At 61.2% G+C, this 56,437-nt stretch carries 55 protein-coding genes (2 of these 55 only partly in view); 34 read left to right on the top strand and 21 right to left on the bottom strand.

Annotated elements, in window-relative coordinates; translation table 11 throughout:
• The 4 genes in view from J9788_RS02935 to J9788_RS02920 are tightly spaced (at most 8 nt apart) and all read left to right on the top strand, a layout consistent with a single transcriptional unit that may run on beyond the window.
• Nucleotides 1-50 carry the final stretch of a 2-aminoethylphosphonate ABC transporter substrate-binding protein gene (locus tag J9788_RS02935; RefSeq protein ID WP_182264581.1) on the top strand. Its footprint begins 961 nt before the window's first position, so 50 of the gene's 1,011 nt are visible here — the last part of the coding sequence; the start codon falls outside the window, past its left edge; its stop codon occupies nt 48-50.
• A gap of 8 nt (nt 51-58) precedes the next feature.
• Nucleotides 59-1,183, top strand: coding sequence for a 2-aminoethylphosphonate ABC transport system ATP-binding subunit PhnT (gene phnT / locus J9788_RS02930; RefSeq protein ID WP_241427830.1), 1,125 nt, complete (start codon nt 59-61; stop codon nt 1,181-1,183).
• A gap of 1 nt (nt 1,184) precedes the next feature.
• Nucleotides 1,185-2,048, top strand: a complete 864-nt coding sequence (gene phnU / locus J9788_RS02925) for a 2-aminoethylphosphonate ABC transporter permease subunit (RefSeq protein ID WP_182264583.1) — start codon at nt 1,185-1,187, stop codon at nt 2,046-2,048.
• Nucleotides 2,049-2,050: 2 nt separating this feature from the next.
• A complete protein-coding gene (locus tag J9788_RS02920; RefSeq protein WP_182264584.1) occupies nt 2,051-2,854 on the top strand; it encodes an ABC transporter permease in 804 nt (267 codons plus the stop codon).
• Nucleotides 2,855-2,899: 45 nt separating this feature from the next.
• Here J9788_RS02920 and kdgR read toward each other — a convergent pair whose 3' ends face one another.
• Nucleotides 2,900-3,691: a DNA-binding transcriptional regulator KdgR gene (gene kdgR, locus J9788_RS02915; RefSeq protein ID WP_033642855.1), complete on the bottom strand. Its 792-nt coding sequence runs from the start codon at nt 3,689-3,691 to the stop codon at nt 2,900-2,902.
• Nucleotides 3,692-3,921: 230 nt separating this feature from the next.
• Between kdgR and J9788_RS02910 the strand changes: the two genes are divergently transcribed.
• Nucleotides 3,922-5,316: an MFS transporter gene (locus J9788_RS02910; RefSeq protein WP_182264585.1), complete on the top strand. Its 1,395-nt coding sequence runs from the start codon at nt 3,922-3,924 to the stop codon at nt 5,314-5,316.
• Nucleotides 5,317-5,395: 79 nt separating this feature from the next.
• Here the strand turns inward: J9788_RS02910 and J9788_RS02905 are convergent, their stop codons facing one another.
• Nucleotides 5,396-6,103 (bottom strand): hypothetical protein, encoded by a 708-nt coding sequence (locus J9788_RS02905; protein ID WP_182264586.1) that lies wholly within the window; start codon nt 6,101-6,103, stop codon nt 5,396-5,398.
• Between the two features lie 338 nt (nt 6,104-6,441).
• The gene (gene htpX, locus J9788_RS02900) at nt 6,442-7,320 is read right to left on the bottom strand and encodes a protease HtpX (RefSeq protein WP_033652481.1); all 879 of its coding nucleotides are present in this window, start codon (nt 7,318-7,320) and stop codon (nt 6,442-6,444) included.
• A 368-nt stretch (nt 7,321-7,688) separates the two neighbouring features.
• On the opposite strand from htpX, the gene J9788_RS02895 reads away from it, so the two are divergent.
• From J9788_RS02895 to J9788_RS02870, 6 genes are read left to right on the top strand one after another with little or no spacing between them, the layout of a single operon-like run.
• Nucleotides 7,689-8,780, top strand: a complete 1,092-nt coding sequence (locus J9788_RS02895; RefSeq protein WP_182264587.1) for an ABC transporter substrate-binding protein — start codon at nt 7,689-7,691, stop codon at nt 8,778-8,780.
• 2 nt (nt 8,781-8,782) lie between these two features.
• On the top strand, nt 8,783-9,823 hold the full coding sequence (locus tag J9788_RS02890; protein WP_182264588.1) for an iron chelate uptake ABC transporter family permease subunit: 1,041 nt from the start codon (nt 8,783-8,785) through the stop codon (nt 9,821-9,823).
• Complete coding sequence (locus J9788_RS02885) at nt 9,820-10,605, top strand: ABC transporter ATP-binding protein (protein WP_182264589.1); 786 nt, start codon at nt 9,820-9,822, stop codon at nt 10,603-10,605. Before J9788_RS02890 ends, J9788_RS02885 begins: the two co-directional genes overlap by 4 nt.
• Nucleotides 10,593-11,390 (top strand): nicotianamine synthase family protein, encoded by a 798-nt coding sequence (locus J9788_RS02880; protein WP_033642848.1) that lies wholly within the window; start codon nt 10,593-10,595, stop codon nt 11,388-11,390. Before J9788_RS02885 ends, J9788_RS02880 begins: the two co-directional genes overlap by 13 nt.
• The gene (locus J9788_RS02875; protein ID WP_182264590.1) at nt 11,383-12,690 is read left to right on the top strand and encodes an opine metallophore biosynthesis dehydrogenase; all 1,308 of its coding nucleotides are present in this window, start codon (nt 11,383-11,385) and stop codon (nt 12,688-12,690) included. Before J9788_RS02880 ends, J9788_RS02875 begins: the two co-directional genes overlap by 8 nt.
• On the top strand, nt 12,687-13,532 hold the full coding sequence (locus tag J9788_RS02870; protein ID WP_182264591.1) for a DMT family transporter: 846 nt from the start codon (nt 12,687-12,689) through the stop codon (nt 13,530-13,532). The genes J9788_RS02875 and J9788_RS02870 overlap by 4 nt, the downstream gene beginning before the upstream one ends.
• 67 nt (nt 13,533-13,599) lie before the next feature.
• Here J9788_RS02870 and prc read toward each other — a convergent pair whose 3' ends face one another.
• The 3 genes from prc to J9788_RS02855 form a co-directional block, all read right to left on the bottom strand.
• Nucleotides 13,600-15,648 (bottom strand): carboxy terminal-processing peptidase, encoded by a 2,049-nt coding sequence (gene prc, locus J9788_RS02865; RefSeq protein ID WP_033642845.1) that lies wholly within the window; start codon nt 15,646-15,648, stop codon nt 13,600-13,602.
• A gap of 19 nt (nt 15,649-15,667) precedes the next feature.
• Nucleotides 15,668-16,378, bottom strand: a complete 711-nt coding sequence (gene proQ, locus J9788_RS02860; protein ID WP_004931497.1) for an RNA chaperone ProQ — start codon at nt 16,376-16,378, stop codon at nt 15,668-15,670.
• Nucleotides 16,379-16,474: 96 nt separating this feature from the next.
• Nucleotides 16,475-16,972 (bottom strand): GAF domain-containing protein, encoded by a 498-nt coding sequence (locus J9788_RS02855; protein ID WP_033642843.1) that lies wholly within the window; start codon nt 16,970-16,972, stop codon nt 16,475-16,477.
• A gap of 255 nt (nt 16,973-17,227) precedes the next feature.
• On the opposite strand from J9788_RS02855, the gene yebS reads away from it, so the two are divergent.
• The 11 genes from yebS to J9788_RS02800 all read left to right on the top strand — a co-directional run bounded on the left by yebS (nt 17,228) and on the right by J9788_RS02800 (nt 29,876).
• A complete protein-coding gene (gene yebS / locus J9788_RS02850; protein ID WP_046898636.1) occupies nt 17,228-18,475 on the top strand; it encodes a membrane integrity lipid transport subunit YebS in 1,248 nt (415 codons plus the stop codon).
• Complete coding sequence (locus J9788_RS02845) at nt 18,444-21,074, top strand: PqiB family protein (RefSeq protein ID WP_182264592.1); 2,631 nt, start codon at nt 18,444-18,446, stop codon at nt 21,072-21,074. Before yebS ends, J9788_RS02845 begins: the two co-directional genes overlap by 32 nt.
• A gap of 102 nt (nt 21,075-21,176) precedes the next feature.
• Nucleotides 21,177-22,613 carry a 16S rRNA (cytosine(1407)-C(5))-methyltransferase RsmF gene (gene rsmF / locus J9788_RS02840; protein ID WP_182264593.1) on the top strand — a complete coding sequence of 479 codons (1,437 nt, stop codon included), beginning with the start codon at nt 21,177-21,179 and terminating at the stop codon, nt 22,611-22,613.
• Between the two features lie 265 nt (nt 22,614-22,878).
• Nucleotides 22,879-23,415, top strand: a complete 537-nt coding sequence (locus tag J9788_RS02835; protein WP_046898539.1) for a spore coat protein U domain-containing protein — start codon at nt 22,879-22,881, stop codon at nt 23,413-23,415.
• Nucleotides 23,416-23,688: 273 nt separating this feature from the next.
• Entirely contained in the window at nt 23,689-24,225 is a 537-nt protein-coding gene (locus J9788_RS02830) for a spore coat protein U domain-containing protein (RefSeq protein ID WP_046686938.1), read from the top strand.
• Nucleotides 24,226-24,227: 2 nt separating this feature from the next.
• On the top strand, nt 24,228-24,731 hold the full coding sequence (locus tag J9788_RS02825; RefSeq protein ID WP_182264594.1) for a spore coat U domain-containing protein: 504 nt from the start codon (nt 24,228-24,230) through the stop codon (nt 24,729-24,731).
• Between the two features lie 20 nt (nt 24,732-24,751).
• Nucleotides 24,752-25,267: a spore coat U domain-containing protein gene (locus J9788_RS02820; RefSeq protein WP_370576319.1), complete on the top strand. Its 516-nt coding sequence runs from the start codon at nt 24,752-24,754 to the stop codon at nt 25,265-25,267.
• Between the two features lie 20 nt (nt 25,268-25,287).
• Entirely contained in the window at nt 25,288-26,055 is a 768-nt protein-coding gene (locus tag J9788_RS02815) for a molecular chaperone (protein WP_182264596.1), read from the top strand.
• Nucleotides 26,056-26,077: 22 nt separating this feature from the next.
• Nucleotides 26,078-28,549, top strand: a complete 2,472-nt coding sequence (locus J9788_RS02810) for a fimbria/pilus outer membrane usher protein (RefSeq protein ID WP_370576304.1) — start codon at nt 26,078-26,080, stop codon at nt 28,547-28,549.
• Nucleotides 28,550-28,565: 16 nt separating this feature from the next.
• Nucleotides 28,566-29,501 (top strand): spore coat protein U domain-containing protein, encoded by a 936-nt coding sequence (locus J9788_RS02805; protein WP_182264598.1) that lies wholly within the window; start codon nt 28,566-28,568, stop codon nt 29,499-29,501.
• A 135-nt stretch (nt 29,502-29,636) separates the two neighbouring features.
• On the top strand, nt 29,637-29,876 hold the full coding sequence (locus J9788_RS02800; RefSeq protein WP_033652110.1) for a YebV family protein: 240 nt from the start codon (nt 29,637-29,639) through the stop codon (nt 29,874-29,876).
• Between the two features lie 54 nt (nt 29,877-29,930).
• On the opposite strand, the gene J9788_RS02795 is transcribed toward J9788_RS02800, so the two are convergent.
• Together J9788_RS02795 and J9788_RS02790 are read right to left on the bottom strand one after the other, a co-directional pair.
• Nucleotides 29,931-30,530, bottom strand: a complete 600-nt coding sequence (locus J9788_RS02795) for a C39 family peptidase (protein WP_046898541.1) — start codon at nt 30,528-30,530, stop codon at nt 29,931-29,933.
• Between the two features lie 4 nt (nt 30,531-30,534).
• Complete coding sequence (locus J9788_RS02790) at nt 30,535-30,927, bottom strand: ASCH domain-containing protein (protein ID WP_033638276.1); 393 nt, start codon at nt 30,925-30,927, stop codon at nt 30,535-30,537.
• 336 nt (nt 30,928-31,263) lie between these two features.
• Here J9788_RS02790 and yniD point away from each other — a divergent pair, with 336 nt between their 5' ends.
• Complete coding sequence (gene yniD, locus J9788_RS25010; protein ID WP_016928013.1) at nt 31,264-31,356, top strand: small membrane protein YniD; 93 nt, start codon at nt 31,264-31,266, stop codon at nt 31,354-31,356.
• 38 nt (nt 31,357-31,394) lie between these two features.
• Here the strand turns inward: yniD and J9788_RS02785 are convergent, their stop codons facing one another.
• A complete protein-coding gene (locus J9788_RS02785; protein ID WP_162837208.1) occupies nt 31,395-31,547 on the bottom strand; it encodes a hypothetical protein in 153 nt (50 codons plus the stop codon).
• Nucleotides 31,548-31,706: 159 nt separating this feature from the next.
• Here J9788_RS02785 and J9788_RS02780 point away from each other — a divergent pair, with 159 nt between their 5' ends.
• The gene (locus J9788_RS02780; RefSeq protein WP_004931526.1) at nt 31,707-31,916 is read left to right on the top strand and encodes a hypothetical protein; all 210 of its coding nucleotides are present in this window, start codon (nt 31,707-31,709) and stop codon (nt 31,914-31,916) included.
• Between the two features lie 146 nt (nt 31,917-32,062).
• Here the strand turns inward: J9788_RS02780 and J9788_RS02775 are convergent, their stop codons facing one another.
• Nucleotides 32,063-33,481, bottom strand: a complete 1,419-nt coding sequence (locus tag J9788_RS02775; RefSeq protein ID WP_182264599.1) for a serralysin family metalloprotease — start codon at nt 33,479-33,481, stop codon at nt 32,063-32,065.
• A 328-nt stretch (nt 33,482-33,809) separates the two neighbouring features.
• Nucleotides 33,810-35,153 carry a 2-hydroxycarboxylate transporter family protein gene (locus J9788_RS02770; RefSeq protein ID WP_033642832.1) on the bottom strand — a complete coding sequence of 448 codons (1,344 nt, stop codon included), beginning with the start codon at nt 35,151-35,153 and terminating at the stop codon, nt 33,810-33,812.
• A gap of 432 nt (nt 35,154-35,585) precedes the next feature.
• On the opposite strand from J9788_RS02770, the gene pckA reads away from it, so the two are divergent.
• A complete protein-coding gene (gene pckA, locus J9788_RS02765; RefSeq protein WP_046898543.1) occupies nt 35,586-37,205 on the top strand; it encodes a phosphoenolpyruvate carboxykinase (ATP) in 1,620 nt (539 codons plus the stop codon).
• 56 nt (nt 37,206-37,261) lie between these two features.
• Here pckA and J9788_RS02760 read toward each other — a convergent pair whose 3' ends face one another.
• Nucleotides 37,262-37,906, bottom strand: a complete 645-nt coding sequence (locus J9788_RS02760) for a TetR/AcrR family transcriptional regulator (protein WP_182264600.1) — start codon at nt 37,904-37,906, stop codon at nt 37,262-37,264.
• A 93-nt stretch (nt 37,907-37,999) separates the two neighbouring features.
• On the opposite strand from J9788_RS02760, the gene J9788_RS02755 reads away from it, so the two are divergent.
• From J9788_RS02755 to J9788_RS02740, 4 genes are all read left to right on the top strand, one after another.
• Complete coding sequence (locus tag J9788_RS02755; RefSeq protein ID WP_025302572.1) at nt 38,000-38,698, top strand: DAPG hydrolase family protein; 699 nt, start codon at nt 38,000-38,002, stop codon at nt 38,696-38,698.
• Nucleotides 38,699-38,791: 93 nt separating this feature from the next.
• Complete coding sequence (locus tag J9788_RS02750; protein WP_182264601.1) at nt 38,792-40,096, top strand: MFS transporter; 1,305 nt, start codon at nt 38,792-38,794, stop codon at nt 40,094-40,096.
• A 167-nt stretch (nt 40,097-40,263) separates the two neighbouring features.
• Nucleotides 40,264-41,523 (top strand): MFS transporter, encoded by a 1,260-nt coding sequence (locus J9788_RS02745; RefSeq protein ID WP_182264602.1) that lies wholly within the window; start codon nt 40,264-40,266, stop codon nt 41,521-41,523.
• Nucleotides 41,520-42,962, top strand: a complete 1,443-nt coding sequence (locus tag J9788_RS02740) for a glycoside hydrolase family 32 protein (protein ID WP_182264603.1) — start codon at nt 41,520-41,522, stop codon at nt 42,960-42,962. Before J9788_RS02745 ends, J9788_RS02740 begins: the two co-directional genes overlap by 4 nt.
• A gap of 39 nt (nt 42,963-43,001) precedes the next feature.
• Here J9788_RS02740 and J9788_RS02735 read toward each other — a convergent pair whose 3' ends face one another.
• The 3 genes from J9788_RS02735 to J9788_RS02725 all read right to left on the bottom strand — a co-directional run bounded on the left by J9788_RS02735 (nt 43,002) and on the right by J9788_RS02725 (nt 46,006).
• Nucleotides 43,002-44,003 carry a LacI family DNA-binding transcriptional regulator gene (locus tag J9788_RS02735; protein ID WP_182264604.1) on the bottom strand — a complete coding sequence of 334 codons (1,002 nt, stop codon included), beginning with the start codon at nt 44,001-44,003 and terminating at the stop codon, nt 43,002-43,004.
• Between the two features lie 69 nt (nt 44,004-44,072).
• Nucleotides 44,073-44,636, bottom strand: a complete 564-nt coding sequence (locus J9788_RS02730) for a HutD family protein (protein ID WP_182264605.1) — start codon at nt 44,634-44,636, stop codon at nt 44,073-44,075.
• Nucleotides 44,636-46,006: a formimidoylglutamate deiminase gene (locus tag J9788_RS02725; RefSeq protein WP_182264606.1), complete on the bottom strand. Its 1,371-nt coding sequence runs from the start codon at nt 46,004-46,006 to the stop codon at nt 44,636-44,638. The genes J9788_RS02730 and J9788_RS02725 overlap by 1 nt, the downstream gene beginning before the upstream one ends.
• A 180-nt stretch (nt 46,007-46,186) precedes the next feature.
• On the opposite strand from J9788_RS02725, the gene hutC reads away from it, so the two are divergent.
• From hutC to J9788_RS02705, 4 genes are all read left to right on the top strand, one after another.
• Entirely contained in the window at nt 46,187-46,942 is a 756-nt protein-coding gene (gene hutC, locus J9788_RS02720) for a histidine utilization repressor (RefSeq protein ID WP_033652097.1), read from the top strand.
• A 157-nt stretch (nt 46,943-47,099) separates the two neighbouring features.
• Nucleotides 47,100-48,323 (top strand): imidazolonepropionase, encoded by a 1,224-nt coding sequence (gene hutI, locus J9788_RS02715; protein WP_004941304.1) that lies wholly within the window; start codon nt 47,100-47,102, stop codon nt 48,321-48,323.
• On the top strand, nt 48,320-49,123 hold the full coding sequence (gene hutG, locus J9788_RS02710) for an N-formylglutamate deformylase (RefSeq protein WP_182264607.1): 804 nt from the start codon (nt 48,320-48,322) through the stop codon (nt 49,121-49,123). The genes hutI and hutG overlap by 4 nt, the downstream gene beginning before the upstream one ends.
• Before the next feature lie 243 nt (nt 49,124-49,366).
• Entirely contained in the window at nt 49,367-50,902 is a 1,536-nt protein-coding gene (locus J9788_RS02705; protein WP_182264608.1) for a serine hydrolase, read from the top strand.
• Nucleotides 50,903-50,905: 3 nt separating this feature from the next.
• On the opposite strand, the gene J9788_RS02700 is transcribed toward J9788_RS02705, so the two are convergent.
• Both J9788_RS02700 and J9788_RS02695 read right to left on the bottom strand, forming a co-directional pair.
• Complete coding sequence (locus J9788_RS02700) at nt 50,906-51,436, bottom strand: chorismate mutase (protein WP_182264609.1); 531 nt, start codon at nt 51,434-51,436, stop codon at nt 50,906-50,908.
• A gap of 115 nt (nt 51,437-51,551) precedes the next feature.
• Nucleotides 51,552-52,040 carry an anti-virulence regulator CigR family protein gene (locus J9788_RS02695; protein WP_047576109.1) on the bottom strand — a complete coding sequence of 163 codons (489 nt, stop codon included), beginning with the start codon at nt 52,038-52,040 and terminating at the stop codon, nt 51,552-51,554.
• A gap of 442 nt (nt 52,041-52,482) precedes the next feature.
• Between J9788_RS02695 and J9788_RS02690 the strand changes: the two genes are divergently transcribed.
• Nucleotides 52,483-52,662, top strand: coding sequence for a hypothetical protein (locus J9788_RS02690; RefSeq protein WP_033642811.1), 180 nt, complete (start codon nt 52,483-52,485; stop codon nt 52,660-52,662).
• A gap of 54 nt (nt 52,663-52,716) precedes the next feature.
• Here the strand turns inward: J9788_RS02690 and J9788_RS02685 are convergent, their stop codons facing one another.
• The 4 genes from J9788_RS02685 to J9788_RS02670 all read right to left on the bottom strand — a co-directional run.
• Nucleotides 52,717-53,595 carry a nucleoside-specific channel-forming protein Tsx gene (locus J9788_RS02685; protein WP_046898557.1) on the bottom strand — a complete coding sequence of 293 codons (879 nt, stop codon included), beginning with the start codon at nt 53,593-53,595 and terminating at the stop codon, nt 52,717-52,719.
• 362 nt (nt 53,596-53,957) lie between these two features.
• Nucleotides 53,958-54,230 (bottom strand): hypothetical protein, encoded by a 273-nt coding sequence (locus tag J9788_RS02680; protein WP_046898558.1) that lies wholly within the window; start codon nt 54,228-54,230, stop codon nt 53,958-53,960.
• A gap of 73 nt (nt 54,231-54,303) precedes the next feature.
• Entirely contained in the window at nt 54,304-55,197 is an 894-nt protein-coding gene (gene yddG, locus J9788_RS02675; RefSeq protein ID WP_046898559.1) for an aromatic amino acid DMT transporter YddG, read from the bottom strand.
• Between the two features lie 91 nt (nt 55,198-55,288).
• Nucleotides 55,289-56,437, bottom strand: the 3' portion of a protein-coding gene (locus tag J9788_RS02670; protein ID WP_046898560.1) for an APC family permease. Its footprint extends 222 nt past the window's final position; only the last 1,149 of its 1,371 coding nucleotides appear in the window; the start codon falls outside the window, past its right edge; it ends in the stop codon at nt 55,289-55,291.

The following is a 56,437-nucleotide window of genomic DNA, read 5'->3' as shown; positions in this document are numbered from 1 at the left end:
TGAGCAGCCTGTCCGCCGACATTTCCCGCTGGCACAAGGTGACAGAATGACGCTGACCATGCCTTCTCTTCTCGCTTCCCGCGCTGAGGCGCGGGATAACAGCCGGGACATCGCCGGGCCGTCGGGCATTCAGCTCGACCGTGTCAGCGTGTCGTACCGCGGCACCGAAGTGCTGAAACCCCTGACGCTCACCATCGCGCCCGGCGAAGTGCTGGCGCTGATCGGCCCCTCCGGCTCGGGCAAAACCACCGTACTGCGAGCGATTGCCGGTTTCGTGCAGCCGTCCGCCGGACGCATCGCCATCGGCGATATCGATGTCACCGACGTGCCGCCCTATGAACGCGGCCTGGGCATGGTGGTGCAGAACTATGCGCTGTTTCCGCATATGCGCGTCGAAGACAATGTGGCGTTCGGCCTGCGCGCCCAGGGCAAGCCGCGCGGCCTGACCGCCGAGCGCGTCGAAGAAGCGTTGGCCATCGTCGGCATGTCCGCCTACGCCAGGCGCTATCCCAGCCAGCTTTCCGGCGGCCAACAGCAGCGGGTGGCGATCGCCCGCGCCATTGCGGTGCGCCCCAAGGTGCTGCTGCTGGATGAGCCGCTGTCGGCGCTGGACGCGCAAATCCGCCACAGCATGGTGGAAGAGATAGCCCGCCTGCACCGCGAGCTGCCGGATCTGACCATCCTGTACGTCACCCACGATCAGGGCGAAGCGCTGACGCTGGCGGACAAGATCGGCATCATGCGCGACGGCCATCTGATCGCCCACGGCGAAACCCGCGCGCTGTATCATCATCCGACGAACCGCTTCGCCGCCGAGTTCCTCGGCCGCGCCAACCTGCTGCCGGCTACCGCCCTGGAGACTACCGCGCAGCAAGGCATGACCACCGTCAGCTGCGCCGGCAAAGTGATCGGCTGTTTCACTTATGGCGCACAACGCGGCTTCGACAAGCTGCTGTGCATCCGGCCACAGCACATTGCGCTCGATGCCGACGCCCAGCGCAGCAACTGCCTTATCGGCACGCTACGCGATATTCATTGGCAGGGTGAACTGACGCACCTGCAGTTCGACGCGCAAGGCCACCCGCTGCGCGTGGTCACCACCCATCGCAGCCGGATGCCGCAGATCGGCGAACGGGTGCCGCTCTATTTCGCCCCCGACGATGCGGTACTGATCGAGGACTGACATGACCGACTCTACGCTTATTCGCCCGGCCCAGCGGCTGCGTTTGCCGCGCCGCCTGTGGATCCTGTTACCGCTGCTGGTACTGGCGACGCTGTTTTTCTACCCGTTGGCGCTGATCGTCAAACAGGCGTTTACCGATGACCAGGGGCTGTTCAGCGCCGCTGCGCTGCAGCAGGTGTTCGAATCCCGCCGCTTTGTCGGCGCCTTTCTCAACACGCTGCAGATCGCGCTGCTGGCGACGCTCGGCTGCCTGGTGCTCGGCACCCTGCTGTCGCTGCTGCTGGTGTTCACGCCGTTCCCCGGCAGCCGTCTGGTCGCCCGGGTGATCGATACCTTTATCGCCATGCCGACCTTCCTCATCACGCTGGCCTTCACGTTCATCTACGGTTCCGCCGGTCTGCTGAACGGCACGCTGATGGCGACCTTTGGTTTCACCCTGCCGCCGGTGGATTTTCTTTACTCCATCTGGGGGGTGATCCTGGCGGAAATCACCGTGTTTACCCCGCTGGTGATGCGCCCGCTGATGGCGGCGCTGTCGCAGATCGACCGCAGCCAGCTCGAGGCCGCCAGCATCCTCGGCGCCCGGCCGGGACGGGTGGTGCGCCAGGTGATTTTACCGGCCGCGCTGCCGGCCTTGCTGGCCGGCGGCAGCCTGTGTTTGTTGTTGACCACCAATGAGTTCGGCATCGTGCTGTTTATCGGCGCCAAGGGCGTCACCACACTGCCGATGATGGTCTACGCCAAAGCGATTCTGGAATCGGACTACGCCGTCGCCTGCGCGATCGCCGTGGTGAATATCGCGCTGTCGCTCGGGCTGTTCTCCCTTTACCGCTACGCCGCGGCGCGCGCCGGGCTGAGGAACTGACGATGTTGATTTGGTCTCGCACCGGCCGCACCCTGACCTGCACGCTGACGGTCACGCTGTTCGCCCTGTTCTTCTGCCTGCCGCTGGCGGTGATCCTGATGTCCAGCCTCAGTGAACAGTGGAACGGCGTGCTGCCGAGCGGCTTCACCCTCAGCCACTTTCGCCAGGCCTTCAGCGGCGCCTCCTGGGACGCGCTGGTCGCCAGTCTGGCTATCGGCTTCAGCGCCAGCCTGTTCGCGTTGTTGTGCGGCACCTGGGCGGCGTTGGCCCTGCGCCACGTGCCTGAACGCGGCCGACGGCTGCTGGACACGCTGTTTTTCATTCCCAGCGCGGTGCCTTCGGTCTCTATCGGTTTGGGGATGCTGGTGGCGTTCAGCCAGGGGCCGCTGCAGATGAACGGCACCTTCCTGATCGTGCCCGCCGCCCACTTCGTGTTGATTTCCGCCTTTACCTTCGGCAACGTGATGGCCGGGCTGACCCGGCTGCCTGGCGACTACGAGAACGTCGCTGCCAGCCTGGGCGCGTCGCCGCTGTTCCGCCTGCGCCACGTCACCCTGCCGATGATCGCCCCCTACATGCTCTCCGCCTTCGCGCTCAGTCTGTCGCTGTCGATGGGGGAGCTGGGCGCGACCATGATGATCTACCCGCCGAGCTGGGCGACATTGCCGGTCACGATCTTCAGCCTGACCGATCGCGGCAGCATCGCCAATGGCGCAACGCTGACCATGATCCTGGTAGCGGCCACGCTGTTGCTGATGTTGGTGTTGGAGCGGATTTCACAGCGGCTGACGCCCGGCGCGAAATAACAGCAAGGCGCTGCCATGGCGGCGCCTTGCTCATCGAAACGCAGGTCAGAACGGGTAGTCGTGATAGCCCTGCTGTTCGGAAATGCGTCGGGCGGCGACATGCAGCAACGCCACATACTCCTCCCGCGCCGCTTCGGAAAAACGCAGCGTCGGGAAAGAGATGCTCAGCCCGGCGATCGCCACCCCGAACCTGTCAAAGACCGGTACCGCGATGCAGCGGATCCCCGCTTCTTGCTCTTCGGCATCTTCGCCGTATCCCTGCGCACGCACCCGATCCAGCACCGGCAACAGTTCGGCGGCGCTGGTCAGGGTATGCTCGGTGCTGCGGGTAAATTCAATCTGCGACAGGATCTGCGCCACCTCATCCCGCTCGCGCCAGGCCAGCAGCACCTTGCCGATGGCGGTGCTGTGCAGCGGGTTGCGGCGGCCGATGCGCGAATACATGCGCAGGTTGTACATCGCGTCGATCTTGTGGATGTAGACGATGCCATCCTCGTCCAGGGCGCCGAGGTGGATGGTTTCACGGGTATGATTCGACAGCTCGCGCATCTGCACGTCGGCGCTGCGGATCAGATCGACGTTCTGCAACGATTTGGCGCCCAGCTCGAATAGCTTGAGCGTCAGCGCATACTTTTCCGTCTCGCCTTCCTGAGAAACGTAACCCAGCGCTTTCATGGTCTGCAGAAATCGGTAGACGGTGCTTTTAGACATCATCACCCGCTGGGACAGTTCGGTAATGCCGATCTCGCGCTCATCGCCGAGCGCCTGCAAAATGCCGAACACTTTCATCACGGATGAGACGGCATCCGGTTGCTTGTCTGAATCTGCGTTAGCCATGGCGAATACCCTACTTAACGGTTTTGTTTCAGGAAATTTAAACAAGGGTTTCAGTATAATCGGAACAGATCGCGACGCGCAACGCAGCTGAAGGCTAAGCGATTGAAGCCAAATGAATAACCGCCTGCCGCTCACCGCCGTTTACAATTAAGCGGACAAGGGGCATGCAATCGCAGGCGAATATGATTAGCATGATAATACTCTCCTGAATAAATACCGCTGAGACCTGCATGCGTCCTTGTTCCGACGGCCTCCCCGTCCCGCAACGCTATGGGGCGATCCTCGCCATCGCCCTCGGCATTACCGTATCCGTGCTCGACGGCGCGATAGCCAACGTGGCGCTGCCCACCATCGCGCGCGATCTCAACGCCAGTCCGGCCAGTTCCATCTGGGTGGTCAACGCCTATCAACTGGCGATCACCGTCTCTTTGCTGTCGCTGGCGTCGCTCGGCGATCTGGTCGGCTATCGCCGCATCTATCAGGCAGGATTGCTGGTGTTCAGCATCACCTCGCTGTTCTGCGCCCTGTCCGACTCGCTGCTCACCCTGACCATCGCCCGCGTGCTGCAGGGCTTTGGCGCCGCCGCCATCATGAGCGTCAACACCGCGCTAATCCGCATCATCTACCCGCAGCGTTTTCTCGGCCGCGGCATGGGCATCAACTCGCTGATCGTCGCCTGCTCCTCGGCGGCCGGGCCGACGGTGGCGGCCGCTATCCTGTCGGTCGCGTCCTGGCAATGGCTGTTCGCCATCAACCTGCCGATCGGCATCGTCGCGCTGCTGCTGGGGATGAAATTCCTGCCGGCCAACGGTCAAAAAAGCGATAACCGCCGTTTCGATCCCACCAGCGCCGTGCTGAACGCGCTGACCTTCGGCCTGCTGATCACCGCCATCAGCGGCTTCGCCCAGGGCCAGAGCCTGACGCTGATCTTCAGCGAGATCGCCGCGCTGCTGGCGATTGGCGCGGTGTTCGTTCGCCGCCAGTTGCGCCAGGAATTTCCTCTGCTGCCGGTCGACCTGCTGCGCATTCCGATCTTCGCCCTGTCGATGGGCACCTCAATCTGCTCGTTCGCCGCACAGATGCTGGCGATGGTGTCGCTGCCGTTCTTCCTGCAAAGCGCGTTGGGCCGCGACGAAGTGGCGACCGGGCTGCTGCTGACGCCGTGGCCGCTGGCGATCGTGGTGATGGCCCCGATCGCCGGCCGGCTGGTGGAGCGCGTGCACGCAGGCCTGCTGGGCTGCATTGGACTGGCGGTGTTCGCGGTCGGGCTGTTCTCGCTGGCGCTGCTGCCCGCGGCGCCGTCGAATATGGACATCATCTGGCGCATGGTGCTGTGCGGCGCCGGTTTCGGTCTGTTCCAGTCGCCCAACAACCACACCATCATCTCAGCCGCGCCGCGCAACCGCAGCGGCGGCGCCAGCGGCATGCTGGGCACCGCTCGCCTGCTGGGGCAAACCTCGGGAGCCGCGCTGGTGGCGCTGATGTTCAACCTGTTCCCGGCCTCCGGCACCCACGCTTCACTGATCCTGGCTGGGGTGTTCGCCACCCTGGCGGCGGCCGTCAGCAGCCTGCGCATCACTCAACCGACGACGCAAACGGCGCAGCCCAGCCGCGAGGTGAAATAGAGGGCATAGAAAGAGCCTGGCCCCAATCCAATGTGCCCTGCCTGAGCCGGGCCACGTCGAGTGCGATGCAGGCCAGGCGTCAGTCGCCGCGCCTCAAAGGGCTGCGGCCTTGTCGTAAACAGGCTAAATAGGCGTCGTCATCCGGATACCAGCCAACAATGCGTTGACCGTCGTTACCCATCCCCTCGAAGGCCTTCAGCAGGCCGGGGGCGAACATGCGCTTTATCAGATCTTCGGACTGCGCGCTGTCGATGCGGCAGTCGCAGCGCGTCTCTCCGTCAACCTGAACGAAGTTCTGCAACGAAGCGAGACATCGCACGTCGAGATCGCCATGGACATGGATAAACTCCCCCGTTTCTACCAGGGTGAGCGCGGTCAGGTCTCCCCCCACCACGAACGCGCCGTCGTTTCCTGAGCTGCAATAGGCATGGCGTATGCGGACATCGTCACGCACGACCAGCCCGCCCCAGCAAATCAGCGTATCCGCCTGCAGCCGCCCCAGCACGACAATGCCGCCGTCCTCTCGCTGCGGTGACACCGCCAGGCATCCCTCGACGATCACATCGCCGTCCACGATCAGGTAATCGTAATCGTGGCCGTCGTGCTCGGCGGGGAAAAACGCCGGCAGGCGCAGATCGCCTGAATGCCAGCGAATAACCGGCGGTTCATCATCGTCATCATGCCGGTTCAACAATTCCGCAACCGCATCGGCGACACCGCCAGCCAATGCGGCCAGGCGCGCCGGCACCTCATCACCGTTGAGTAAGGGAAGGTGGTTGATTTTCATAGGGCCTCAGGGACAAATGTCATTGTGCCAAAGCATATAACATGCGCTTCCAAAGCCAAACAGGCGGTCGTGACCGGGCCCGATGCGGCTTGCCCTCTCACCGGGTGATCTGGCACCGCGCCTGCCCAAGCTGAGAGGCCGAAAGACGCGGTTTGCAGGTGGGATTCAGGGACTTCGGGCGCTGCTGCACGGCATTAACGCCCGCAAACTTTGGTGAAGCGCTCACCCCATTCATTGCCGAATTTCATTGCTGAATCCGTCGCCGCCGCTGTAAAAGCGGTTCAGGCATGCCATAAAAAAACCCCGGCAAGCCGGGGTTTTTCATTTCATTCAGCCGATTACTTCAGGTACTGACCGGTGCGCAGCGCTTCGATGCGCTTGTCGAGCGGCGGGTGCGACATGAACAGCTCGCTGAACGACTTGGATTTGCCGTTGATGCAGAACGCCATCATGCTGCCCGCTTCCTGCGGTTCATAGCTGGTTTTCAGACGCTGCAAGGCGGCGATCATCTTCTCGCGGCCCACCAGTTTGGCGGAACCGGCGTCGGCATAGAATTCGCGGTGACGCGAGAACCACATGGTGATGATGCTCGCCAGGATGCCGAACACCAGTTCCAGCACCATCGACACGGCGAAGTAAATCATCGGGTTGCCGTTGCCTTCCCCTTCACCGTCGCGGTTGCCCAGGAAGCCGGCGGCAACCTGTGCGATCAGGCGCGAAATGAAGATGACGAAGGTGTTCACGATCCCCTGGATCAGGGTCATGGTCACCATATCGCCGTTGGCGACGTGGCTGATTTCGTGCGCGATAACCGCTTCCGCTTCGTCGCGGCTCATGCTCTGCAGCAGGCCGGTGCTGACGGCGACCAGCGAAGCGTCGCGGCGTGCGCCGGTGGCGAAGGCGTTGATGTCCGGCGCGTGGTAGATAGCGACCTGCGGCATGGCGATGCCCGCCTGCTGCGATTGACGGCGCACCGTTTCCAGCAGCCAGTTTTCGGTTTCGTTACGCGGCTGTTCAATCACTTCCCCGCCTACGGAGCGCAGCGCCATCCATTTGGACATCAGCAACGACACGAAAGCGCCGCCGAAGCCGAACAGACCGGCCATGATCATCAGGCCCTGAACGCTACTGGATTGGATTCCTGTCAGGCTGAGCACCAGCCCGAAAACCAACATCACCGCCAGGTTGGTGAGCAGGAACAGAGCTATACGCATCATAAAATGTTTACTTCCTCATAAATGTTAACAAAACACTGTCCAGATACCCTGAATCGTATGGGCATTCGTCACAGTTTCAAGAGTTGCGCGCCATTAACCTACTAAAAATACGAAACTTTACAAAAACGACGCGCGACCGGGATTTGGCAAATTGTAAACGATTGTTGCGCAAGGCGGAGGGATTTTGCAGAAAAATTTCTTTGCCCGCACGCCATGACAACGAGAAACGTTATCCTCACGCTTTATAGGTCAATATTCGCTCCGCACGTTTCATCATGCCCCGCCTGATTCAGCGGCGACGAAAGTTTGAATCTCGCGATTGATTGTTACATTATAACATCACAAATAATCGTAAAGGGATGTCAATCATGTTATCGCGTATCGTCTGGATACTGGCGACGTGGCTGCTTTTCTGCCAGGTCGCGCACGCTGAAATTCACCTCACCGACGTTGAAGGACGCCAGGTTACCCTGACCGCCCCCGCACAGCGCGCCTATATCGGCTTTTACTACGAAGATTTTCTGGCGGTGAACGGCCCGGAGAGTTATCAACAGGTCGTCGCCTTCTCCAAAAGCGACTGGGCGTTGCGCGCCAGCCAATGGGCGCGCTATCAGGCGGCGCTGCCACGGCTCGCTCAACTGGTCGATGTCGGTTCGCTCTATAACCAGAGCTTCGATTTTGAACGCCTGCTGACCACGCGACCAGACCTGCTGATCCTGGCGAAGTGGCAGCTCGACGGCTTCGCCAACTACCTGCCGGTGCTGCAACAGCTCAACATTCCTTACATTGTCGTCGACTTCAATCAGGGCGTTGAAGTCAAGCTCGCCAGCATCCGGTTAATGGGCCAGGCGATGGGCCACGCCGAGCGAGCGGAACGGCTGGCCGACGAATATCGCCAAAGCCTCGAGGATACCCGGCGGCGCATCCGCCAAGCGCAGCTGCCGCCGCCGGTCACCTACATTGAGCTGGGGGACAAGGGCCCCGGCGAGTACGGCAGCAGCTATGGCGCATCGATCTGGGGGCCGCTGCTGCAGCTGGCCGGCGCCGACAATATCGCCGCCGGCGTCGTCGGCAGCCCTTCCCCCTTGCGCGCCGACTATGTCCTGACCCAACGGCCCGAGGTGATTTTTCTCGCCGGTGGCGACTGGGAAAACATGCCGAACGCCGTGCCGATGGGCTACGGCACGCAGGCAGCCCCCCTACAGACGCGCCTGACGCAATACGCCCGGCGGGCGGGATGGCCGCAACTGCCGGCGGTAAAAAATCAGCGTCTTTATGCGCTTTACCATGGCGGCGCGCGCACGATTTACGATTTTATCTTTGTCCAGTATCTGGCGAAAGCGCTCTATCCGACCGCGTTTGCCGATGTTGATCCCGCGCGCAATCTGGCGCAGTTCTACCATCAATATTTGCCGATAGAAGCGGACGGCGTCTTCTTGCAACGCTGGCAAGGAGAATAACCGTGGCCCACACAGGACGTGCGTTTTTGCGACGGCGCAGGCTGCGCCGCGGGCTACTGTCGCTGGCGCTGCTCGGCGCGCTGCTGGCGGCGACCGCCATCGATCTCACCGTCGGCGCCGCGCAACTTGGCCTCACGGATATCGTGCGGATGCTTTGGCCCGGCTCTGCGCCTGGCAACGCACTGCATCAGGCAGTTTTCTGGTCGATTCGCTTGCCGATGACGCTCACCGCCTTGGTGGTCGGCGCCAGCCTGGCGCTGGCGGGCCTGCTGATGCAGACCGTGCTGGCCAATCCCCTCGCCAGCCCCTATACGCTGGGGATCTCTGCCGCGGCGGGGTTCGGCGCGGCGCTGGCGATCCTCACCGGCTTCAACCTGGGCGGCGCGTTGGCGCTGGGCACGCCGCTGCTGGCTTCGCTGATGGCGTTGCTCGCCTGCGTGCCTGTCTATCTGCTGGGACAACGCCGCGGCATGACGCCGCAAATATTAGTATTGAGCGGCATCGTGGTGCTGTTTTTCTTTCAGTCGCTGCAATCGCTGCTGCTGTTTCTGGCCTCGCCGGAAGCCATGCAGCAAATTGTCTTTTGGCTGTTCGGCAGCCTGCTCAAAGCCAATATGCACGGCGTGGCGATCACCGGCGTCGTATTGTTGTGCGCGCTGTTCGTCAGTCTGCGGCTCGCCTGGCGGCTGACGGCGCTGTCCGCCGGCGAAGAACAGGCCCAGGGGCTGGGCATCAATGTCAGCGCCTTGCGCAAGCTGGCCTTTCTGCTGGCGACCTTGCTGACGGCCGCCTCGGTCTCGTTTGTCGGCACCATCGGGTTCGTCGGGCTGATCGCCCCGCATTTCGCCCGCTTTCTGGTGGGTGAGGATCAGCGCTACCTGATCTGCATTTCCGCCCTCTGCGGCAGCCTGCTGCTGCTGTGCGCCTCGATCGTCGCCAAGCTGGTGATGCCGAACGGCGTGGTGCCCATCGGCATCGTTATCGCCCTGATCGGCGTGCCGGTGCTGTTTTACTTCGTCACTCGACAGGTTAAACGCCCATGACTCAACTGACCCTCACCCGCGTCAGCGTCTCGCTGCATCGCCGCTCGCTGTTGACAGACGTTTCATTGAGCTGGCCGGAGGCGCAGCTCGGCGGCATCATCGGCCCCAACGGCGCCGGCAAATCGACGCTGCTCAAAGCGATTAATCGCATGGTGCCGTGCAGCGGCAAGATCGCTTACCGCGAACGCCCTCTCGATCCGAAAACCTGCCGTATCGCCTATGTGCCGCAGCTTAATCGCTGCGATTCGGCATTGACCGCTTTTGACATGGTGCTGCTGGGCAAGGTGCGCCAGTTGAGCTGGCGCGTCAGCGCCGCCCAGGCCGATGCGGCCGAGCAGGCGCTTACGGAATGCGGCATTTCCGCGCTCGCCGATCGCCCCTTCAACCGTCTCAGCGGCGGCCAGCGACAGTTGGTGATGCTGGCTCAGGCCTTCGTCTCTCAGCCGCAGATCATTTTGCTCGACGAACCCACCAGCGCGCTGGATATCCACCACCAGCTGCGCGTGCTCAATCAGATCGCCGACTACGGTCGGCGCCACCGCTGCATCACGCTGCTGGTGATCCACGATCTGGGGCTGGCGCTGCGCTATTGCCACTCACTCACGCTGCTCGCGCACGGACGCGTCGTTTGCCACGGCGATACCCATCAGATGATGGGACATCCGATGGTGTCTCGCGTATTTGGCGTCGGCATCGAAAACGGCGTCAGCCCGCAGGGCTACCCCTATCTGCTGCCGACACAGCTGTTACACGCACACGGAGAATCCCCATGTACACTCTGACCAAGGCGGACATGCTGGCGCAACTCGCCGGCTTGCAACAGGAAATTCACCAGCTTCACCGTTCCGCCCGGCAAGATCGGCGCCATTTTTCCCTGCTGGAACGTCGTTTCAGCCGCCTGCAGGCCTTTAACGACGAACCGCAGCTGCAGGCCTATCGTCAAAAGCTGGAAAACGACCGTTTGATCACGGCGCAGATCACCCAACTACGGGCGACGGCCAACGCCGCGTTGTGCGACTACGAGAAGCATCGCGTCTCGGCGCTGTGCCGGGAACCGGCGCAAACCAACGCCTACCTGAACAGTTTCGACCGCGCGCTGCAGCTGGAGATCGCGGCCGCCGACATTAAACCCGGCGAACGGGTGCTGCTGGTGGGCAGCGGCGCATTGCCCACCACGGCGCTGGCGCTGGTCGCCAGGCTCTCCGCCACCGTCATTTGCTACGATTGCGATCCGGCGGCCCAGCGTTTTGCCCGCCGGCTCACGCGCCACCTGGGGCTGGTGCAGCAGATGCCCTGCATCGACAAGCTGAACGGCCTGACGCGCAACGATATCGATCACATCATCATCGCCTCCCTGGTGGCGGACAAACAGGGTTTGCTGAAGGCGCTGCGGCCTTTGCTGCCCCAGTGCGGCAAATTGCTGGTGCGCTATGGCAATGGCCTCAAGTCGATCTTCAACTGCCCTTACCACCACCAGGCCGCCGGCTCGCCCTGGCGCGTCAGCGGTAAACCGCTCACCACCCCGCTGTACGACCTTTTGATTTTGGAGCCTCACCGCCATGAATAATGCCTTTCCCACCCTGATCCTCGGCGCCGGCCCGGCGGCGATCCAACTGGCTGCGGACATCAAGGCCGCGGGCAATGCGCGCATCGGCCTGTACAACCGCCCCAGCGAAAAAGGGCGCCGCCTGAAGCAACATCTGGCGCACACGCCCAGCCTGTGGCTGACGGGCGCCGGTAAGGCGCAGCGCACCCAAGACGATGCGCAGGTGACGATTGATCGCTATTGCGATGATCTGGCGCTCGTCGGCGGCGACTGGCGCAGACTGATCCTTGCCGTCCCCGCCGATCAATACCATGACGTGCTGCGACAGGTGCCATGGGCGGCGTTGCCCCAACTGCGCTCACTGATCCTGCTCTCTCCCTCCATCGGCTCCGGCCTGATGGCGCAAAGCCTGCTGCAGGACGCCGGGCAATCCCACGTCGAGGTCATCAGCCTGTCGAGCTACTACGCCGATACCAAATACCAGAACGCCGAGCAGCCTTGCCGCGCCTACACCAAGGCGTTCAAGCAGCGGATTTATCTGGCCGGCGCAGGCGCAAGGTCAGACTGCGCCGAACTCGACTGGCTTTGCTCGCTGCTGGCGCGTCACGGCATTGACGCCCAACGCTGCGACAGCCTGCTCGCCGCCGAGCGCTTCAGCATCACCAATTATGTTCATCCTCCGCTGGCGTTGGCCAAAACCACGCTGCAGGCGATATTCCAGCCGCAGGCGCCGATCCAGTACCTGTATAAAACCCACCCCGAGGGCCCCATCTGTCCCGAGGCGATCGCCGACATGCTGGCGCTCTCGCAGGATTACCAGCAGTTGCTCAACCGGCTCGGCATCGAGGCCATTAACCTGCTGCGCTTTTTGAATGACGACAACTACCCGGTGCCACCCCGCATGGTGAGCCGCCGCTGGATTGACCAATTCCCGCAGCTCACGCCGACGGAGCAATGCTATGCGCTGTTTACGCGTTATACCGCGCTGCTGGTCGACCCCTATTCCGAGCCGGACGCGCAGGGCCGCTACTATGATTTTTCCGCCGTCAGGGTCGCCCGCGTCTTCCAGGATGCCCAGGGGCGCTGGCGCCTGCCGCGCGTGCCGCAAGAGGACGTGCGCAAACTGCGCGTCCTGGTCTTGCTGGCTCAGCGGCTTGACGTCGAGATGCCCGCCGCCCAGCGTCTGTTGGCGCGCTTTCAGCAGGCGCTGCAGCACTTCGTCACCCGGATCGGCGCCGAGCATTGTCATCGTTCGTTGCTGGACGATACCTGCGACGAGCAGGCGGACATCATTTACCGACAATGGCGGAGGCAAGCATGAATCAGGGTGCGCTACTGGCCATTTTTGCCTCGTTGATTTTCAGCGTCATGAACGCGCTGGTTAAAACCATCTCCGATGCTATTCCCACCGGTGAAATCGTGTTCTTTCGCAGCAGCATCGGCTGTGTGCTGGTTCTGCTGCTGATGTACCGCCACCGCATCGCCTTCAGCCGTGAAGACCGGCCGCTGCTGGTGTTGCGCGGCACCATGGGCGGGCTGTATCTGATCTGTTATTTTTACAGCATCGCCCACCTCACGCTGGCCGACGCCAGCATGCTGGCCTACCTGTCGCCGTTTTTCTCCATTTTGCTCTCCTTGCTGGTGCTGCGTGAACGGGTCAACGCCAATACCGCGTTTTGGCTGGCGATGGTCATCATCGGCGCCGTGCTGCTGGTGCGGCCGTGGCACTTCTCGGCCTATACCCTGGCGTCACTGGTCGGCGTGATGAGCGCGGTGTTCTCCTCGATCGCCTATCTGTCGGTCAACAAACTCAGCAAGCGCCACCACAACTACGAGATCGTGTTCTACTTCCTGTTCATCGCAACGCTGATATCGCTGCCGCTGATGTGGAACGCGTTCGTTTGGCCCAACGCCTATCAGTTCGCCATTCTGCTCGCCATCGCCCTGGTGTCGCTGTTGGGGCAGGTCGTCTTAACCCAGGCCTTCTCTTCCGATAACCTGATCGTGGTCTCGGTGGTGCGCTATATCGGCATCGTGTTCAACATCGCCTGGGGTTGGCTGTTCTGGCATGAGATCCCGCTGCTGCTGTCGCTGTTCGGCTGTCTGCTGGTGGTGGTTTCCTGCATTCAGCTCGGGCTGCGTCACCGCAAGAAACCGGCTTAAGCCGGGCTTGCCGCAACCAAAAAAAAACGCACCCGAGGGTGCGTTTTTCACAGGCAAAGCCGTGGCCTTATTTGGCCGGCGTCGGCTGCTGAGCGGGCTGATCCTTTTCCAGATGAGCCAGGTCCAGCGCGATATGCACGGTTTCATCCAGGTACGGATCCGGCTCCTGGTAATCCTTCGGCAGATCGTCAAGCGATTTCAGCGGCTTCTTGCCCGCACGTTCCAGACGCTCGTTGATGCGTTTCAGACGGGTCGCGTCGTCATCGTGGTTCTCTTTCTCACGTACCGCCAGATTGAGAGACACGATGTTGCGTTTATCCTTCAGCGCCTTGTAATGCGCGATATCCTGCGCGATGTACTGGAACTCCGGATTTTGCGCGATGCGCTGCTGGTGATCTTTCAGCAGCTCCGGCTCGAACGGCGCCATATCGCCGGTCTTGCTGTAGGTCGCCGCATTGATGCTGTCCCACGGCATGGCGTTGTCTTCAAACGCTTCGCCGGTTTCCGCCGGATCGACGCCGGTCGGCATCAGAATGTCCGGCGTCACGCCCTTGCGCTGGGTGCTGCCGCCATTGACGCGGTAGAACTTCTGAATGGTGTACTGCACGGAACCGAGCGCCGGCCACTCAGGGCGCAGCATCTGATCGTAGATACGGTTCAGCGAACGATACTGCTGCACGGTGCCTTTACCGAAGGTCGGCTCGCCGACAATCAGCGCGCGGCCGTAATCCTGCATCGCCGCCGCGAAAATTTCGGAGGCGGAGGCGCTGAAGCGATCGACCAGCACCACCAGCGGGCCTTTATAGTAAGTCACGCCGTCGGTGTCGGCGTCTTCGCGCACTTTGCCATTGTTGTCGCGCACCTGCACCACCGGGCCGCTCGGAATGAACAGGCCGGACAGCGACACCGCTTCGGTCAGCGCGCCGCCGCCGTTGGTGCGCAGATCGATGATCACGCTTTTGACGTTCTGCTTGGCCATCTTCTGCAGTTGCACTTTCACGTCATCGGTCAGACCGACATAGAAGCCGGGGATGTCGAACACCGCCACCTTCTCTTTGCCGACGGTCTTGATGGTCATTTTCACCGCGCGGTCTTCCAGACGGATGCGCTCGCGGGTCAAGGTGACCACGCGGGTTTTGGTGCCCTTGCCGGCCGGCAGGATCTCAAGGCGCACCTTGCTGCCCTTCGGCCCTTTGATCAACGACACCACGTCGTCCAGGCGCCAGCCGATCACGTCCACCATCGGTTTGCCGGCCTGGCCGACGCCGACGATGCGATCGCCCACGGTGATCGCCTTGCTCTTCGCCGCCGGACCGCCCGGCACCATCGAGTTGATCAGGGTGTAGTCGTCATCCATCTGCAGCACCGCGCCGATGCCTTCCAGCGACAGGCTCATCTCGGTGTTGAACTGCTCGGTGTTGCGTGGAGACAGATAGTTGGTGTGCGGGTCGATTTCATGCGCAAAGGCATTCATCGCCAGCTGGAAGACGTCTTCGCTGTTGCTTTGCGTCAGGCGCTTGATGGCGAACTGATAACGCTTGGTCAGCGTGTCGCGGATTTCTTTGTCGGTCTTGCCGGTCAGCTTGAGGTTCAGCTCGTCATAGGTGACTTTCGCATCCCACAGGCTATCCAGCTCGGCCTTGTCTTTCGGCCACGGCGCTTTGCTGCGATCGAGATCGATAGTGCCGTTGCCGGTGAAGTTCATCGGCTTGTCCAGCAACGACAACGCATAGGTGTAACGCTCAAAGCGGCGTTTCTGCGCCAGATTGAACAGCGCGTAGAAGGTGTCCAGCTTGCCGGTTTTCAGCTCTTCGCCAACCTGATTGCGTTTGCCGGCGAACTGCGCCACGTCGGAGGCCAGCAACACGTTATGGTTGTAGTCCAGCATGTTCAGGTAGCGATCGAAGATCTTGCCCGAAAATTCCGCATCGAGGGCGAACTGGCGGTAATGAGAGCGAGTGAAGCGCGAGGTGACGCGCTCACTCACCGTAGCGTGCTGGGGTTCCTGTTGCAGTTGGGGCAGTTGGCCGATGCGGATGTTGGCTGTTTCCGCGCCGTAACTGACACCCGCCCACAGCAGCCCTGCAATCGCTGTTAATCTGACGAATTTGTTCATGCCTGGGTTGGCCTCCGTATCAGAACTGCAAGTGTTCTGCGCGCACAATCATCGCCAGACCGGAAGAGAGCTGCACACGTACGCCATCTTTAGCGATTTCGAGTACGGTAGCATCCATCGCGCTCTTGCCTGCTCTGACTTTGATTTCCTGGCCAATTTGCAGTTTAGAGATATCCGTGACTGGCGCATAACGCGGCTGGCTTTCCTCTTTGGCTGCACGAGGTTGGCGAGCGGGCTGTGGGCGAGTTTGTGGGCGCGGCTTGCGGTTTTCCGGCGCGGCTCCGCCTTCGCGACGCGCAGCGGGCTTTTTACCGGCTGGACGCGGACGGCGCGGAGCGGCATCGGCGGATTCGCCGGCGGCTTCACGTTTTTTGGCGTTTTGTTCGGCACGCTGTGCCTGAACGCGCGCTTTGGCTTCTTCAAGCTGCTGGCGAGCATGATCGACATGCTGTTGCTCCAGTTCACCGCACGGATTGCCGTCCAGGTCGACGCGCTGCGCGCCAACCTTGACGCCGTACAGGTAACGCCAGCTTGAGGTGTATAGGCGCAGGGCAGAACGCAATTGCGTTTTGCTGAGATTCTCTTCCCCCTGCACGCGCTCTACCAAATCCTGAAAAATACCGATTTTCAGCGGACGAGCTTCGCCTTCGGCGCTAAAGCAGAGCGGAAAACGCTCGGCAAGAAAAGCAATGACTTCTTTACTAGAGTTCAACTTAGGTTGATTTTCCATGAAATTTCCTGATTACAACGGTATTGCCAACAAGCCACAGGCATGAACAGGCGTCATTATAATGACGCCATCGGTAATTGCCACGTTAACCGTCGATCAACTTGCCGCCACAGTCACATATTTCGCACTGTCACACTGTTCCAGTTGCTCACAAAGCCCCGCCACCACTGCTTTCAGGCCCACTTCGTCCTGTTCGTCGAAGCGTTGATAAACCGTGCTATCGATATCCAAAACGCCGATCGCCCGGCCGCCAACCGCCAGCGGCAGCACGATTTCCGCGTTGCTGGCCGCATCGCAGGCGATATGGCCCGGAAACGCATGCACGTCGCCGACGCGCTGCACGCGATTTTCCGCCACCGCCGTGCCGCATACGCCCTTGCCCACCGGAATGCGCACGCAGGCGATCTTGCCCTGGAACGGCCCCAGCACCAGTTGGTCGCCATCCATCAGATAGAAACCGACCCAGTTCACGTCATCCAGACGCTCGTTGAGCAACGCGCTGGCGTTGGACAGCGCCGCGATAAAGTTGGTTTCCCCGCCGAGCAACGCGCTCAGGTCACGTTTTAATTCCGCGTAGAATTGTTCTTTTGTCATGTGTTAACCATTGAAACAGTGAAGATGGCCAGAAGCCCAAAGCTTAGGCCCTATAAAATAAGCATTAAATGCGTATAGCCACAAGGTTAATCATCTGTTGCTTCACAAAACCCCGTCGCTCGGGGTATGTTTGCCGCTCAGAATCCCGGTTTACCTCGTTTTACCGTCCGGCACCCGATCGCCGGTGACGCGGCCGGTTTATTTTTCAGCTACGCTGACAGTTCCGGCGGGCTCAAGGGCAGCTACTTGTCAAAAATGAAAATACACGCGATCACCGCCCCCCTTTCCAAAGCGCGCCACCAACGCTGCTGCGAGTGCGACCTGCTGTTCGTGCTGCCGCCGCTCAGCGGTAATCAGGCCGCTTATTGTCCGCGCTGCAACGCCAAGGTGGTGCACGGCCGCGACTGGTCGATGACGCGTCTGACCGCCATGGCGATCACCATGCTGCTGCTGATGCCGTTCGCTTTCACCGAACCGCTGATCAGCATCCGCCTGCTCGGCACGCGCATCGACGCCAGTTTGCTGGAGGGCATCTGGCAGATGAGCCGCCAGGGCGATCCGCTCACCGCCAGCATGGTGGCATTCTGCACCATCGGCGCCCCGCTGACGCTGGTGCTGTCGCTGCTCTACCTGCGCTTCGGCCATGCGCTCGGCATGAACCTGCGCCCGGTGTTGCTGATGCTGGAGCGGCTCAAAGAGTGGGTGATGCTGGACATTTATCTGATCGGCATGGCGGTGGCGGCGATCAAAGTGCAGGATTACGCCGACATCCAGCCCGGCAGCGCGCTGATCGCTTACCTGTCGCTCACGGTGCTGAGCATCCTGACGCTGATCCACGTCAACCTGGAACAGCTGTGGGAGCGCTACTATCCGCAGGAACAGCCGGAAGGCCCACCGACGGCGCTGCACATTTGTCTGTCCTGCCACTATACCGGCTATCCCGACGCGCGCGGCCGCTGCCCGCGTTGCCATGTGCCGATGTGCCATCGCCAGCCCTACAGCCTGCAGAAAACCTGGGCGGCGCTGATCGCGGCGATGATCCTGCTGATACCGGCCAACCTGCTGCCGATTTCCATCATTTACGCCAACGGCACGCGGCTGGAAGACACCATTTTCTCCGGCGTGGTCTCCCTGGCCACCTCCGGCAACGTGCCGATCGCCGCCATCGTGTTCATCGCCAGCGTACTGGTGCCCTTCACCAAGGTGATCGTGCTGATCATGTTGTTGCTGAGCATCCACTTTAAAACCTCGCACAGCCTGAAGACGCGCATTCGTCTGCTGCGCCTGGTCACCTGGATCGGCCGTTGGTCGATGCTCGATCTGTTCGTTATCGCCTTGATGATGTCGCTGGTAAATCGCGATCAACTGTTATCTTTTACTATGGGACCGGCCGCGTTTTACTTTGGCTCGGCGGTCATTTTGACTATTCTTGCCGTTGAATGGCTCGATAGCCGATTGATTTGGGATGCACATGCAACAGGAAACGCCGACTACACCGACTGAAGCGCGGGTCAAGAACAAACGCCGCATTTCACCGTTCTGGTTACTGCCGTTCATCGCCCTGCTGATTGCCGGGTGGCTGGTCTATAACAATTTCCAGGAACGCGGCACCACCGTCACCATCGATTTCCAATCGGCGGCGGGCATCGTCGCCGGCCGCACGCCGGTGCGCTACCAGGGCGTTGAGGTCGGCACGGTGCAAAAAATCAGCCTGAGCAAAGATCTGCGCAGCATCGTGGTGGAAGCCAGCATCAAAAGCGATCTGGAAGACTCGCTGCGCGAAGGCACCCAGTTCTGGCTGGTGACGCCCAAGGCCTCGCTGGCCGGGGTATCCGGACTCGATGCGCTGGTCGGCGGCAACTACATCGGCATGATGCCCGGCGGCGGCAAGGAGCAAACCCACTTCACCGCGCTCGATACCCAGCCGAAGTACCGTCTGAACACCGGCGAACTAATGATTCACCTGCACGCCGACGACCTGGGTTCGCTCAACAGCGGCTCGCTGGTCTATTACCGTAAAATCCCGGTCGGCAAGGTATATGACTACACCATCAGCGAAGGCAACAAGGGCGTAACCATCGACGTGCTGATCGACCGCCGCTTCGCCAACCTGGTGAAGAGCAACAGCCGCTTCTGGAATGTCTCCGGCTTCAAGGGCGATTTCAGCCTGTCCGGCGCCACGGTGCAGATGGAGAGCCTGGCGGCGCTGGTCAACGGCGCCATCGCCTTCGACTCGCCGGCCGATGGCCAGCAGGCCAAAGGCGATCAGAACTATACCCTTTACCCGGACCTGGCCCACAGCCAGCGCGGCGTCAATATTCTGCTGGATCTGCCGAGCGGCAACAATTTGAGTGAAAACCGCACGCCGCTGATGTACCAGGGGCTGCAGGTCGGTACCCTGACCAAGCTGACGTTGCAACAGGACAGCAAAGTCATCGGTGAACTGACCATCGATCCTTCGGTGGTCGATCTGATGCGCAGCGGCACCCGCATCGTGATGCGCAGCCCGCGCATCAGCCTCAACGACGCCAAGCTCAGCCAACTGCTGACCGGTACCACGCTGGAGCTGGTGCCGGGTGAAGGCGAACCGCAGCAGCGCTTCAACGTGCTGGACAGCAGCGAAACGCTGTTGCAACAACCGGGTGTGTTGACCGTCACGCTGACGGCGCCGCAAAGCTACGGCATCGACGTCGGGCAGCCGCTGGTGGTGCACGGCGTGAAAGTCGGCCAAATCCTGAGTCGCACCTTGACCGCCGGCGGCGTGGTATTCACCGCCGCCGTTGATGCGCAATATCGCGGCCTGCTGCACAAAGACAGCAAATTCGTGGTCAACAGCCGCCTCGACGTCAAGCTGGGGATCGACGGCATGGAAGTGCTCGGCGCCAGCGCGCAGGAGTGGGTAGACGGCGGCGTGCGCATTATCCCCGGCAGCAAAGGGGAGCCTGGTGGCCAATACCCGCTGTACGCCAACAGCGAAAAAGCCGAGGAAGGCATCGTCGGCAACGCCCCTTCCACCACCCTGACCCTCAGCGCCACCAGCCTGCCGGACGTGCAGGCCGGCTCAGTGGTGCTGTACCGTAAATTCCAGGTGGGCGAGATCGTCAACGTTCGGCCGAAGGCCAACGAGTTTGAGGTGGACGTCTACATCAGCCCGGAATACCGTAAGTTGCTGACCCGTGAAAGCATCTTCTGGGCCGAAGGCGGCGCCAAGGTGCAGCTCAACGGCAGCGGCCTGACGGTGCAGGCTTCGCCGCTCAACCGCGCGCTGAAAGGCGCCATCAGCTTCGACAACCTGCAGGGCGTGACGCTGAACAAAGGCGCCAACCGCGTACTGTACGCCAGCGAAACCGCCGCCCGCGCGGTGGGCAGCCAAATCACGCTGAAAACCTATGACGCCAGCAAGCTGTCGGCGGGCATGCCGCTGCGTTACCTCGGCATCGACGTCGGCCAGGTGGAGTCGCTGCAGCTGGCGCCGGAGCGCAACGAAGTGTTGGCCAAAGCGGTGCTGTATCCGGAATACGTGCAGACCTTCGCGCGCCTCGGCAGCCGCTTCTCGATCGTGTCGCCGGAGATCTCCGCCGCCGGCGTCAGCAACCTCGATACCCTGCTCCAGCCTTATATCAACGTGGAGCCGGGCCGTGGGCGCGAGCTGCGCACCTTCGAACTGCAGCAGGCCAGCATCACCGATTCGCGCTATCTCGATGGGCTGAGCGTCGTGCTCGACGCCGCCGAAACCGGCTCGCTGCAGATCGGCACGCCGGTGCTGTTCCGCGGCGTGGAGGTCGGCACCATCACCGGTTTCTACCTCGGCGCCATGTCCGATCGGGTGCACGTCGCGCTGCGCATCAGCAAGAAGTACCAGCATCTGGTGCGCAACAACAGCGTGTTCTGGCTGGCGTCGGGTTACAACCTGCAGTTCGGCCTGACCGGCGGCGTGATCAAGAGCGGCACCTTCCAGCAGTTCATTCGCGGCGGCATCGCCTTCGCCACCCCGCCGACCATCCCGCTGGCGCCGAAAGCCACGCCAAACAAGCACTTCCTGCTGAATCCGGAAGAGCCGAAGGACTGGAAAACCTGGGGTACCGCCATTCCGCGCGATTAACTTTCGCGTTTCCCTCAGGGCCCGGCAATGCCGGGCCCTGTTTTTTTCCGCTTTGTGATAAACTCTCGCCCTTGTCTTTATTGCACCCTGAGAGTTCGCCCCGTGGCCAAATCCACCGCCGTTTTTCTGCCCCCCGCTTTCCTTGACGCCACCCGCGCCATCATGCCCGCCGAACTGGCGATGGACGATTTTATCGCCGCCTGCCAGCGCCCGCTGCGCCGCAGCCTGCGCGTCAACACGCTGAAGATCGGCGTCGCCGACTTCCTGGCGCTGGTGCGGGACTACGACTGGCGATTGGAACCCATTCCCTGGTGCGCGGAAGGGTTCTGGATCGAGCGCGCCGATGAAGAGCTGCGATTGGGCAGCGCCGCCGAACATTTGAGCGGCCTGTTCTACATTCAGGAGGCCAGCTCGATGCTGCCGGTCAGCGCGCTGTTCGCCGGCGGTGCAGTGCCCCATCGGGTGCTGGACGTGGCGGCCGCGCCGGGCTCCAAAACCACCCAGATAGCCGCGTTGATGGATAATCAGGGCGGCATCGTCGCCAACGAATACTCCGCCAGCCGGGTGAAAGTGCTGCACGCCAATATCAGCCGCTGCGGCGTGAAGAATACGGCGCTGACCCACTTCGATGGCCGGGTGTTCGGCGCCGCGCTGCCGGAGAGTTTTGACGCCATTCTGCTCGACGCCCCCTGCTCCGGCGAAGGCGTGGTGCGCAAAGATCCGGACGCCATGAGCAACTGGTCGCCGGAAAGCGTCGCCGAGATCGCCGCCACCCAGCGCGAACTGATCGACAGCGCGTTTCATGCGCTGGCGCCGGGCGGCGTGATGGTTTATTCCACCTGCACCCTCAATGCGCAGGAAAATCAGCAGGTGGTGCGCTGGCTGCTGGACACCTATGGCGACGCGGTCAGCATCGAGCCGCTGGGTGAGCTGTTCCCCGGCGCCGACAAGGCGTTGACCGCCGAGGGCTTCCTGCACGTCTTCCCACAGATTTACGACAGCGAAGGGTTTTTCGTCGCCCGCCTGCGTAAAAAACACGCCGTGGCGCCGTTGGCGAAGCCGACCTATAAAGTCGGTAAATTCCCGTTCAGCCCGCTGTCCGGCAAAGAGGCGGCGCTGATCGCCCAAGCCGCCGCCGCATCCGGCTTAACCTGGGGCGATGACAGCCGGCTGTGGGAGCGCGACAAGGAAATCTGGCTGTTCCCGGCCGAGCTGGAGCCGCTGTTCGGCAAAGTGCGCTTCTCGCGTATCGGCCTCAAGCTGGCGGAGCGCTTCCCGAAAGGTTTCCGTTGGCAGCACGAAGCGGCCATCGCCCTCGCGGGCGCCGACGGCAAACAGCATTTCGAGCTGGACGCCGCGCTGGCCCAGGAGTGGTATCACGGCCGCGATCTCTACCCTGAGCAGCCGCCGGCGGGCGACGAGTGCATCGTCACCTATCAGGGGCAACCGCTGGGCATCGCCAAACGCATCGGCAGCCGCATCAAGAACAACCTGCCGCGCGAACTGGTGCGCGACGGCGCGCTGGATTTTCACCTGTAATCGCCCTGGCGCCGGGGAGCCGCTTTCCCCGGCGATAAATAAAGATAACAATATTCCCATCACCATTCGTTATTATTCTAATCATTTCACCATCACGTTATTTCACCCGCGCACGTTTGCCCTGTGCCAATTAAAAAGTTTTGACCTTTGATAAAGACAATTTCACGTTCTTATCCTATTAATTTAAATGTAAGTAAATAAATGCGTGCAACTCAGCTCTGGGTGGCGTTTTTGCGGACTTTCTCTGACATGGCAAGGAATCATGATGAAAAAAACTCTGCTGGTTTTGCTCTCGTTAACACCTCTGCTGTGCATCAGCGGCGCAGCCAACGCAGCGGGCACCATTCAGGGCACGGTGGGCGTCACTTTGACCATCGGCGCCGGCTGCGTGGTCACCGGCGGCAACAGCTCCGGCACCACCAACGACTTTGGTTCCATCAGTTTCGGCACCTACTCGTCGCTGGCTAACGTCATCACCGCCAGCGCCACCGGCAGCGGCGGCACCGGCACCTTGGGGCTGAACTGCACCACTGGCACCAACTACACCGTGGCGCTGGACAACGGCCTCAACGCCTCCGGCAGCCAGCGGCGCATGGCCAGCGGCGTGCCCGCCTACATCAGCTATAACCTCTATCAGGACAGCGCCCACGCCGTGCCGTGGAACAGCACCACCGGCGTGCTGACCGGCACCGGCACCGGTTCAGCGGTCCCGCTGATCGTCTACGGTCTGGTGCCCGCCGCAGGCACCACCCCGGCCGCCGGCGTGTACAGCGATACCGTCACCATGACCGTGACCTGGTGATGCCTGCCGACACGGGGCGCCACCACGGCGCTCCGTTATTCATTAATATAATAATATTCCTATCCACCCTCTCGTTATCTCAAACACGATTCCCCCTGATGTGTTTACGCTGCACTCAACCTGCGATCTCGCTTAAAAATAAATAAAATTTTTAATCTTTCCGCAAGACATTCTCCCGTTCTTATTCTATTAATTAATCTGTAAATAGATTAATGCATTTGACTCATTTTTCGGGCTTTTTGGCAGGCTTCTCTACTACGGCAAGGAACCATGATGAAAAAGACTCTGGCGGCATTAACCTCGGCAGCGGCCCTGCTGTGCACCTCTGGCGCCGCCTTTGCGGCAGGCACCATTCAGGGCACGCTGGGCGTCACTTTAACCATCGGCGCCGGCTGCGTCGTTACCGGCGGCAACAGCTCCGGCACCACCAACAACTTCGGCTCCATCAGCTTCGGCACCTACTCGTCGCTGGCTAACGTCATCACCGCCAGCGCCACCGGCAGCGGCGGCACCGGCACCCTGGGGCTGAACTGCACCACCGGCACCAACTACACCGTGGCGCTGGACAACGGCCTCAACGCCTCCGGCAGCCAGCGGCGCATGGCCAGCAGCGTGCCCGCCTACATCAGCTATAACCTCTACCAGGACAGCGCCCACGCCGTGCCGTGGAACAGCACCACCGGCGTACTGACCGGCACTGGCACCGGCTCGGCGGTCCCGTTGATCGTCTATGGTCTGGTGCCCGCCGCGGGCACCACCCCGGCGGCAGGCGCGTACAGCGATACCGTCACCATGACCGTCACCTGGTAAGCATGACGCGCCTGGCCGTCACCTGCATGCTGCTGTCGTTGGCGGGCGCTTGCCGCGCCGACGTCAGCACTGCGACGGTCGGCGTCAGCGCTACCTTGGTCAAATCCTGTGTCGCAGGCACCACCAGCGGCGGCAACACCACGTTCGGCACTTTTAACTTCGGCACGGTCTATTTCCTCAATACGGCGATAAAAGTGACCGGCCAGGCAAACGCCGGCGCACTGCAGATCAACTGCAACAACGGCACCAGTTACACGGTGCTGCTCAGCGGCGGACAGAGCGGCAATACCGCTTCGCGCTATCTGCAAAGCGCGGCGGGCGCCCGCGTGAACTACAACCTGTATACCAGCGCCAGCTACGCCACCGTCTGGGATAACGTCACCGGCGTGACGCAGACCGCCATCGGTCAAAGCGTCTGGCTGCCGGTGTACGGCATGATCCCGGTGCAGGCGACGCCGGCGACGGGCACTTATACGGACACGGTACAGGTGACGATAAATTGGTGATTAACGGAACGCTGCGCACCCTGCTGCTGACGGCGCTGCTCGGCGCTCAGGCGGCACATGCCGATACCGTCAGCCAAAACTTCACGGTAAACGCTTCGATCATCAAAGGCTGCGTGCTCGGCAGCGGCGTCACCAACGTCACCTCGTTCGGCAGCATGAGCTTCGGCCAGGTGGCGTCTTTAAGCAGCCCGATAAAAATTGTCTCGAGCGCCGGCGCGGGCTCAATCCTTATCCGCTGCAACCCCGGGCTCAGCGTCACCCTGGGATTGAACGTCGGCAATAACGTGACCGGCTCCATCGCCGGCGGGCGCAAGCTGTTGAACTCGGTCACCTCGGAAACGCTGATTTACCAGCTCTACCAGGATGCCAACTACGCCGTTTTGTGGGGAGACGGCGGCAACGGCGGCGCCGCCCAAACCGTCTCCTCCACCGGCAGTACGCAGGAAATAAAAATCTACGCCAGTTTAATGGCGAGCAGCACCTTGCCCACCAGCGGCACCTACAACGATACGGTCTTAGTGACGGTGAGTTATTGAGCTTTTAAAAGGATCACATTATGCGTAGTACTCTGCTCCGCCTGCCCCTGCTGGCAGGATTGTTGTTAGCCGGCCAGCCGCAGGCCTTCGCCGCCGCCTCCATTCTGATTTGGCCCATCGATCCGGTTATTGAAGACAACCAGCAGGCGACGGCCCTGTGGCTGGAAAACCGCGACAGCAAGCCGGTTTACATGCAAATTCGCGTGCTGGGCTGGCAACAAACCGGCGGTAAGGACGATTACCGCAACCAGAGCGACGTGCTCGCCAGCCCGCCGGTCGCCACCATTCTCCCCGGCAAACGCCAACTGATTCGCCTGATCAAGCAGACGCCGGCCGCCGCCGGACAAGAGCGGGCTTACCGCATCCTGGTCGATGAAGTGCCGATCAAAGATAAAGATGGCGCAGCGCCCGACAAAGGCGCGCAGATGGGGCTGAAATTCCAGATGCGTTATTCGGTGCCGCTGTTCGTCAGCGGCAAAGGCGTCTGGACCAAGCAAGACTTCGAACACCCGCGCGACTACGCCACCGCCAACCAGCCGAAGCTCAGCTACCGGCTGCTGCAACAAAACAGCCAGCGCTGGCTCGACGTGCGCAATGACGGCATCGTGCATGCTCGTCTGTCGCAGGTCAGCATTCAGGGCAAGCCGCTCAACAACGGGCTGCTGGGCTATGTGCTGCCGGGTGCGCAAATGCGCTTCGCCCTGCCGCCGTCGGGCAGTTTCGCCGCCGGCAAGCTGCAGGCGATGGTCAACGACAACAAGCAGCCCGTAACCCTTCCGTCTTACTGAGCCCGAGGCGCAGGTGATGCGGATGTCGCCATCGCCCTCACGCGGCATGCAGCTCAAGCCGCTGGCCCTGGCCGTACTCTGTATGGCGGTAGAACTGTGCCCGCTGCCTGCTGCCGCCGACGATTTGCCACCGCCGCCCCGCGCCGTCAGCATGCCGGATACCACGCTGTATCTGGAGCCGGTGGTGAACGGCCGCCCGACCGGCAGAGTCGTGCCGGTCGCCTACCGGGGCGGCCATTACTATTTAACGCCTCAGCAGCTGATCGATGCCGGCCTGCCGGTGACGGACAAACAGGTGAAAGAGATCGCCGTCGATCAACTGGATAAGGTCGACGTCACCTACAGCGGCGAAACGCAGCAGTTGCTGATCTCGGTGCCCAACGACTGGCTCCCCAGGCAAACCCTTGGCGACGCCAACCCGGAGCAGCGGCTGCCGGCGCAAAGCAGCCTGGGCTTCTTGCTGAATTACGACGCCTACGTCAGCCAAAGCGGCGGGCGCGGCAATCCGGGCTATTTTTCCGCCTGGAGCGAACAGCGGCTATTCGACGGCTTCGGCGTTATCGCCAACACCGGCATTTTCCGCAGCAGCTTCAATGGCGAGACCGCCGCGCAGCAGAACAATCGCTATATCCGCTACGACAGCAGCTGGCGCTACAGCGACGACGACACCATGCTCAGCTATACCGCCGGCGATCTCACGACCGGCTCGCTGCCCTGGACCAGTTCGGTGCGCGTCGGCGGTCTGCAGGTGGCGCGTAATTTCGCCACGCGGCCGGATCTCATTACCTACCCGCTGCCGCAGTTCTCCGGCCAGGCCGCCGTGCCGAGCAGCGTCGATCTGTACATCAACAGCTATAAAAACACCTCCGCCAACGTGAATCCCGGCCCGTTCACCCTGAATACCGTGCCCTATATCAACGGCGCCGGTCAGGCGACGGTGGTGACGACCGATGCGCTCGGCCGCCAGATCAGCACGACGGTGCCGTTCTATGTCGCCAGTTCGCTGCTGCAGGCCGGGTTGAGCGATTTCAGCCTGTCGGCAGGCGCGCTGCGCCAAAACTACGGTTACCGATCTGCGGACTACGGCCAGTGGGTGGCCAGCGGCAGCGGGCGTTACGGCGTCACCGACTGGCTAACGATCGAAGGGCGGGCGGAAGGTGCGGCGGAATTGGCGGTCACCGGCGCCGGCGCCGGCGTGCGCATCGGGCAGTTAGGGGTGCTCAACGCCTCCTACAGCTACAGCCAGGCGGGCCGCGACGCTTTCAACGCCCCGCCGGTCACGCCGCGGTATTACGATCCGGTCACCGGCCAACCGGTGCAGCAACCGGATGCCGAGCCGGTCTATCAGTACGCCGGCCGCCACGGCGATCAAACCAGCCTGAGCTACACCTACAGCAATCAGTATTTCAGCCTCAACGCTCAACGGGTGCTGCGCAGCGCGGACTTTGGCGATCTTTCCACCTATAAGAGCAGCTATCGGCTGAGCCGCCGCACCGATCAGCTGACCGGCAGCATCGGCCTGAGCCGCTTCGGCAGCCTGGGCGCCGGTTATTTCGACGTGCGCGACGCCATCGGCCAGCGCACTCGCCTGGTCAACCTGTCGTACAGCCTGACGCTGTGGCGCAACATCAGCCTGTACGCCTCGGCGAACCGCGAGATTGGCGGTGACGGTTACAGCTCTCAGCTGCAGATCAGCATTCCGTTCGATACCTGGGGCACCGCCAACGTCAGCACCGCCCGTGACGCCGGCAATCGCTGGAGCGAACGCGTGGCTTACAGCCGCGCCGCGCCGACCGACGGCGGTTTCGGTTGGAATCTGGCCTATGCCGGCGGCCAGGGCAGCAACAGCGATTATCGTCAGGCGGATGTGACCTGGCGCACCTCGCTGTTGGAAACCCGCGCCGGGCTGTATGGCAACCGTAACGACTACACCCGCTGGGGCGAAGTCAGCGGTTCTCTGGTCGCGATGAACGGCGGCGTTTATGCCACCAACACCATCAACGATGCCTTCGCGCTGGTATCGACCGACGGCTACGCCGGCATTCCGGTCAGCTACGAGAACCAGCGCATCGGCGTCACCAACGACAAAGGTTATCTGCTGGTGCCCACCGTCACCTCGTATTACCACGCCAAGTTCCAAATCGACCCGCTCAATTTACCGGCGGACGTTAACCTGCCGGCGGTCGAAAAAACCGTCGCCATCCGCGATCACAGCGGCTACCTGGTCGAATTCCCCGTCCAGCGCCTGTCCGCCGCCGACGTGGAGCTGGTCGATGCGCAAGGCAAACCGCTGGCCAACGGCAGCCAGGTGGCGGTGCTCGGCGGCAATCAACAAAGCTACGTCGGGTGGGATGGCATGACCTATATCGATCCGGTGCAGCAACACAACCGGTTAAGCGTAATCCCGGCCGACGGCGGCCCGCCGTGCCAGGTCAGTTTCAGCCTGGCCAACCCGCAGGGGCTGCAACGCGTCGGCCCTCTCGTCTGCCAGTAACACACGGAGAAGAAGAATGATGTCTCGGCAAGTGAAAATCTTTTTGGCGGCGCTGCTGTTGATGTGTGGACAACGCGCGCTGGCGGACTGCGCCACCACCAACGGCACGGTTACCCTGCCCAGCAGCAACTCCTTCGCCGTCTACAACGGCCAGATAAGCGCCCAGGGCACCGCGGGGCTGAACTGCACCGGGCTCGGGCTCAATTTGCTGTCGCAAAACACCGTCACGGTCAAGATCGCTTCCACCACCAACAACATGGCTCTGCTGAATGGCAACGGCTCAGGTGATAAAATTTCTTATTTGATCTACCCGGATTCGAACTACCAGTATCCGTATAGCGTCGGCCAGACCATCGATTACAGCTCGCTGAATCTGCTGTCGCTGATCCTGATCTCTTCCAACGTCAACTTTCCGGTGTATATCAAAACCGTCGTCGGCGCGAACGTCAGCGCCGGCACCTATACCGATACCATCAACCTGGTGTGGAACTACCATATCTGCGGCCTGGGCGTGATAGGGCTTTGCATCTGGTGGGACGGCACCAATCAACCCAGCACCGTGACAGTCACCGCGGTCATCACCAAGAGTTGCCTGATCAACACCGCCAACAACGTCAACTTCGGCAGCATGGCCTTAGTGGGGCAATTCAATCCGATCAACCAAAGCATCACGCTGACCTGCACCAAATCCCAGTCTTACAGTTCCTACTTCACCAACGGCAACAACCCGGTCACCGGTTGGCGGCAAATGCTCAGCGGCACCAGCAACTTCCTGCAGTATCAGATCTATTTACCCAATACCAGCACCGTGTGGAGCAGCACCAACGCGCAAAGCGGCACCGGCACCGGGTTGGCGCAAAGCATTCCCTTTACCGCCGCCATCAACCCGGCGCAGACCGAAGTGCCGGTCGGCACCTATCAGGATAACGTCAGCTATGTCGTGACCTATTAGGGCGGCCGCTAGCCGCTCAGGAAGAATGTTGCCAAAATGTATTTTTTATGTGGCATTTTTTGCTCATTTGGCTATGCTCATACCGATGGCCTAACTGGTCTAACCTCCTACCACATCATTGAGCAAGGAGTTCCCATGAGCAAAACCGTCGTAAAAATTGGCAGCTTCGAGGTCGATGACGCGCATCTTCACGCCACCGCCGACCGTGCAGGCACCCTGAGCATCCCCTGCAAGTCCGATCCGGATCTGTGCATGCAGCTCGACGGCTGGGATGAACACACCAGCATTCCGGCCATCCTCAACGGCAAGCAGTCGCTGCTGTACAAACAACACTACGATCGACAGACGGACGCCTGGGTGATGCGGGTGGCATGAAAATGCATCCAGTCGGCTGACGACGCGCTGCTTTATCAGAAACAGCGCGTTTTTTTATGCGATGGCGATGCCGCGGCCGGCAAAGAAGTGGGCGAAGCGGTTGAGTGACAGCTGTACTCGCTCGCGCGTCGCCGGGCTGTCGCCCGAAGGATTATGGAAGGTCACGCTTTGCGCATCGGCGGCGGTGATCAACACCAGATGCCCGCCCCGCTGCGGCGGTATACTCTCGGGCCGGCGAATGGCGGGATGCACCGAGGCGATAAAGTAGCGGCATTCATGAAGCAGCGCCGGCACATCGGCGGCCGCCATCCCCACCGTCACCTCCGCCTGCAGCGCGAACTGCTCGCGCACGTACTCGACGAACGGCGCGTAAATCAGGCCCTTTATCCGTTCACCCTCGCGCACATAGGCGCCGTAGGGCAGGCTGCGGCGCGCCAGTTCCAACAGCGGCGGCGCTTCGCCATCGCGGTGGCCCAGCACCATTTTCAGGCAGGCCATGCCGCACACGTGGTTGGCCCACTCGACGTACTCCGCCCGATCGCGGGCGCCGCTGCGCGCCCAATTCTCGTCTTGCGCCAGCGTCGCGCGGCCGGCGATCAGATCGGCGGCCATCTCCGGGCTCGCCCACTGGCACTCGTAGGGAACGGCGCGCATCAGTTTAGAACTTGTCGACGACTTTGAAATTCATCAGCACCAGCGTCATGTCCGGCGAGAACAGATCGTACTCTTCGAAGAAGCGCTGCAGCTCTTTGCGCCAATGCGCCAGCGAACGGTCGCCCTCGCCTTCGGCAAAGGCGTGTGCTTCATCGACCTGATCGTAGGTTTTCATTTCCACCGCGGTCAGCTCAACCGCGCAGACCGGCTCTCCCTTGCCGTCCACCACCAGGAACCGATCGCCAGCCTGCGGAATGCCCTCGCCGTCCAGATTGGAGCAGGTCGCCGTTTTGGTGCCGTTCAAAATCAATTGCACCACTTCATCGGCCTGCTGTTCGGTATCGCCGAACGCCCAGCGCTCAAGGTGCTCGTATTTCTGTGGAATTGCCGTCGCCATGATTATACCTTTTGGAAAAATGCCTCAATGCAGACAGGATAGTACAACGTATTGGCGGCCGTCTGCATCCGTCACAAGCGCGACTGCGCGTTACGCCAGCGCCGTCTTTACGAGTTTTTACCGTTCTTCGCTGTGCCTTCAACGCTACGGGGCGCATACTGTGAACATTATTCACTCAATAGCAACGCCAGGCGGCAACATGCGGCAAGACGATTTCGATGCTGACGATACCTTCAGCGATTTACTCAACAGCGTCGCGTTGGCGACGCTGTTGCTCATCGCCATCGCCGGCGGATGGTATCTTAGTTAAGAGAGGGTGACGTGGCGACAAAACGCATGGGCAACAAGCTCAGTAAAATGGTGGTGGTGCTGCTGCTGATCTGCCTGGCGTTGCTGCTGTTGCGTTGGGCGGCGATAGCATTCGGTTAATCCCATAAAACGACGCCGGCCAGCCGCCGGCGCCCTGCTCACCGCCGCGGCGCCGCGGTCGGCTCCAGTAACTCGCGCAAATAGGCCAGACGCGCTTCCCCCTGTGGCAACCAGCGACGGCACAGCCAATGTTGCGTTTCACCCGTGCGGCTGAGGCGGTAGTACTCCGCCAAGGTTTCAACCCAGTTCATGATGTGTTCTCCTGCTTTTCGACACTGCAAGTATTGAGCGCAAAAACCAGAAGAAATACTGATGGCTTGTTTTTTATGCTTCCTGTTTTTGGCCGTCGGTAGCGAAGCCGCAGTTCAACTGCTACATTGGGCGAAAATCAACCCACCGAGGTGTAGGCCATGACGTTCTCGGAACAGGAGATTAAACCCGTATGGGATGAGGTCGCCCGCCTGATCGGCGACGGCGTGATGCAGCTGCGCCATCGCGGCGAAGCGCTGTCGGTGGAAACGCTGGAGAAACATCTGGCGCGGCAGTTGGCCGACAGCAACGACATCGAACGGCGTATCCTGCTCGGCGCCGCCATCAACATGCTGAAAGGCGGAAAATGAATCGCCAACCGAAAAGGTTGGCGATCCGACAGAAGCCCGAGGTATGCAAGCCCGGCCTTCTGCGCGCTACTATGTCACGCTAATATGACGTAATTAATAGGAATTGTCGGGTTTTTGCCCAAAACGCCCTATTTTTGTTGCCTGCATTACGCCAACACGAAATCGCTGGCATCCAGAGGCTGCCCCACCACTTTCACCAGGAAATCGTTGCCGTCAAAAGCGCCGCCCAGGTTGATCGCCACATCGCTGACGTGATTTTGCACATCGTAGCTCAGCTTCGCCTCGCCCGCCTTGCCGCTGAACTGATCGACGAAGCGGATGCCGTCGGCGCTGCCGGTGTTGAACAGCGTCAGATCGATCTTGTCCTCGCCGCGCACGAAGTCGCGGATCCAATCCGGCGCCGCCGCCGTCGACTCATCCGCCGCGAAGTAGACGAAGGTGTCCTTGCCGGCGCCGCCCCACAGCTGATCCGCCCCTTTACCGCCGTACAACACATCATCGCCCGCGCCGCCCTTGAGCACGTTATCGGCGGCGTTCCCGACCAGCACATCGTTACCCGCCCCGCCGATGGCGTTTTCAATCGTTACGCCCGCCGCGATCGACACGTTGCCTTTCAGGCCGCCGACGTCCGAGAACGCCTTTTCATTCAGGTTGATGCGCTGATTTTGGCCGAAGCCGGAGAAGTCGAAGGTGTCGTTGCCGCCGGCATCCCAGGCGGTGAAGATTATCTTGTCCTGCGCGCCGGTGGCGGTGAGGAAGTCGCGATCGGTGTTGGAATTGAAACCGTAAACCGTGTCGCCGGTGCGGGTGTTCATGTTGGCGCCGTAGAAATGCTGGATCGCCGTGATGTCATTGAGCAACGGCCCGGAAGAGTAGGCGCCTTTAAAGTCCTGCCCAGTGTTGCTTTCACTGAAATAGCTCATCAGGCTGTGGGCGCGGCTGTCTTCGAAGTAGGTCGCGTCTTTAGCGTAGGTGATGCTGACGCCCGGCGCGGCGTTATAGTCGCCCGGGTGTTGCAACCCCAGCGCATGACCGATCTCATGGGTGAAGGTCTGGCGGCCGTACTCGTTTTCATGGATCTGGTTGTTGACGAAGGTGTGGTTCTTGGCGTTATACCAGGTTTGACCGGCGACCGAAGGCGATGAATCCGGGTTATACGCAAAGGCATAGGAGCCGCGCGAGCTGTAATCGAACAGACCGAATTTGATGTTGGCGGCGGCGGTGTTGCTGGTCTCGGTGAAGGTGATGTTGGCCACGTCGGACCATGACTGCAGCGACAGTTTGGCCTGTTCGCGCTGTTCCGCGTTAAAGCTGCTGAAGCCGCTGATGCTCATGCTCGACATATTACCCGGCGCCTTTTCCCAGAAGCTGTAGGTCAGGGAGACCGGCTTTTCGGTCACGCCCTTGTCGTGCCAACTGCGATCGCCGCGCACCAGTTCCAGGCCGGCATTCTCGAACGTTTTCGACGGATGAAGCACGGTAATGGTGTCGTCTTCATCGGGTTTATAAGCGCCCAGCAGGGCTAATACGCCTTCGGCCTTAACGGAAGCATTGCTTGATGACATAACCTTATCTCCATATTCGTCAATTCAATCGGGGTGATGCCCCAACTGGCGGATTGCCTGAACGGCAGCGGCCCGGTGTTGAATCAATACGGGGATATCGGTAATGCGCTGGCGCCTTCCATCGGCACTCTGAATGAGAACGATAATCCCTTAAGAGAAGAGAATAGACACATTTTACCGAGAACAGATTTTTCTTATCAAAAGTGTGACAGGGATTTTCCGCCATGCGAATGATTTTAAAGGTAATAATCAGCATTATCACGATGTCGAAAAAAGTATAAAAAAACCGGGGCAATCCAACCCCGGCTATCCATAACACACTCTGGACTCAGACTAACCAACCGAGCAACAGCGTCGCGCCAATGACCGTGGAAGCGCCGCCGATGCGCGTAGCGATTTGGGCGAACGGCATCAGCCCCATGCGGTTGGACGCCGACAGGATCGCCACGTCGCCGGTGCCGCCCAGGCCGCTGTGACAGCAGGTGACGATCGCCGCTTCCACCGGGAACATCTTCAGGTAAGGCGCAATCAGGAAACTGACCAACCCCATCGACAGCACCACCGAGCCGCAGACCACCACATAGCCGACCGAGAACACCGCAACCACGCTTTCCAGCGGCACGTACAGCATGCCCAGACCGATCATCAGCGGCCACACCAGCGCGGTGGAGACGAACTTATAGAAACTGTGCGCGCCGGTCTCCATCGAAGCCGGGATCACCCGGCAGTATTTGCACAGCACCGCGAACAGGATCATCAGCACCGGGCCAGGGATATGCACGATATGCTCGAACAGGCCGCCGACGATAAAGAAGGCGCAGATCACCAGCAGCCCGCCGCCCATCAGTTGGAAATCGACGTTGCCGCTTTGTTCCTTGATGGCGAACATCGCGTTCTCCTGCGCCGAACGGATCAGCATGCCGTCGCCGCTCAGCGCCTTGCGCTGCATGCCGATGCGCGCCAGCACCCCGGCGGTGACGATGGCGAAGATATTACCCAGCACCGCCGCCGGCGCCAGCTGCGCGACGTAGACGTCCGGCGTCGATCCCAGGATCGCCGAATAGGCCAGCGACAGCGGTAAAATGCCCTCGCCGATGCCGCCGCCGATGATCGGCACGATGATAAAGAAGAAGGTGTGATAGAAGGTGAAGCCGAACAGTTTCCCCACCAGCAGCCCGGTGATCACCGCCGTCACCGTGCCCACCACCAGCGGCACGAACATGCGAATCATCCCCTGGATCAGGATCACCCGGTTCATGCCGAGAATGCTGCCGACCACCAGACTGGCGATGACGAAATAAAGCAGGTTGGCGTCTTTCATCAGCAGATGGACGGTGCCCATGACGTTGGGCTGGAACACGTTGAAGTAGACCAGCACCGACGGCACCATCAAACACAGAATGGCCGGCCCGCCGATATCGCGCAGCACGGGAATGCTTTTACCCAACTGCGCCAGCGCAAAGCCCAGCGTCATTATCACCGCCAGGCCGCCGATCATATTCTTCGGCAGGAAGTTGGCATAGGCGGAAATCGCCACGATGGCGCAAATCGTGATAAACAACGCGATCGGCACCGCACCGATATCTATTTGACGAAGTTGATTAATTAATCCTGATGATTCGGACGATGCCGTATTTTTATCACAGGCTATTTCTGCATTTATCTGTTTCATTATTCACCCTGCTGACAAGCGTACAGTACGGTTAGATTCACCTGGCGCAACAATCCCGCCATAGCCAAGTGAAAACAACTAATTACAAAAATCCTATTGCGGATTTCGCTTTTTCTAATAAGAAATAAAACAGTAGACAGCACTGACAATATGATAAAAAATAAAAATGCAAAACTAAATTACGCAGAGGGAATTCAATATTGTGACCCTCCGCCAAGGTTGGTTTTAATTAATTATCGTCAGCATTTTGTAATTAAAGTAATCAGGCTTAAATTCGCTGCTATGCTATAGGAGGGCGAAAAAGCCCCCTGCTTTATTAATAAAGAACCGGAAACGCCATTAGCTGAATCCGGTCAGCTTGATCCGAACCTTAATCCTGCGCGCGGCACCGCACGGGAAAAAGGCATAATATGACTCATAAGGAAGTAGAATATGTCTTCACGCGCTGTTACCCCACAAACCCTCGCTCGCTACGGCATCCATCAGGCCGCCGACATCGTCTATAACCCCAGCTATGAATTGCTGTTCGCCGAAGAGACCCGCGCCGACCTGCCGCCGCTGGAACGCGGTACCCTCACCCAACTGGGTGCGGTCAACGTCGCGACCGGCGAATTTACCGGCCGTTCGCCGAAAGACAAATACATCGTGCGCGACGACACCACGCGCGACACCGTCTGGTGGTCCGACAACGGTACCGGCAAGAACGACAACCAGCCGCTGTCGCCGGAAGTCTGGCAGCACCTGAAGACGCTGGTGGGCAACCAGCTCTCCGGCAAGCGTCTGTTCGTGGTGGATACCTTCTGCGGCGCCAACGCCGATACGCGCCTGAAGGTGCGCTTCATCACCGAGGTGGCCTGGCAGGCGCACTTCGTGAAAAACATGTTTATCCGCCCAAGCGACGCCGAGCTGGCGGACTTTGAGCCGGACTTCGTGGTGATGAACGGCGCCAAATGCACCAACCCGGACTGGCAGCAGCAAGGGCTGCACTCGGAAAACTTCGTCGCCTTCAACCTGACCGAGCGCATGCAGCTGATCGGCGGCACCTGGTACGGCGGCGAGATGAAGAAGGGCCTGTTCTCGATCATGAACTATCTGTTGCCGCTGAAGGGCATCGCCTCGATGCACTGCTCGGCCAACGTCGGCGAGCAAGGCGACGTCGCGGTGTTCTTTGGCCTGTCCGGCACCGGCAAAACCACCCTCTCCACCGATCCGAAACGCCAGCTGATCGGCGATGACGAGCACGGCTGGGACGACGACGGCGTGTTCAACTTCGAAGGCGGCTGCTACGCCAAAACCATCAAGCTGTCGCCGCAGGCGGAGCCGGAAATCTATCAGGCGATCCGCCGCGATGCGCTGCTGGAAAACGTCACCGTGCGGGCCGACGGCAGCATCGACTTCGACGACGCCAGCAAAACCGAGAACACCCGCGTCTCTTACCCGATTTATCACATCGAGAACATCGTCAAACCGGTGTCCAAAGCCGGCCACGCGCGCAAAATCATCTTCCTGACCGCCGACGCCTTCGGCGTGCTGCCGCCGGTGTCACGCCTGACGCCGGAGCAGACCCAATACCACTTCCTGTCCGGCTTCACCGCCAAGCTGGCCGGCACCGAGCGCGGCATCACCGCCCCGACGCCGACCTTCTCCGCCTGCTTCGGCGCCGCGTTCCTGACGCTTCACCCGACGCAATACGCTGAAGTGCTGGTGAAACGCATGGAGGCCGCCGGCGCCCAGGCTTACCTGGTCAACACCGGCTGGAACGGCAGCGGCAAGCGTATCTCGATCAAAGATACGCGCGGCATCATCGACGCCATTTTGAATGGCGACATTGAACAGGCCGAGACCTTCACACTGCCGATCTTCGGGCTGGCAGTGCCGACCGCGCTGCCGGGCGTCGATCCGTCGATCCTCGATCCGCGTAAAACCTACGCCGACGAATCGCTGTGGCAGGAGAAAGCGCAGGATCTGGCGCAGCGCTTTATCGATAACTTCGCCAAATATACCGTCACCCAGGCGGGCGAAAAGCTGGTGAACGCCGGGCCGAAGCTGTAACGCAGACGTTTTGCATCCTGCTGTTTAAGGGCCGAACTTTCGGCCCTTTCTTGTTTTCATTCTTCCGCCAGCAAACCCGGCATCACCAGCGCTACCGCCGCCGCGATACGCTCGTCGATCGCGCTGCCGGGCGGCAACAGCCCCAGCGTCATCTGCCGCAGCGGTTCGGCGATGGCCATCGCCAGCAGCAGATCGCTGGTTTGCGCCCAGTCGCGCTCACGCAGCCACCCGCACTGCTGCTGGCGCCGCAGCCAGTCCGCCACCGTCGCCCGTCCGCGCTGAATGCCGTTGCGCTGATAGCTGTCCAGCAGCGCCTCGCGCCCCGGAAACTCGCTCTGCAGCAGCCGAAACATCCCCACCGCTTCGGCGCTCAATACCTGCTGCGCCACCGCCTTCAGCCCTTTTTCCAACAGCGGCGCCACCGCCTCCCACCGCCCGGCATCCTGGGCGAAGGCCGGCTGAAACGCCTCGGTCCAGCCGCTCACCGCCTGTGCCACCAGTTCGTCGCGATTGGCGGCAAAGCGATACAGGGTTTTTTTAGCCACCCCGGCGCGTTTCGCCACCGCATCCACCGTTGCCGCGGCATAGCCGCCGTCGAGCAACAGCGCCAGCGTCGCCTGCGCCAGCGCGGCGCGCAGCGCCGTTTCCGGCGTGGCCGGCCGGCCGCGAGCACGCAGCGGTTCTTCATTCGGGTTCGCCATATTTATTCCTCACAAGCATTGACAGACTCAGCATAGCGGCATAGCTTTATTTTGGAAACACAATTCGTTTCCAAAATAAAACAGGAACCCATTATGACACATCCTTCCCTGCTGGCGCCGTGGGGCGTTAACGATATCAACGAGTTGCTCAAACCTGAACCGCTGCGGCTGGAGATGGGGCTGAGCCGCAGCGCCGACGGTTTGCTGACCGTCGCGGTCCGTACCGATCTGCACGGCTGCAAGGGCCGTATGCTGGACTGGTGGTTCACCTTCTTTGAGAACACGCAGCACATCAACTGGTGGCACCCGCACGATCACGTCGAACATCGCGGCTGGGATCGCCATTGGAAAAAAGGGGAAAGCTACGTCGGCGCCAGCATCGAAGCGGTCGAATGGCTGGCGGAGCTGCCGCCGGTCGCGGCGCGCCTCAAATTCCACGCCGCCGAGGACTTCTTCGCGCCGCAGCCGCTGCGCCAGGCACGTGACGCGCAGGCGCTCTCCGCCGCCGTGTGCGCGCGCATCGGCTTCGGCGACCAGGTGGCGTTGGATGACAACGGCGATCCCTGCGACGGCGAAATGCTGCATCTGGCGCGCGATACGCCCTACGGGTGCGTGCTGCGCAGCCGTTTCCTGCTGGGTAAAGCCTGCGCCAACGCCCACGACGAACTGTCGGACGACATCGGGTTTAACCTGATGCGCCACTGCTACAACGAGTTCAGCTATCTGGCGCAGTTCCTGCCCTCGCTGTACTACGCCGAAAACGGCCGCGAGCCGGCGCCGTTGCTCTGGTGAATCGCGCCTCACAGTTCCCGCTGAAATCAATTGATTGTTTTGTCGTATAAATTTAGAACTGACGGACAATAATTCAAATGTATGGGAACGGGGATGAATCAACAGACTCTCGACGCGCGCCGGTCGCGTCAGGCGTTGCTGGCCGGCTCGGTCGGTAACTTTATCGAATGGTATGAGTTCGGGGTATACGGTTTTCTGGCCACCGTCATCGCCGCCAATTTTTTCACGCTGCAGGGTGAAAATGAAATCACCAGCCTGATCCTCACCTACGCCGCCTTCGCGCTGGCATTTTTCTGCCGGCCGCTCGGCGCGGTGATCTTCGGCCGCATTGGCGATCGCATCGGCCGTCGTCCGACGCTGATTGCGGTCCTGCTGCTGATGACGCTGGCGACGGCGTTGATCGGCGTCATGCCGACCTATGCCTCGATCGGCGTCGCCGCCCCGCTGCTGCTGACGCTGCTGCGCATGTTCCAGGGGCTGTTCGCCGGCGGCGAATTCGGCGGCGCCGTGTCGCTGATGACCGAGTTCGCCCCAAAGGGCAAGCGCGGGCTGTTCGGCGCCTGGCAATCGCTGACCGTCGCGCTCGGCCTGTTGGCCGGCGCCGGGCTGGTGGCGCTGCTGGCCGCGCTGCTGAGCGTGCAGCAGTTGCATGACTGGGGCTGGCGCATTCCCTTCCTGCTGGCGCTGCCGATGGGCGCCGTGGCGCTGTGGCTGCGGCTCAAGCTTGAGGAAACGCCGACGTTTACCCAGGCGCAGCAACGCGCGGAACAGGCCGCCACACCGCAGGAAGCGAAACTGAGCGGCGTGGTGAAAACCATTCTGATCGGCATCGGCCGCATGATGGGCTGGTCGGCCGCCGGCTATACCTTCCTGGTGGTAATGCCTTCCTATTTGCAAACTTCGCTGCACGCCACCTTCCAGCAGGCGCTGGTGGCGACGGTGCTGGCCAACGTCGGTTTCGCCCTGACCATCCTGCCGGCGGGCATCATCAGCGACAGGCTGGGGCGTAAAACGGTGATGCTGACGGCGGTGGCGGCGGTGATCCTGTTCACCTTCCCACTGCTGCACCTGTTGCAGGATGCGCAGAGCTCACTGTGGATCAAAGGACTGGCAGTGATGATCGCCGGCGCCGTGGTCGGCCTGCTGGCCGGTCCCGGCCCAGCGATGCTGGCGGAGATGTTCCCGACCCGGGTGCGCTATACCGGCCTGGGGCTGGCTTACTCGCTGTCCAATGCGGTGTTTTCCGGCTCGGCCGGGCTGATTATCACCGGCCTCATCAAACAGACCGGCAATATCGACATTCCCGCCTACTACGTGGTCGCCACGTCGGTGGTCAGCCTGTTTGCGCTGATGACGCTGCGCCGCGACGATCACCTGCGTTCGCTGAACGAACGTTAATCCTTCGGGGCGCATCGCCCCCATTCCAACTCGTGACAATGATCACAACGCAATAATGTTAACGTTAACTTTTGTGATTAACATCGCACGCGTGATATCTGCTAGCTTCATCCCTTTGCGAGTTAACGTTAACAATAGAGCTAACTTCACTCACCGGGGCCCTACCCATGAACCGCGAAACAAAAAAATATTACGTGCTGCTCAGCGGCCTGCTGTTCTTCTTTTTCTTCACCTGGTCTTCCAGCTTTTCGCTGATCTCGCTGTGGCTGAATCAAAAGATCGGGCTGAAAGGCGCCGAGACCGGCCTGATCTTCTCCGCCATCTCGCTGGTGGCGCTGTGCGCACAGCCGTTGTACGGCTTTATTCAGGACAAACTTGGGCTGCGCAAACACCTGCTGCAGTTTCTCGGCGTAATGCTGCTGCTGACCGGCCCGTTCTTTATCTACGTTTATGCCCCGCTGCTGGCGAGCAGCCTGCCGCTGGGTGCGTTGGTCGGCGGGCTGTTCATCGGCGCGACCTTCTTCGCCGGCATCGGCGCGCTGGAGTCTTATACCGAGCGCGTCAGCCGCATCAGCGGTTTTGAGTTCGGCCGCGCCCGCATGTGGGGCTCGCTCGGCTGGGCCAGTGCCACCTTTGTGGCCGGTTTTATCTTCAATATCAATCCGAACATCAATTTCTGGCTGGCCTCCGCCGCCGCCGTGGTATTCCTGTTGCTGCTCAGCCAGGTGCGCGAGCTGAAGCCGAACGCCATGGCCGGCCTGGCGTTCGGCAAACCGGAGAACCTGCGGCTGCAGGATGCGCTGGCGCTGCTGCGTATGCCGGGCTTCTGGGCGCTGGTGGTGTTTGTGCTGGGGATCAGCGTATACAACGTTTTCGATCAGCAATTTTCGGTCTACTTCGCCTCACAGTTCGCTTCTCGCGCACAGGGCAACGAGATGTACGGTTTTCTCAACTCGCTGCAGGTCTTCCTCGAAGCCGGCGGCATGTTCCTGGCGCCGCTGCTGGTGAACCGCATCGGCGCCAAGCAGGGGCTGTTGCTGGCGGGCAGCGTGATGGCGCTGCGCATGTTCGGTTCCGGGTTGGTCAGCGGCGCCCTGATGATCTCCGCCATGAAACTGCTGCACGCCGTAGAGTTGCCAATCCTGCTGATCGCTATCTTCAAATACATCGCCAGCCGCTTCGACAGCCGACTCTCCTCCACGCTGTACCTGGTGGGCTTTCAGTTCATCACCCAGGTGATGGCCAGCTTCCTGTCGCCGCTGGCGGGCTACGGTTATGACCGCATCGGCTTTGCCGATACCTATCTGCTGATGGGCTGCGCGGTCGCCGCCACCACGCTTGTCTCCTGCTTCCTGCTGCGCGGCGAACGCTCCGCCACGGCAACGCCCTTTCCATCCGCCATTAAATCAAGTGAGTCTGTCCAATGAACACTGCTTTAGCTCAAGCCGACCATGCGGTCGAAGCCCTGTGCGCAGAGCGCCGAGACGATTATTATCCGCAGTTCCATCTCGCACCGGCCGCCGGCTGGATCAACGATCCCAACGGCCTGATCTGTATTGACGGCGTCTATCATGCGTTCTTCCAACATCATCCCTATAGCGAGCACTGGGGGCCCATGCACTGGGGGCATGCGACCAGCCGCGATCTGATCCGCTGGCAGCGCCAGCCCATCGCCCTGGCACCCGATGCGCCCTATGACCAAGACGGTTGTTTTTCCGGCTGCGCCGTGGATGACAACGGCGTGCTGACGCTACTTTACACCGGCCACGTGTGGTTGGGCGAACCCGGTGACGACAGCCAGGTGCGGGAAGTGCAATGTCTGGCCACCAGCGAAGACGGCATACGCTTCGTCAAGCACGGGCCGGTGCTGGCCCCGCCGGACGGCATTCAGCATTTTCGCGATCCGAAAGTCTGGCGCGAAAACGGCGAATGGTGGCTGGTGGTCGGCGCCAAAGAAAACGGCCTGGGCCAGGTGCGCCTGTACCGTTCTGCCGACCTGCGCGCCTGGCGCTTCGATCGAGTGCTGGCCGGCGCGCAAACGGCGCATCAGGGCTATATGTGGGAATGCCCGGATTTCTTCCCGCTGGGCGAGCAACACCTGCTGCTGTTTTCGCCGCAGGGGCTGGCGGCGCAGGGTTACCGCTACCGCAATCGCTTCCAGAGCGGCTATCTGCTCGGCCATTGGCGGCCGGATGGCAACTTTACGGTGACCCAGCCCTTCTGCGAGCTGGATGCTGGCCACGATTTCTATGCGCCGCAGACCTTCTCCGCCGCCGACGGCCGTCGGCTGCTGTTTGCCTGGATGGATATGTGGGAATCACCGATGCCCAGCAAAGCGCACCGCTGGGCCGGCGCCCTCACCCTGCCACGCGAGCTGACGCTGGCCGCCGACGGCAGCGTCCGCATGAATCCGGCGCGTGAACTGGCGGCGTTACGCCGAGGATCGCAGACGTTGTCGGCGCAGACGCTGACCAATCAGCATTTGCCGCTGACGAACGATATGCAGGAGCTCATCCTGACGTTGAGACCGGCCGACAGCGACGCCGAGCGGTACGGGCTGGCCATTGGAAGTGCGGCGCGGCTGTTCGTCGACAATCAGTCACACCGACTGGTGCTGGAGCGTTTTAATGAACACCCGGCGCTGTGCACCTGCCGCAGTGTGCCGCTGCCGGAGGGTGACATCCTGTCGCTGCGGATCTTTATCGATCGCTCCTCGCTGGAGATCTTCGTTAATCAGGGGCAGGCCTGCCTGACCAGCCGCATCTATCCGACGGCGGGCGATCGCCGTCTCAGCCTGTTCGCCGAAGGCGGACGAGCGCTGTTCGAGCCCATCACGGGATGGCAGTTGGCAAGCATCTGGGGGTAATGGGAATGAGCACCGGGCGCAGCGACGCCCCCGGTGCGTTTACAGTGAACCACGTTCCAGCAGCGGGCAAGGCACTTTCACCGTATCACGCTGTTCCCGCCGCTCAATCACATGCAGCGCCGCAAGGCGACCCAGTTCATAATGCGGCAGCTGCACCGTCGTCAATGCCGGCAGGAACAGCTCGCCGGTGCCGACCATATTGTCATAGCCCAGCACCGCCACCTGCTGCGGTATCCGCCAACCTTGCACCAGCAATACCTGATACGCCAGAAACGCTATCCGATCGTTCCCACACACCACGACATCGCAATCGCGCCGGCCGGCGGAAAAATGCCGCTCCAGCAACGCTACGCAGTCGCGATAGCTTTGATCGCCGGCGCTTAGATCGAGATGATACTGCCGCAGCTGTTCAACATCGCGCCCCGCTTCGCGCCAGGCGCGTTCCAGACCGCGGCGGCGCAGCCCCGCCGCCAGCGTATCCGCCGGTAAATGAATGCACAAAGGCGCGCGATAGCCTTTGGCGATCAGCGTGCGCGTCGCGTCATACTGCCCTTGCTCGTCATCAGGAATGTAGCTGGCGATCGAATGCGCCGGGCTGACGCAGTTGGCCAACACCAGCTTTTTGTCCAGCAGTTTGGCCGGCAGCGTCACCTCACGCAGCCCCATGGTGGTGAAGATCACCCCATCCGGCCGATGCGCCAGCAGCAGATCGACGGTCTGTTCGGCGTTGTCGTCGGCGAACAGGTTGACGACGAAGCTGTTCCAGCCGCGCTCGCGCGCGGTTTTTTCAATCGACAGGATCATTTCCACCGAGAACGGCGTCGTGGCGGTGTCCAGCGCCAGCACGCCGAGCGTCTGCACGCGATTTCCGTCACCGCGAATACGCCGCGCCGACAGATCCGGCACATAGTCCAACCGATCGATAGCCTGTTTGACGCGGCGGTAGGTTTCCGGCCGCAGCTTGCCGGGGTCATTGATGGCGCGGGACACCGTCATCAACGAGACTCCGGCAAGTTTTGCGACGTCTTTCAGCGAAGCCATGCGCCCTTCTTTATGATTAATGGGAAAAAGTGAATAATCCCATAACCGGGCGCAGGACTCTACTCTGCGTTAACGGGGTGTGATGTTCGCCCACAGGATAGCGCTACCGGCCCTCAACGGCGCCACGTCGCCCCCCGCCGCCGATGCCGTCCACCAGACGCCCTCGCGCGCGCTCAGTTCGCCGCCCCCCGGCAGCGACCAGAGCCCGCTCAGCACATACAGCACCCCCGCCCGCCCCGGCGGCAAGGTTAGCGGCTCGGCGCTGCGTTGCACCTGCGCCACCAGCCGACCGCGGCGCGTCATGATGTTGAAATCCTGACTGGCGCCGCCCAGCAGCGTCGCTTCCAGCGCCACGTCGCCGGAAAAGGCGAACGGCTCCCCGATACGCGCCAACTGATGGTCGATATGCCCGGCGCTGAACAGCCGCACGCCGTCGCCTTCCAGCAGCGTGATCGAACGATCGATGCCCGCAAAGGCGGAAAACGGCCCGTCCTGCGCGATGGTGGCGATGCTGGCGCGCCAGTCGAAATCCGGCTCGCCCGGCGGCCAACTGACGATTTCACGGGTTTCCCCGCCGCCGTTGCGCCACGGGCTGACCGGCAACCCAGCGAAATTAAAACGGGTCTGGCTCATCACGCCTCCTGCTGAAAGGTTTTCAGCACCTGCAGGAACTCGGCGCTGCTCTGCTGCTGCAGCGCGTGCCGCCCCTGCTCGATCACCTGTCGGCCGCCGACGAACACATCGCGAATTTGCTCTTTGCCGCCGGCGAACAGCCAGCGGTTGAGGATCGAGGCATCCGGCGCCGCCGCCAAATACGGATCGTCGCCGTCCAGCACCAGCCAGTCGGCGCGATAGCCGCTCTGCAAGCGGCCGATCGGCGCGCCGCACGCCTGCGCGCCGCCTTGCAGCGCCTGGTGATACAGCACATCGCCCACCGCCGATTGCTGCGGTGTCGTCAGGCGATTGCGGCGCTGATCGCGCAGCCGCTGGCCGTATTCAAACCAGCGCAGCTCTTCCACCACGTTGAGCGAAACGTGGCTGTCGGAGCCGATGCCCCAACGCCCCTGCTGCTGCAGATAGGCGTCGCCGGGGAAAATGCCGTCGCCGAGGTTGGCTTCGGTGGTTGGGCACAGGCCGGCCACCGCGCGACTGCGCGCCAGCGCTTCCAGCTCATCGCGATCCAGATGGGTGGCGTGCACCAGACACCAGCGCTGATCCACCGGCAGATGGCCATACAGCCAGGCCACCGGTCGCTGCCCGCTCCACGCCAGGCAGTCGTTCACCTCTTTTTGCTGCTCGGCGATATGAATATGCACCGGCAAGGTGCGATCCGACGCGGCCAAAATCTGTTGCATCTGGCCAAGTTCCACCGCGCGCAGCGAATGGAAACACAGACCGTGATTCTGCAACGGGCGATCCGCCAGTTGGCGAGCAATCACCTGCTGCTGTTGCAGATAGCCTTCGGCATCCTGGATAAACCGTTTCTGCCCCGGCTGGGCCGGCTGGGCGCCAAAACCGGCGTAGCTGTACAGCACCGGCAGCATCGTCATGCCGATGCCGGCCTGATGCGCGGCCTCGCTGAGGCGGCCGCTCATCTCACCGCGATCGGCGTAAGGCTTGCCGTCGGCGTCGTGATGCAGGTAGTGGAATTCGGCCACCTGGGTATATCCGCCCTTGAGCATTTCGATATACAGTTGACGGGCGACCACCTCCACCTGCTCCGGCGTCAGGCGCTGCACCAGCCGATACATCAGATCGCGCCAGGTCCAGAAGCTGTCCTGCGGGTTGCCCGCCACTTCCGCCAACCCGGCCATCGCGCGCTGAAAGGCGTGGGAGTGCAGGTTCGGCATGCCCGGCACCGCATCGCCGTGCAGCCGGGTGCAGCCTTGCGGTTCAGCGTTGGCGGTAACTTGAGTCAGATAACCTTGCGCATCGACGTCCAGCCGGACGTTATGCGCCCAGCCCTCAGGGAGCAAAGCGCGTGGGGCAAAATAAGCAGGCATGGCAGTATTCCACGGTTAATGTAACGGCGAATAAGGCGCGGCGATGGCGCGTCTTCAGGAATTTTTGGCGGTCGCCGGCAAGTTTCTGGCGCGACGGCCACTAGTTGTATATACATATACATACACCGACATCAACAGTAAACTGGTGTTATTATTTTTTTATTTGACGAGGTTAACGTCGTGGCTGAACAACAGACCGTGTTACAACTGGCGGCTGCAATGAGCGATGCCCCCGCCCCGATCTACCAACGGGTCAAACAGGCGATCGTGAATCAAATCCGTGCGGGGCACTGGCAACCGCACCAGCGCGTGCCCTCCGAAAGTGAACTGGTGGCGGAACTGGGCGTCAGCCGCATGACCATCAACCGCGCGCTGCGCGAGTTGACCAGCGAAGGTTTTCTGATCCGCATGCAGGGCGTCGGCACCTTCGTCGCCGAAGCCAAGGCGCACACCGCGCTGCTGGAAGTGCACAACATCGCCGATGAGATCGCCGCGCGCGGTCATCGCCACAGCAGCAAAATCCTTGAGCTGAAAGCCCGCCCGGCCAGCGAGGAAGAGGCGGCGGCGCTCGGCATTCAGCCCGGCCAACGGCTGTTCTATTCGCAGATCGTGCATTACGAAAACGACGTGCCGGTGCAGGTGGAAGACCGCTGCGTCAATCCGCTGGTGGCGCCGGATTACCTGAAGCAGGATTTCGACCGCGTCACGCCCTACACCTATCTGACGCAGGCCGCGCCGCTGACCGCCGGCGAACACATCGTCGAAGCGGTGATCCCGACCCGGCGCGAACGCGAGCTGCTGCAGCTGGAGGACCACGAACCCGGCCTGCTGATCCACCGTCGCACCTGGTCCGGCAAAACCGTGGTGACCTCGGCCCGGCTGCTGTATCCCGGCAGCCGTTACCAGCTGTTCGGCCGCTTCACCAGCGAAGTCTGATCCCCGGCGGGCGCGCCCTGCGCCCGCATCTCCGTTGTCGATCACATCCTGATAACAAAATCTCTCCCGCCTCTTGTGACATCCCGGTGAATGCGTTAGGTTGTTTTTAATTGTATATACAACCATGTGGGAGCTGCGGCTCCGACGGAGGAAAGCAATGACGTCTGAGATTCACTGTGACAGCCTGTGGCACGGCGCCGATATCGTCACCATGCGCGACGGCAAATATCACACCCTGACCGACGGCGCGATCGCCGTACGCGACGGTAAGATCGTCTGGATTGGCGAACATGCGGCGCTGCCGCCCGATCTTATCGCGGACGAAACGGTGAAATTCGACGGCGGCATCATCACCCCCGGCTTTGTTGACTGCCACACCCACCTGGTGTTCGGCGGCAATCGCAGCGGCGAGTTCGAACAGCGGCTGAACGGCGTAAGCTACGCCGACATCGCCGCGCAGGGCGGCGGCATCATCTCCACCGTGAAAGCCACCCGCGAGGCCGACGAAGCGTTGCTGCTGGAGCAGGCGCTGTTCCGCCTGCGGCCGCTGCTGGCGGAAGGCGTCACCTGCGTGGAAATCAAATCCGGCTACGGTCTCAGCCCGGAAAGCGAGCTGAAAATGCTGCGGGTGGCGCGCAAACTGGGCGAGCTGCTGCCGGTCGAGGTGAAAACCACCTGTCTGGCGGCCCATGCGCTGCCGCCGGAATACGCCAACCGCGCCGACGACTACATCAATCTGGTCTGCGATACCATCATCCCGCAGGCGGCCGCCGCCGGCCTGGCGGATGCGGTTGACGCCTTTTGCGAACATCTGGCGTTCTCACCGGCGCAGGTGGAGCGGGTCTTCGCCGCCGCCGAAGCCGCCGGTCTGCCGGTCAAACTGCACGCCGAGCAGCTCTCCGCCCTCGGCGGCAGCACACTGGCGGCGCGCCATCACGCGCTCTCCGCCGACCATCTCGAATACGCCACCGAACAAGATGCCCGCGCCATGGGCGACGCCGGCACCGTGGCGGTGCTGCTGCCCGGCGCCTACTACCTGCTGCGCGAAACCCAGTGCCCGCCGGTGGAGCTGTTCCGCAAGCACCACGTGGCGATGGCGATCGCCAGCGACGCCAATCCCGGCACGTCGCCGGCGCTGTCGCTGCGCCTGATGATCAACATGGCCTGCACGCTGTTCCGCCTGACGCCGGAAGAAGCGCTCGCGGGCGTCACCACCCACGCCGCCAAAGCGCTGGGGCTGCAGCACAGCCACGGCACGCTGGAAACCGGCAAGGTGGCGGACTTCGTTCACTGGCCGCTGTCGCGGCCGGCGGAACTGGCTTATTGGTTGGGCGGCCAGCTGCCCTGTACGGTGATTTTCCGAGGAGAAGTACGTCAATGACCATTCGCGATCCTTTTAGCTTCCAGACCGGCAGCCTGCCGCTGCTGATCAGCATCCCGCACGCCGGCACACAACTGACACCGGCGGTCGAGGCCGGGCTGACCGACGACGCTCGCCCGCTGCCCGATACCGACTGGCACATTCCGCAACTGTACGACTTCGCCCGGGCGATGGGCGCCAGCGTACTGGTCGGCAACTATTCGCGCTTCGTCATCGATCTGAACCGCCCGGCGGACGACAAACCGCTGTACACCACCGCCACCACCGGTCTGTATCCCGACGTGCTGTTCGACGGCCGCCCAAGCTTCCTGCCGGGCAAAGCGCCGACGGACGCAGAACGCGCCGGCTATCTGCAGCAGATTTGGCAACCTTATCATCAGCAGCTGCAAAACGAGCTGGCGCGCCTCAAAGCGCGGCACGGTTATGCGTTGCTGTTCGACGCGCACTCCATCGCCTCGGTGATCCCGCGGCTGTTCGACGGCAAACTGCCGGATCTCAACCTCGGCACCAACGGCGGCGAAAGCTGCGCCCAGGCGCTGAGCGATCGGCTGGTCGCCTGCTGCGAGCAGCAACAGCAGTACACCCACGTGCTGAACGGCCGCTTCAAGGGCGGTTACATCACCCGCGCCTACGGTCAACCGCAGCAGCAACAGCATGCGATCCAGCTCGAGCTGGCGCAGGTCAACTACATGTCCGAACAGTATCCTTTCGCGTTCGAACCGCAGCGCGCCGCCTCGCTGCAGCGTCTGCTCAAGCAGATGATTGAAAGCCTGTTGGACGGCGCCGCCAGGCTGAACTGATCCCCCTTTACAGGCGCCGCCGGGCGCCTGTTTTTCTGCTGCCTTTAACCGCAACGCCAGCAGCAATCTGCGCGCTATATCAAAGTTTCGCGTGATTCCCCGCTAACTGGTCCAAACAGCGCACAAAACAGCGGCCGACGAAAAACGCACTGCGCCACAATCAGCCCAAAAGCCCGTGCTCATCGTCAGCACCGGGCGGCCTGTGGCCAATTGGCCCGTTTCGAATATCTCTCTGGAGGCCCTATGTCTGTAACACCGTTAAACTGGCGCGCTGCCGGCGCCGTCGCCGAACAACTGCTGGCCGGCTGGCAACGGCGTGGCGAACCCGGCGGCGCCATCACCCTGTTTGACGCCGAACAACTCCGCGCCACCGCCTGTGCCGGCCTGGCCGATCTGGCGCAGAACACCCCCTTCACCGCCGACAGCGTGGTGCGCTACGCCTCAGTGACCAAGCATATCTTCGCCGCGCTGGCGCTGAACGCCACCGATCGCACCGTTCGGCTGGAGCAACGCCTGGGCGATCTGCTCCCCGCCCTGCAGCCTGCGCTGGCGGACGTCACCGTCGGCCAGGCGCTGGACATGACCGGCGGCCTGCCCGACGTGCGCGAAACGCTCGGCTTGCTGGGCATATCGCTGCACGCCGTCAGCGAAGCGCAGCCGGTGATGCAGTTTGTCGAGGGGCTGGAAAGATTGAACTATGAGGCCGGCAGCGAGATCGCCTACAGCAATACCGGCTATCGGCTGCTGGAGGCCGCGCTGCGCAGCAAAGGCTATGATTTCGACCAGTTGGTGCAACGGCATATCGCCCAGCCGCTGCAGGTGCAGATGCGGGCGCCGGAAAGCTGGTTCGACGTAGTGCCGGGGTTGGTGCCGGGTTACTGGCGGGCGCCGCAGGGCTGGCAACACGCCAGCGCCGGCCTGCACCTTTCCGCCTCCGGCTGCCTGACCGGCAGCGTCAACGCCCTCACCCGCTGGCTGCAAACGCTATTGGCAGACCAAGGCCCCGGCCAGGGCGTGCTGGCGCAACTCAGCGCGCCGCGCCGCCTCAATCAGGGCCAACTCAGCGCCTATGGCCTGGGGCTGGCGCGCACGCCGCTGGGCCGCCGCAGCCTGCTGGGCCACGGCGGCTCCCATGCCGGTTACAAAACCTATTTCCTGCTGGCGCCCGACCGTCAGGCCGGCGTCGCGCTGGTGGCCAACCGCGAAGATTGCGACAGTTTCGGCATGGCCTTGCAGGTGATGGCGACGCTGCTGGGCGAACCGCTGCCGCAGCGCAGCGCGGCGATCCCCGACGGCCTCTACGCCACGCTGGCGGAGCCGCACTGGCTGGAAGTCAAAGACGGCAACCTGGCCTATCTGGGCAGCGGCGAACCGCTGTATCAGGGCGAAGACGGCTATGCGGTGTCGCTGTCCGCCCATATGCCAATCAAATTGAAGTGGACCGGCGAAGCGGTCGAGGGCGAGGTCGGCCACGTGGCGCGCCGTTTCCTGCCGGTCACGGCCAACGGCGACTGCCTGAAGCATGTGCAGGGGCTGTGGTACCACCCGCACTATCGCACCGCCTTTGAAATTCGCGGCAATCGGGTGCATATCGGCGTCGGCCCGGCGGCACAGACCGGCACGCTCAGCCCGCTGGGCCAGGGCCGCATGCTGGTGGAGTGCCAGGACGGCCCGTGGTTGAAACGCTTTTGCCTCTATTTCCGCGGTTACAACGTGGATCTCATCGCCAACCGCAGCCGGATGCTGACCTTCCGCCGCAGCACCGTCGGCCGCGACTGACGATCAGCGCGCGCTGTCGGCTTTGACCGCCAGCAGCGCATCCGCCAGCCGCCGTTTGTCGGCGGCGCTGAGATTCACCTGTTCCACGGACGCCATAAACGCCGCCCGATCCGCCGCGTCGAGCGGGCCGGCGCGCAGCTGCGCCGCCAAACGCTGCAGTATCCGGCTGCTCAGTTGCCCGATCTGCACCCGCACCTGCGCCAGCGGGCGCGGCTGCCAATCGTTTTCCGGGCTCGCCAACCAGTCGGCGCGATAGCGGTACTGAATCGCCTTGGCGGCGTCCATCTGCGCGGTGATAAAAGGCCGCACCGACGCCGGCTCCAGCCCCAAACGCCCCGCTTCCGCCTGCGCGTTGGCCAACACCTTCGCCTCCTGCGCCAGATCTTCGATCGGCAAATGCTGCTGCGCCTTGTAACCGGCCACGTCTTTCATCAACGACAGCCGTTGGTTCACCAGCTCGCCGATAGCGGCGCCGCCGCCCGCCAACGCCGGAAAACTGGTCAGGCAACACGCTATCAATAACGCCCTGAACATGGCGCCTCCCTTATGATGCAGTGAAAAGGTCAGGCGCCAAGTTCACCACGTCAGCCCCGCGCGGGCAAATAAAAAAGGCCCCGCCGCAGCGAGGCCCGATGAGACCCAACCGGCGTTAGTCGAACACGCCGTTGATGACGGAAGCCACAATTGCGGTGCTGAGCGCGACCAGCACCAGATCGTCGCCGGCGATGCGCCATTCATAACCCGGATACTGCGGCAGTTCACGCAGCATCGAAGACGGCACCATTTTTTTGGCGATGCCCGGCGGCAGCGGTTTGCCGCGCGCCAGATTCTTGGCGATGCCCGGCGGCAACGAGCGGTAGCCGGTCAGCCCGTAGGTGTGCGCCAGCGAACGGGCGCGGTCGCGCGAGAGGCTGACGGAAACCAGATTGTCGTCGTTTCTATAGTCTCTATAGTCGCCTTTATCTTTGTTGCCGTGATTGCCATTGTTGCCGTGGTTACCGTTATTGCCATGATTGCCGCTGTTGCCATGCCCGTTGCCGTTACCATTGCCGCCTTTGTCGGCCATGGCCGGGGCGGATGACAACCCCAGCGATGCAATCAGTGCCAACACCGTGAGAGTCGTACGACGTTTGTTCATGTTGTGTATTCCTGCGTGGGGGACTCTGTTTACTATAGTTGGCCTTTTCCGGGCAAAGTATAAGGAAAACTCCGAGATGACAGTGCGGTTTTACGGCATTCGCGCCACTCTCTTGTTTTAACGCAAAACGCCTCGAGAATTCCGAAATCTACCCCCGATTTTTCTTGAAGAAAAATAAGCCTTCCGCTAGCGTGGGACGGTAACAAAAAAGAGTTAGCGTGCTCTTTTTCGTCGCACCTCAAATCTTATTCTTATCATCCAGAATGATAATATCGAACACTTCCCGCCTTTCCGTGCGGGATTCTTTTTCCCACCGGCGTCGCCCCTATTTGGTGCTTTATGTTGAGATTTCGTTGCCGATAATTTACATTCGCTGTCTGAGAAACCTTAACCTCCCGCGGTGGCCAGGCTGGCAACGGGTGGGCGTTCAGGAGCAAAAGACGTGCAAATGACCCTCATGGAATACATCACTCGGCACTTTAACGGCGATCTTCATCGTTATGCGCAGTCGGAAGGCGTCAGCCGTGAACAAATCATTAGTTGGATAAATAATGAATGTCACGTGATCAAAGGCAGGCTGTTTATGCCGGTGAGGCATCTCCCGGTAGAACAAGCCCAGTGATGACGAAAAAAAACCCCGCCAGGCGGGGTTTTCTGTTTCTGATAACACGGAAAATCAGAAGTTATAGCCGACCACGAGGTAGTAACCCCAACCGGTAGACTTGATCGGGCCCTGCGGCGTACCGATATCCGCGCCATCCTGCCACTGGCCGCCGTTATGGAAATAACGCGCCACGAAAGAATAGTGCCAATGATCGTAGTTCAGCGCCAAAATGTGGCTGGAGGCGATCGAGTTGCCGGTGCGTACCTGTTTGCCGTTGATCGCGTTACCACTGTCCTTGCCCAGATCGGAGCCGAAGTCGAAGTTGGTGAAGCCGATGTAGCTCAGGTTGCCGCCCCACACCTGGGTCAGCGGCACGAAGTACTTCACCTTGAAGCGGTAACCGTCCCAGCTGTTCTCATTGGCAGCCTGGTAGTTTTCCCACTGGTACTTGGCATAGATGTTCATCGACAGGCTCATCGGCAGGCCGGTGTCGATATCGGTACCCAGGCCCATGTACCAGGTGTTTTGACGACCGTCGGCGTTGTGGCCCAGGTCATAGATGTAGTTGTTGGCGAAGTACCACTCTTTGAACGGACCGAAGCTCAGGTCGGTGCCGGTCAGTTTGTCGATGGAGAAGCGTGGTTCAATCTCCATAAACAGCGGGGAACCTTTGTTCCAGATGCCGCGATCCGGGGTGTTGCCCACGCCGAAGAACTTCGGCACGTCAACGTAGCCGTAGAAATCGAACCAGTCTTTCTTGGCGAAGGCTTCGTATTCGAGATACACGTCGTTGTTCAGTTGCGGCCCGAAACGGGTGTGGTAGCTGCCCACCACGTTAACGCTCTGGTGCCACCAGTCGGAGACATATTGACTGTCTTTGCTATCAGCCATTGATGATGCACTGTAAGACGCTGCGAGCAGTACACCTGCTGCGAGAGCTATTTTTTTCATTTTATTACCACATGCTTAAAGGGCCATTTCCTGCCCGTTTAGAAAAGATGACAATGAGTCTGCCGACACCTGGCGTTGTCTTCACACAGAAACTCGGATGACGCGCGCATTATAGAAACCACTGACTGTAAGAATCTGTGATCCAGTTACGCATTTCGCGAATAGGTAATCGATTGCGTTCACATTTGTCAAATTATGTTTCATGCAAATTCACATTCGCTGTGATTTTTGTCATGTGTCGCGTTTTTTAGCGCAGTTTTTGAGCCAAATGACATCAGGACGTCATCACGAGGTGGAAAAGAAAAAGCCGACGCGCGAGCGTCGGCCTTCATCAGCATCAGGAGAAAGTGCGGAACGTGAAATCAGTTTACCGCCGGCACCGCTTTGGCGATGTTTTCCTGGCGAAACACGACCTCTTCACCGTTTTTGACCTCCCAGCTGGCGACCGGAATATCGGTTTTGGGCGCCGCCGCGACGACCGAACCGTAAATCAGCTTATCGTCGCGGCGCAAAATATAAACATCGAGCTGATATTCATGCCGCAAATTCGCCGTGGTCAGGCGCACGGTATCGCCGCGTTCATAATGATGCACGTCGATTTCAGGCTGCTGAATAAATTGAATGTCACTTCTCATTGTCGTCGTTCCTTCAGGCAACATGGCTAGTTAAATTCTAGTTCAACATTGCGGCGATGGCGGATAATTTCCGTTAATTTCCGCGAGTTGCCCGCCAACAGATCAGCGAACCCAGGGTGACCATCGCCACGCCCTGCCAGAAATTGACGGTCAGCGAGGTGTGCAGCACCAGCGCGGCGAACACCGCCGACAGCACCGGGGTAAAATAGGAGACGGTCGCCAGCAGCGTCATGTTGCCGTGCAGAATGCCGACGTTCCAGGCGGCATACCCCGCCCCCATCGCCACCCCGGCGCACAGCAGCGTCACGGTCACGCCGACGCTGAACTGCATGCCGCTTTCCGCGCTGAAGGCGTACTTCAGCCACAGCGCCAGCGCGGTCAGCGCGATAAACAGCACCACGCCGTTGCTGCCCCGGGCGATCTTCTTGGTCAGATTACAATACAGCGCCCAGATCACCGCGCCGCTGAACGCCAGCGTATAGCTGAGCGGATTGCTGCGCACGTTGGCCAGCATCTGCGCCGGTGACCAGCCGCCCTCGCCGCTCATGATCCAGCCGATGCCGAACAGCGACAGCAACAGCCCCGGCAGCAGCCACCATTTCGCCTTTTGCCCGTTGAGCGCCAGCGCCATCAGTACGGTGAAACAGGGCCACAGGTAGTTGATCATGCCCACTTCTATCGCCTGCAGGCGGGTATTGGCGTAGCCGAGCGACAGCGACAGGCAGATCTCGTAGCTGACGAACAGCAGGCTGCCGACGATCAGATAAGGCCGCGGAAAGCTGCGCCATTTCGGCACGCCGAGCGCCACCAGCAAGAACGCCGCGCTGACGCTGTAGATCATCGCCGCGCCACCGACAGGCCCCAGCCCTTCGCTGACGCTTCTGATCAGGCCGACGACGCTGCTCCACAGCACGATGGCCAACAAACCGAACAGCGTGGCGCGGGTACGCGAGGGCAAAACGGGCATAAGGCAGGTCCAATAGGTTATTTTTTATCAGGTTTTTCACTCTACTGCCGCTCGCGCCAAAAAGGAAGGCGGGAAACTCCCGCCTGTGAATTTATTGCTGCGGTTGCCGCTCCAGCTGCGGCGGCGGTTGGCGAAAACGCCGGGTCAGCCAGGCCAAATAGCCGAAGCCCAGCGTCGCCCAGATCAATCCCATGGTCAGCGAGCTCTTCTCCAGATTCAGCCACAGCACGCCCACCGTCAGCGCCCCCACCAACGGCAGGAACAGGAAGTTGAAACGATCCTTCCAGCTTTTGTTGCGCCCTTCGCGAATAAAGAAGTGGCTGATCACCGACAGGTTAACGAAGGTAAAGGCCACCAGCGCGCCAAAGTTGATCAGCGCCGTGGCGGTCACCAGATCGAACGACAGCGCCGACAACGCCACCAACCCGACCATCAGCACGTTCAGCGCCGGCGTGCGCCATTTGGGATGGATATAGCCGAAGAATTTCTCCGGGAACACGTTGTCGCGCCCCATCACGTACAGCAAGCGCGACACGCTGGCGTGCGACGCCAGGCCGGAGGCCAGCGTATTGATAAAGGTCACGCACAGGAAGATCGACTGGAACAGTTTGCCGCCGACGTACAGCGCAATCTCCGGCAGCGCGGCGTCGGGCTGGTGAAAGCGTTGAATGGACGGGAAAAACAGCTGAATGAAGAACGACACGCTGATAAAGATCACCCCGCCGTACAGCGCGGTCAGGAAGATGGCGCGCGGGATCACCTTGGCGGCGTCGGGCGTCTCTTCGCACAGCGTAGTCACCGCATCGAAGCCGAGGAACGAAAAGCACAGGATGGTGGCGCCGGTAATGATCGGCAGCAGGTGCGCATTCTCGCTGAGGAACGGCCGCAGGCTCCACACCGTGCCCATCCCCTCGCCGTTGTGCAGGCCGCGTACCACCAGATAGATGAACACCAAAATGATCGCCACCTGCGCCAGTACGAACAGGGTATTGAAGTTGGCCACCAGATTGACGCTTTTCAGGTTGATGGCGGTGATCAGAATCACGAAGCCCACCACCCACACCCAGGGCGGCACCTCCGGGAACAGCGCGGTCAGGTAGATCTTGGCCAGCAGCGTGTTGATCATCGGCAAGAACAGATAGTCCAGCAGCGACGACCACCCCACCAGGAAACCGACGTGCGGATTGATCGCCTTCTGCGCATAGGTATAGGCAGAGCCGGCGGTGGGAAACTGGCGCAC

Origin of the sequence: Serratia sp. X10, from assembly GCF_017811775.1 — a bacterium.
In the GTDB taxonomy this organism is placed as follows: domain Bacteria; phylum Pseudomonadota; class Gammaproteobacteria; order Enterobacterales; family Enterobacteriaceae; genus Serratia; species Serratia ureilytica.
The sequence above is the reverse complement of the archived record's forward strand: the minus strand, read 5'-3'. Positions and strand labels throughout refer to the sequence as shown.

What these genes read in the sequence shown, in the direction of transcription:
- phnT (WP_241427830.1), top strand. Translation starts at nt 59, where the DNA reads ATGCCTTCTCTTCTCGCTTCCCGCGCTGAGGCGCGGGATAACAGCCGG.
- phnU (WP_182264583.1), top strand. Translation starts at nt 1,185, where the DNA reads ATGACCGACTCTACGCTTATTCGCCCGGCCCAGCGGCTGCGTTTGCCG.
- J9788_RS02920 (WP_182264584.1), top strand. Translation starts at nt 2,051, where the DNA reads ATGTTGATTTGGTCTCGCACCGGCCGCACCCTGACCTGCACGCTGACG.
- kdgR (WP_033642855.1), bottom strand. Translation starts at nt 3,691, where the DNA reads ATGGCTAACGCAGATTCAGACAAGCAACCGGATGCCGTCTCATCCGTG.
- J9788_RS02910 (WP_182264585.1), top strand. Translation starts at nt 3,922, where the DNA reads ATGCGTCCTTGTTCCGACGGCCTCCCCGTCCCGCAACGCTATGGGGCG.
- J9788_RS02905 (WP_182264586.1), bottom strand. Translation starts at nt 6,103, where the DNA reads ATGAAAATCAACCACCTTCCCTTACTCAACGGTGATGAGGTGCCGGCG.
- htpX (WP_033652481.1), bottom strand. Translation starts at nt 7,320, where the DNA reads ATGATGCGTATAGCTCTGTTCCTGCTCACCAACCTGGCGGTGATGTTG.
- J9788_RS02895 (WP_182264587.1), top strand. Translation starts at nt 7,689, where the DNA reads ATGTTATCGCGTATCGTCTGGATACTGGCGACGTGGCTGCTTTTCTGC.
- J9788_RS02885 (WP_182264589.1), top strand. Translation starts at nt 9,820, where the DNA reads ATGACTCAACTGACCCTCACCCGCGTCAGCGTCTCGCTGCATCGCCGC.
- J9788_RS02880 (WP_033642848.1), top strand. Translation starts at nt 10,593, where the DNA reads ATGTACACTCTGACCAAGGCGGACATGCTGGCGCAACTCGCCGGCTTG.
- J9788_RS02875 (WP_182264590.1), top strand. Translation starts at nt 11,383, where the DNA reads ATGAATAATGCCTTTCCCACCCTGATCCTCGGCGCCGGCCCGGCGGCG.
- J9788_RS02870 (WP_182264591.1), top strand. Translation starts at nt 12,687, where the DNA reads ATGAATCAGGGTGCGCTACTGGCCATTTTTGCCTCGTTGATTTTCAGC.
- prc (WP_033642845.1), bottom strand. Translation starts at nt 15,648, where the DNA reads ATGAACAAATTCGTCAGATTAACAGCGATTGCAGGGCTGCTGTGGGCG.
- proQ (WP_004931497.1), bottom strand. Translation starts at nt 16,378, where the DNA reads ATGGAAAATCAACCTAAGTTGAACTCTAGTAAAGAAGTCATTGCTTTT.
- J9788_RS02855 (WP_033642843.1), bottom strand. Translation starts at nt 16,972, where the DNA reads ATGACAAAAGAACAATTCTACGCGGAATTAAAACGTGACCTGAGCGCG.
- yebS (WP_046898636.1), top strand. Translation starts at nt 17,228, where the DNA reads ATGAAAATACACGCGATCACCGCCCCCCTTTCCAAAGCGCGCCACCAA.
- J9788_RS02845 (WP_182264592.1), top strand. Translation starts at nt 18,444, where the DNA reads ATGCAACAGGAAACGCCGACTACACCGACTGAAGCGCGGGTCAAGAAC.
- J9788_RS02835 (WP_046898539.1), top strand. Translation starts at nt 22,879, where the DNA reads ATGAAAAAAACTCTGCTGGTTTTGCTCTCGTTAACACCTCTGCTGTGC.
- J9788_RS02830 (WP_046686938.1), top strand. Translation starts at nt 23,689, where the DNA reads ATGAAAAAGACTCTGGCGGCATTAACCTCGGCAGCGGCCCTGCTGTGC.
- J9788_RS02825 (WP_182264594.1), top strand. Translation starts at nt 24,228, where the DNA reads ATGACGCGCCTGGCCGTCACCTGCATGCTGCTGTCGTTGGCGGGCGCT.
- J9788_RS02815 (WP_182264596.1), top strand. Translation starts at nt 25,288, where the DNA reads ATGCGTAGTACTCTGCTCCGCCTGCCCCTGCTGGCAGGATTGTTGTTA.
- J9788_RS02810 (WP_370576304.1), top strand. Translation starts at nt 26,078, where the DNA reads ATGTCGCCATCGCCCTCACGCGGCATGCAGCTCAAGCCGCTGGCCCTG.
- J9788_RS02805 (WP_182264598.1), top strand. Translation starts at nt 28,566, where the DNA reads ATGATGTCTCGGCAAGTGAAAATCTTTTTGGCGGCGCTGCTGTTGATG.
- J9788_RS02800 (WP_033652110.1), top strand. Translation starts at nt 29,637, where the DNA reads ATGAGCAAAACCGTCGTAAAAATTGGCAGCTTCGAGGTCGATGACGCG.
- J9788_RS02795 (WP_046898541.1), bottom strand. Translation starts at nt 30,530, where the DNA reads ATGCGCGCCGTTCCCTACGAGTGCCAGTGGGCGAGCCCGGAGATGGCC.
- J9788_RS02790 (WP_033638276.1), bottom strand. Translation starts at nt 30,927, where the DNA reads ATGGCGACGGCAATTCCACAGAAATACGAGCACCTTGAGCGCTGGGCG.
- yniD (WP_016928013.1), top strand. Translation starts at nt 31,264, where the DNA reads ATGGGCAACAAGCTCAGTAAAATGGTGGTGGTGCTGCTGCTGATCTGC.
- J9788_RS02785 (WP_162837208.1), bottom strand. Translation starts at nt 31,547, where the DNA reads ATGAACTGGGTTGAAACCTTGGCGGAGTACTACCGCCTCAGCCGCACG.
- J9788_RS02780 (WP_004931526.1), top strand. Translation starts at nt 31,707, where the DNA reads ATGACGTTCTCGGAACAGGAGATTAAACCCGTATGGGATGAGGTCGCC.
- J9788_RS02775 (WP_182264599.1), bottom strand. Translation starts at nt 33,481, where the DNA reads ATGTCATCAAGCAATGCTTCCGTTAAGGCCGAAGGCGTATTAGCCCTG.
- J9788_RS02770 (WP_033642832.1), bottom strand. Translation starts at nt 35,153, where the DNA reads ATGAAACAGATAAATGCAGAAATAGCCTGTGATAAAAATACGGCATCG.
- pckA (WP_046898543.1), top strand. Translation starts at nt 35,586, where the DNA reads ATGTCTTCACGCGCTGTTACCCCACAAACCCTCGCTCGCTACGGCATC.
- J9788_RS02760 (WP_182264600.1), bottom strand. Translation starts at nt 37,906, where the DNA reads ATGGCGAACCCGAATGAAGAACCGCTGCGTGCTCGCGGCCGGCCGGCC.
- J9788_RS02755 (WP_025302572.1), top strand. Translation starts at nt 38,000, where the DNA reads ATGACACATCCTTCCCTGCTGGCGCCGTGGGGCGTTAACGATATCAAC.
- J9788_RS02750 (WP_182264601.1), top strand. Translation starts at nt 38,792, where the DNA reads ATGAATCAACAGACTCTCGACGCGCGCCGGTCGCGTCAGGCGTTGCTG.
- J9788_RS02745 (WP_182264602.1), top strand. Translation starts at nt 40,264, where the DNA reads ATGAACCGCGAAACAAAAAAATATTACGTGCTGCTCAGCGGCCTGCTG.
- J9788_RS02740 (WP_182264603.1), top strand. Translation starts at nt 41,520, where the DNA reads ATGAACACTGCTTTAGCTCAAGCCGACCATGCGGTCGAAGCCCTGTGC.
- J9788_RS02735 (WP_182264604.1), bottom strand. Translation starts at nt 44,003, where the DNA reads ATGGCTTCGCTGAAAGACGTCGCAAAACTTGCCGGAGTCTCGTTGATG.
- J9788_RS02730 (WP_182264605.1), bottom strand. Translation starts at nt 44,636, where the DNA reads ATGAGCCAGACCCGTTTTAATTTCGCTGGGTTGCCGGTCAGCCCGTGG.
- J9788_RS02725 (WP_182264606.1), bottom strand. Translation starts at nt 46,006, where the DNA reads ATGCCTGCTTATTTTGCCCCACGCGCTTTGCTCCCTGAGGGCTGGGCG.
- hutI (WP_004941304.1), top strand. Translation starts at nt 47,100, where the DNA reads ATGACGTCTGAGATTCACTGTGACAGCCTGTGGCACGGCGCCGATATC.
- hutG (WP_182264607.1), top strand. Translation starts at nt 48,320, where the DNA reads ATGACCATTCGCGATCCTTTTAGCTTCCAGACCGGCAGCCTGCCGCTG.
- J9788_RS02705 (WP_182264608.1), top strand. Translation starts at nt 49,367, where the DNA reads ATGTCTGTAACACCGTTAAACTGGCGCGCTGCCGGCGCCGTCGCCGAA.
- J9788_RS02700 (WP_182264609.1), bottom strand. Translation starts at nt 51,436, where the DNA reads ATGTTCAGGGCGTTATTGATAGCGTGTTGCCTGACCAGTTTTCCGGCG.
- J9788_RS02695 (WP_047576109.1), bottom strand. Translation starts at nt 52,040, where the DNA reads ATGAACAAACGTCGTACGACTCTCACGGTGTTGGCACTGATTGCATCG.
- J9788_RS02685 (WP_046898557.1), bottom strand. Translation starts at nt 53,595, where the DNA reads ATGAAAAAAATAGCTCTCGCAGCAGGTGTACTGCTCGCAGCGTCTTAC.
- J9788_RS02680 (WP_046898558.1), bottom strand. Translation starts at nt 54,230, where the DNA reads ATGAGAAGTGACATTCAATTTATTCAGCAGCCTGAAATCGACGTGCAT.
- yddG (WP_046898559.1), bottom strand. Translation starts at nt 55,197, where the DNA reads ATGCCCGTTTTGCCCTCGCGTACCCGCGCCACGCTGTTCGGTTTGTTG.